Source organism: Candidatus Nitrosopumilus sp. (genome assembly GCF_029882185.1).
GTDB lineage: Archaea > Thermoproteota > Nitrososphaeria > Nitrososphaerales > Nitrosopumilaceae > Nitrosopumilus.
Map to the genome: position 1 here is coordinate 1 of NZ_JAOULD010000008.1, position 49,925 is coordinate 49,925.

Consider the following 49,925-nt stretch of genomic DNA (forward strand, 5'->3'; position numbering starts at 1 on the left):
AGTGATTTTGAAATCTTTTTCCCTCCTTTATCTAGAAACATTTCATATTTTACATGATGTGGATGTGGAAATCCTAAAATTTCATCTGCGACCCAGTCATTCACTTTAACTGAATCCATTATGTCTTTTCCATATGCTTCAAATCTAATGTCGAATGCAGTCCATCTTGCAGCAAACTCTACTTTCCAAGCTAATTTTCCAAGGTCTTTTCCAATATCTGCCTCTCCTAGATGGCCACATCCCTTGACTTTTTTTGAACCAATTTCTGTATCATGACATGAGTACTTTACTTTCCTTTCATCTGAGATATACTCTGTAGCTTCTGCTGTGTAAAGACGATTACAATTTGCACAAACTGGAAAATATGGTAAATATTTCTGATATTTCTCCTGTCCTACTAATTCTGAAATTTTATCTCCAATTTTTGTGCTATTTTGTAATATTGTGTGGATTTGATCTTTTAGTAATCCTTGTTTGTATGTGTCCACTGCTCTTCTAAATTCATATTTTATTCCAACCTTGTCTAATCCTTCTAATAGAATACTACTCATGTGCATTCCGTAGGAATCATGACAACCGTAAGGATCTGGGATGAGTGATACTGGTTTTGCAATATGTTCTTCTAACCCCAACTCTTGCATGCCTTCTGGAATTTTCCTTAATCCGTCCAGGTCATCTGAATAAGCAATTAATTCTGATTTGTATCCTAGGTTCTCCAGTGCAAGTTTTACTCCATATGCTCTAACTGCGTCACCTAAGCTTCCAATATGTGGAATTCCAGATGCTCCCAAACCGCTTTCCACTCTTAAAAGATCCATGTTTCTTCCAAGAGTCTTTTCACGTTCTAATAATTCTGAAGCTAATTTGTCAATCCAAGTTCCCTTCCCTATGATGTCTTGCTCTGTCATTTTTCTCACTAGTTCAACGATTTGGACATGTATGGCCCATATAACGAATACCCTAATTTTTGATAATATTCTCTTGTACCTACAGCACTAATTACTAGAATTTTCTTTGCATCGAATTCTTCTTTAGATATTTTCTCAGCTTCTTTCATCAAATTCTTCCCTAATCCTGAATGTTGAATCTCGTCTTCTCCTTTTTCTCCAAGCTTCAATGATTTTCCATAAACATGAATTTCTCTTACAATGCATGTATTTTGATCAATTTCATCTCTATGTGCATCAGCGCTGGGTTTTCGTAATCTCAAAAATCCATAAATCGATTCATTTTTGTCCTCATAAGACAAGAATACTTCTTTTCCTCCTGATGAATCATAATCAATTCGGTTTAGTTTTACTTTGTTGTTTGATTTTTTATTTGATAATCCTGCCTCTCTACATCTGATACATTTACAGGATAATCCTAGTTTGGCAAGATTCTGATGCACAATTTGTCTTAAATTGCCTGATTTGGGACCTGCGATGATCTCTTTAGGTGATATTTCTCTTTGAACTCTCATAACTCTTACCCATTTTGGAATATCTTTTTTAGCTTCAGTTAGAACTTTGATCATGTCTTCATCAGAATATGGGGTGTATCTTCCTTGCTTGTATTCTTCATAGAGCGGTGTATTTTCGATTACAAGTGAAGGGTAAATCTTCAACATGTCTGGACGTAATTGTGGATCTGAAAATAATTTTTTAAAATCTGCAATGTCTCCTTCTGGTGTCATCGTTGGTAATCCTGGCATCATATGTGCGACAATTTTATATCCTGCATCTTTTGAAATTTGAAATGATTCAACCACATCGTTATAATTATGACCTCTGTTAACTATTTCATAAACACGTTCTTGTAATGATTGAACTCCGATCTCTATTCTTGTAATTCCATAACTTAACATTAGATCAACATGTTCTTTTTTACAATAATCTGGCTTTGTTTCAATTGTAAATCCTACGTTTCTTATCGATGCATGTTCATTGTTTGATTTTGCATCTTCCAAATCTTTTGAATCTGTTCCGTTAAGCGCATCATAACATGATTTGATGAATTCTCTTTGGTAATCTTTTGGCATGAAGAGAAATGTTCCTCCTACAATCACTATTTCCATTTTGGATGGATCATGTCCAAATGCAATCAGTTTTTCAATTTTTGATGTGATTTGTAATTTAGGATCAAATTTGTTTTCTATTGCGTTTAGTGATGATGGTTCTTTTCCTGTGTAACTGTTTGGGGAATTAAATTCAATTCCTCCTGGACAATATGTACAACGTCCGTGTGGACACGCATATGGTTTTGGCATTAGTGCAACTACTGATACTCCTGATGCTGTTTTGGCAGGCTTTCTTAACAATACTTTTTTTAATTTATCAAAATCCCCTTCTTTTGCCATTGATAGAATTTCATAATTTCTAGGAATTCTTTCAAGTGAATATTTTGTGCAAATTTTTATAATTTCTTCTTTTACTTGTTTTTTACTAGGTTCTTGAATTGTAAGCAAATTTTTCGTAATTTCGTCACATGCTTTGGATACAACAGGGTCTAGATTATTCATGAATAGTTATACTGTTTTGGACATAAATTCGTTAAATAATTTGGTATAAATGATGATTATCTACGACTAGCTGTTTTTCCTTTTGAGTTTTACTACTTTTTCTTTACAACCTTTTTCTTTGCTACTGTCTTTTTAGCTGGCTTTTTCTTTACAACCTCTTTCTTTGCTACTGTCTTTTTAGCTGGCTTTTTCTTTACAACCTCTTTCTTTGCTACTGTCTTTTTAGCTGGCTTTTTCTTTACTGCTGTCTTTTTATCTGACTCCATATTTTCTTTAAGATTTCTTAATTCCTCAATTTCTTCTTGGATGACCTTAATTTCTTCACGAATGTATTTTTGAGGATCTAATTTTGAATATATGAAATCGACTATTTTCAAATAATCCACTCCTTTATCTGTACGAACTAAAAATAATTCATTTGAGCTTATTGGAACACTGATGATTATTGCTTTTTCAAATTCAGTAATTGCTGATTTTTCCTTACCTATCTTATATGCTAAATTGGTATAGATGTCTCTCTTTTGTATGGCATAATGAATTGACATTTTACTATTGTCTCCAGTTAACAATTGCTCTACATTTTCTTTATGTCCTCCATGAACAATCTCTCCTTTGACATTTACCACTGCTGCAAATTTTATCTCTGGCTGCATATTGAGAACTTGTTTTGTTAGTTCTTCATAGTCTACAGTCAATTTTTTCACCCATTATTTCCATATGCATGTATTTTTATAATAATTTTCGTATATAATTTAAGATGTCTTCTACTCATTCTGGTTTTTGTTCTATTTCTTTTGATGAACTATCTCCCCTTTTCTGTTCTTTCCTGTATTCCATTTTTAACCAAATAGGTGTAATAATTGTGGTTACTGCTACCATGATTACAATTGTGGAATATACTTCTGATGTGAGAATCCCTGCTGTGACTCCTACTCCTGCAACAATTAACCCTACTTCTCCTCTTGAAATCATTCCTATTCCAACTCTCATTCCCTGTGCTTTGTTTTTCAAGAAGAACATTGCAGGTAATCCGCATCCAAATAACTTTGTAACAATTGCAACAACAATTATCACTCCACTTAACATCAAAATATTCAAATCCACTGCTCTTAGGTCTACTTGTGCTCCAATAATTGCAAAGAATAATGGCGCAAAAATCAATCCTATTTTTCCAACATAGTTCTCTACCTTTTCAAATACTTTGGTAGTTGAAAGGGCCATACCTACAGCAAACGCTCCTACAATTGGTGACAGACCTATAGATCCTGCAAGTGCTGCTGCCCCAAAGAACGATGCAGTGGCAATACCTTCAACACTACCTTTTGCTTTCCATAATCTTGGAGTGATTATTTTTGGGATTACGACCACTGCTACCACTAACATTATTGCAAAGAATCCTAATACTTGTAAAATTGTAATTACTATCTCTGAAATGTCGATGTTATCTACACCTCCATCGGATCCTGCAATTGATGATACGACTGATAATACTGCAATTGCTAAAATATCATCTACCACTGCTGCACCTATGATCAATCTAGCTTCTGGTGCTTTGATTTTTCCAAATTCACTTAGAACCTGAATTGATATTGCAATACTGGTAGCTGTAAGTGCTGTTGCAATAAGCATTGATTGTAATGCGTCAAATCCAAACATCTGAAATACTGCAAGCCCTGCAAAGAATGGAACTACTACCCCTAATGTCCCGACTGTAAATGATGCTTTTCCTCCTTTGAGAAATTCTTTTGGTGTCATTTCTAATCCTGCCATAAACAAAATAACAATTGCTCCCATTTCTCCAAGGATTTTGATTTCGTCATTGATGTGAAGTAATTGCCTTCCATCTACTACGAAGAATGCTCCTAGTGCAAACGGTCCTACGATCATTCCTGCTAGCAATTCTCCTAATACAATTGGCAATTTCAATCTCAGGAAAAGTTCTGCCATTAATTTGGCTGCAAAAAGGAGAATGCCTACCCCGATAATGGTTTCAATAAATTGTGCCTCTGCCATCTTTTCCTAATTAATACTAGAAAATCTGTCATATAAGGTGATATTGTGTTGAAAATTATTTTATTGGGGCATTACTAATAATTTTGATTGCAAAAACTGAAAATCCAGTTAATGTAATACGATCTCTGAATATGGAATTAGCCTTATATCTTATTTAGCAGTCTGTTCAATTAGATTTATGATCAATTTGAGTGAATTACGTGTTTGCAAATCTTGCGGAAATGTATTTGCTAAAAAAGCTGGTGTATCTATCATAACAAGCTGTCCTCACTGTGATGGGGGCAATTTTGATACTGTAGTGATCGATGAGGTCTAGAATCTCTATTGAATGACAAATATTTTTAATACTAGACGAGATGCTTTGATATGAAATTCAAATTTTCTGCAAATGACAGGGAATGGCATCAAACACTGCTTAATGCCTTTGAAAACATCCTGAAAATGAAAATCCAACCGGTACTCGTTTATGATCGAAAACATTTTTCAAACTATGTCTATAAAAATAATATCAAACCCAATGAAGTTTGGGCTGAGTGTATCAAAGAGTGTGGCACAATATGGCTAAACCCTCATCTGGCATCAGAACCTAAAGTTGAAACTGTAAATACATTATACCATGAGTGTCTTCACATAAAATATCCTGAAAAATCTGAGCTAGAAATAAGACGACTAGCTGATAAAACAATCCCTATTGCAAAGTCTCTGACTACAAAGAAAACCAAATTTGATATTATTCATAGGCACTAATGACAAACTACTCTTAGGTTTATTTATCATGAAAAAAATTGGTTTCTATGTATAAGACAATTCTTGTTCCTCATGCTGGTACTGGCGGTGGAGACATAGCTCTAGATCATGCTATGTTTATTGCAGAGTCTTCATCCTCTGATATTGTGTTGTTGCATGTGGTTGAAGAAATTCAACATCCTCCATCATTTGCACTATCCTCATCTGAACGAGAAAGATTATTCAAAGACATTAAAACTGCTAATGAAGAAATTAGAAAAGAAATGATTCCTGAAATGGAAAAACGAATACAGATTTGTAAAGAAAATGGGATTAACGCCCGTCTGAAGGTGGTTATTGGTTCCGCATCTGAAGAAATTCTTCAAGCAATAAAAAAAGAGAATGCTGATCTTGTTGTTATGGCAAAGAGAAGAAAACTGAAAGGTCTTAAAAGCTTGTTAACTCTTGGTAGTGTTTCACGAAAAATTGTTGAGAGTACAGCATGTCCTATTTTGTTATTAGATATAGGAAAATAAGATGACTGAAACATTTGATCATATTTTAGTACCATATAATGGATGTGCCGGAAGTCAAAAAGCATTCAAAAAAGCTGTAATGTTATCTAAAGTCATACAATCAAAAATTACTGTTTTAACATGTATGGAGGAACGTTCTACTTTTGGATTATTCAAAACTAAAACTGACAAGCAGGAATTGGAAAAAGAACAGAAAGCTGTGGTGAATGATCATCTTACTCTTGAAAAATATGCAAAAAAACATGATGTGTCTCCTGTGTTTAAAATTATTAAAAATGATATAGCTGCACATGCTATTCTCGAATATGCAGAAAAACATGGGATTGATTTGATAATTATGGGAATGAGAAACAAAATAAAATATGAAAAAATGCATTATCCTAGCACTATCGAAGACGTTTCCAAGAATTTCCGCGGCGCAGTTTTGATTTTGAATTAACCCTGTTTATTTTTTAATGAATGATAGTTTGATTAACTTAGGCAATTTTTGCTGAATTTACAAAAACCCCTTTTTTGGAAATAATTTGTCCTATCTCTTGACTTGTTATCTTGTATTTTTTGAATATTGATTTGATTCTACTTGTTTGATCTTTTGGTGCTACTACACAAAATCCCACTCCCATGTTAAACGTCTTGTACATCTCTTCTGGTTTTACTCCTTGTTCTTCAACGAGTCCCATGATTGGTGGAATTTTTGGCAAAGAGTCTATTTCATAGCCTATGTTTTTGAGGCGTAATAGTTTGGTAAATGCCCCTCCTGTAATATGTGCAAATCCATTGATTTTACATTTTTGATTAATTTCAAGAACTGGTTTGGTATAGATTTCTGTAGGTTTGAGTAACGCGTCTCCTATGATTCCTACTCCTTTAACTTTGTCATTGACAGAATATTTTGAAAGTAGTGCTTTTCTTGCAAGTGAGTATCCGTTTGAATGAATCCCTGAACTATTTACCCCAATAATTACATCTCCTGCTTTGATTTTATTTCCAAGAACCATCTCTTTTTTTTCCAACAGTCCTACCACCATTCCTGCCAAATCAAATGCAAACCCTTTGCCTTCTATTACATCTGGCATGATTGCTGTTTCTCCTCCGACGATTGGCATTGCTGATTTTTTTGCACCTGTTACTAATCCTTCCACAATTTTTTTGAATATCGTTACATCGTTTTTGTTTGCAGCAATATAATCCACAAATGAAATTGGAGTTGCCCCAATACAGATTATGTCATTTACATTCATTGCAACACAATCAATGCCTATTGTGTTGTATTTTTTCATCATATTTGCAATTACTACTTTGGTTCCAACGCCGTCAGTATGTGTTGCTAATAGTTTTCCTCCTGGGATTTCTACGATTCCTGCATAATGACCAAAACCCTGTGTCATCTTTGCTTTTTTCTGGAGTTTGTGAGTTGATGCAATTAATTTGCCAATTGCCTTTTGGCTTTGTTTGATTTTAGAAATATCTACTCCTGCTTTTTTGTAGGTTAAAGCCATAGTTTGTTGCGTATCTGATGTGAATAAAAGAATTTGCCCTGTATTTTGATCACATGTACATTCCAACTGTCTCTTCTCTATGCTCCATGTATTTCTGAGACAATTCGCTGAATTCTGTGTTGATCCTATCTTTTTCTTTTTGTAATTCCGATGTGTCTATTTTCATATGATAAAATCGGTTTAGTGCTTCAATTAGTGTTGCAGCTGCTGCTGGATCTGAGATTGCACTGTTTGCTTTTGCCAGTAATGTTAGTCCTTGAATTTCTCTTACTAGGCACTCATTTAGTATGCCTCCCGGAATTCCTGTGATGAATCCCTGTGGGATCATGCTGATGTTTTTTTCTGCCATTGTTCTTACCAGATCTTCTTCTGCAGCACAGTATGCTTTGTCATCATGTTCTGTGCTTGCAACTCCGTCTAAAATCACGATTTCTTTGGAGCCTTTCTGAGCCGCCCAATCTAAAATTGAAGATACTAATGTGTATAGTCCTTCCATTCTTAATGTTATTTCACAGATTATCGCACAAACTGTTCCTTCTTTGTTTGCATAAAATCGAAATGGGTGTCGTAGTCTGCCTCTCATAAACACAGTTGATGGTGGAAGATATTTTGATCTCATCACTGCAATCTCGGTCATTTCTAATTCTGTGATGATGTGGTTGATTGCAACTGGTCCTACTAATCCTGCTCCTACAAATCCTGCAAAAATTATCGGACTGTTCAATTCTATCTTTTTGATTTCATACACTTCAGCTTCTGGGAATTCTTTTTGCACTGCTTACGTCGATTTATTCTGTCTAATTACTTTGCTGAGGAGATATTTGATGAGTTAATTGTGAAAAAAGAATGATGTTCGTTATTTGATCTCTTCAATTCTTCTTTGCTTCTCCTGTAATATCTCCGACAATCTCCTCTAACAAATCCTCCACTGTGATTATGCCTACTAATTTTTCTTGTTCATCTATGACGATTGCCATATGCATATCTTTTTTCTTTAACTCTATGAGGAGATTACTGATTCTTTCATTAGAGTATACAAAAAATGGTGTTCTGGCAATTTCTTTAATTATTGTTTTTTTACGTTCTCTTTCTGGGATTTTAAAAATATCCAATATATGCAATATTCCTGTAATTTTCTCTGATGTTTTATCAAAAACAGGTACTCTTGAGAATCCTCTGTCTTCGATTTTTGATATTACTTTTGATAGTGCTAGTTTCCCATCTAATGAAAAAACATTGTCTCTTGGAGTCATGACGTCTTGAATTGGCTTGTCATCAAATTCTAGTGCGTTCCATACGAGGTCTCTTTCTTCTTTTTCTATTGCTTTTTCGGCATATCCCATATCTACAATTTCTTTAATTTCTTCTTCAGTAATTGGTTTGGGTCTTGGAGAATATCCTCCAGAAATCTTCAATATTGACATTGTGAGATATTCTAAAGCTTTTACAAATGGATACATTGCATAAGTGAATGCCAATAACACTTTGCTGAATCTAAGTGATGCTTTTTCGGGATTGACATTACAATATGTTTTCGGCAATATCTCTCCAAAAACCAAAATAACAAATGTCATTATTCCGATTATTATTCCCACTCCCTGATTTCCAAGTAATTTTATTGCAACATCTGCTGCAAGTACGGATGATGCAACATTTACTAGAGTATTTCCTAGATTGACACTGGAGGTCATCATGGCTGGATTCATTTTCAATTTGTAAAGAGGTGATGATCCTGGAATTTTTTTTCTGTACATTCTGATTACTCTGGAACGTCTGACTCCTACTATTGCAATCTCAAGACCGCTAAAAAGAGCATAAAATCCTACAAGTATTACTATTGTGACTATCTCTATTTCTACAAATTCCATCTATTCATATTAATTCTCTGAAAAGTTAAATGATTTTTAGAAAATCATTCGTGAAAATATCTCTTTTTGTAGTTTTGCTGGTTTTTTGTTAATTATCTTTTTATTTTATTATCATTACCGGTTTTTTTGATTTGTGGACCACTTTGTATGATACACTTCCTAACAATATTTCTCCTGCATGACCATGTCCATGTGATCCCATTATGATTAATTCTATGCCTGTTTTTTTATCTTCTGCATATTTGACAATTTGATTTCCTGGATTTCCAAATAGGATCTTTTTTGAAAAAGTTGTCTTGTTTTGCTTGCATCGTTTTTCAGCGCTTTCCAAAATCTTTTGTCCTTGCTTGATCGTTTTTGTTTCATATCCTTGAGTAGATATTGATGAGAGTGGGTTTAGAAGATCATCTATTGGAGCAGGTGTGTCATCAGATGGCACCACAAAAATTCCTACAATTCTTGAATTTGTAAATTTTGCTAGATTTATTGCATAGTTTAGAGAATGGATTGAAAATTTTGAACCATCAAGTGGCACTAGGATTTTCTGCAGTCTTTTTTTTGGAAGTTTATAGTCTGCCTTTTTTTCTACTTTCTTCATCATACTGTTGTTTTCATACTTGCTTTTAAATTAAAATTAGTCGAAAACCCTTCTTGAAATTGTCTTCTAGTCTCATGTATTGAATCAACACACATAATCATTTTTTTGCATGAACAAATTCAACATGACTCTCCCTTTGTCTGTGATTGTGTAAATTACGTTTGCTCCTACTGCTTCTTTTTTGATAAAGTTGTAATCTACACACAAGTGTAAATAATTCAAAAATGACTTTTTCATTCTTATCTTTGACTTTGAATACAAGTCAGAAAATGTCATTGGGTTTCCTCTTAGTTGATATAATAATTTCAACAAAGATAGTGTGCTGTAGTCTTTTGTTCTTGCTTTTACTGCATCAAGAATTTGCTCATCTCTATGTATTATAAAATCCTCGAATTGGTCTGCCACTTCTAGTGGCACATATGTTAGTCTTGCTCGCATCATACCGTATGGTACGGTACATTACCTTATTAGTCTTTAACTTGAGCTTTATTGATCTTCTCAGCTGGTTTTTTACACCTCTTTGTGCCTGGATCGGCTATTTTTAGAATAGCTTGAATTGTTTGAATTGTGAAATTATAGCATATCCTCTGGTTTAAACAACCAGAATCCATACACTTTTTGTGGAAATCGCAATAAGTGTAATTCTTACCGTTGTGGGATTAGTGATGCTGTGCTTTGGTGGTAATTGGTTAGTTAATGGCGGTGTTGCAATTGCAAAGAAATTTCGTATCAGCAATTTGGTAATTGGTATGACTATTGTTGCATATGGAACTTCTACTCCCGAACTTGCAGCAAGTGTTGCCGCGGCTGGAGAGCATAGTGCGATTATTCTTGGAAATATTGTAGGTAGTAACATTGCAAACGTTGGGATGGTAATAGGTCTTGCCGCAATTCTTGTTCCTCTTGCTGTAGGGAAATCTATTTTAAAAAAAGAAATTCCTATCATGCTTGGTGTTTCAATACTTTTAATTTTACTTTCAATTGATGGGGAACTTTCTACATATGATGGTGTTTTGCTACTTGCTGGTTTGGGGGTGTTTGGATATTATACCTACAAAGATGCCATGAAGCAAAGAGACGAAAACCAAGAGGAAATAATTCCGAATACCAATAATGTTTATCTAAAGTCTGCGGGATTGATTGGGATTGGTGTTGTTCTTTTGTATGTTGGTGCAATACTAACTGTTGACAATGCTGTAATCTTGGCAAAAGAATTTGGATTATCTGAGACAATAATCGGTTTAACTGTCATTGCAATTGGAACCTCACTTCCGGAATTAATCACATCAGTTATTGCAATCCGAAAGGGGCATGCTGATATTGGTGTTGGAAATATCATTGGAAGTAATATTTACAATATTTTGATGATCATGGGAGTTGGTGCAGCGCTAGGTGGTGTGGTCATAGGTGCTGATGTTTATTTTGATTATACGATTATGATTGTTTTCAGTTTATCTTTGCTAATTGCGATAAAAACTGGATTTATTAGCAGAACCATTGGTATTTGTCTTACAATTGGATATGTTGCATATCTTGCAGTCACATTTTTCAAGTGATTTGTGCCTATATTTTGGGTCTAGATGGGGCTTACTGAGATATCTTCTGCCTTCAATGACGGCGTGATTGATGGTAGAGATGCCCACTGAATCACATTTCTTGAATTCTTTCCAATTGCAGAAATATTTTTCATCATTGTAGGCAGGTTGTGAATTATTCTTACTGATCTTCCTGGGCCTATTATTTCCCCATTTTTGATAATTCTAATTCCACTTCTTGCAGTACATGAAAAGTCTCCTTTGATTGGATTTACTGCATATGTATACCATAATCTTCCCACTAACAATCCCTGCTTTGTTTCTTTTATCATTTCTTCTTGTGACTGATCCCCTGGAATGACTTTAAGATTATGCGGTGCTGTCATTGGAATTGGCTCTGCACTTCTTCCCATTGGTGATCCTACACGTGATGCATTACCTGTTGGCTGTTTTCCTTCTTTGTAACTATCAAAAAGATTTGAATATGTATTTTTGAAAATACCTTTTTCTATCAGATTTCTTTTTTTTGTTATAATTCCTTCATCATCAATTGATTTTGTTCCAATTCCATCTGGGATGTGTGGGTCATCAATCAAACTAAATTGCTCAACTGCAATCTCTTTTTCATGATGCTTTGAAAAACAACTTCTTTTTTCTGAAAATGTTTTGAAATTAAAATTTGCAGCCATCACAAATGCTAATATCTCTCCCACCGAATATGGTTCGAAAATTACAGAGCATGAATCTGGATTAATTTTTTTTGGATTAATAGATTCTATACACATTGTCTTTGCATCGGTTCCTATTTGTTCTGCAGAAAAATTTGATAGTGTTCTTCCATTTGCATATCCAATTCCTGACACTGGTGTTTCTCCATATTCTGATTCTACATTGATCAATCCTGAAATGTATGTTGCTTTATCTTTGAAACTTAACCCGTTTGAATTCATCAATTCAAAATTTTCTGATACTATGTTAAGTGATCCTGTAATCGCACTTATCTTGTCGTTGATGGATGAATTAATCATATTTTGTGCGATATCCCTGCTTTTTGAGCCTGAAATCTGATCTAATTTCTCATCAAATGTACCAATCAACACTTTGTATTCTGTTTTATGTGGTAATCCTCCCCAAAATTCCCGCGTTTTGAGATTTGAAAATGTTTTAAATGCGGTATCTATTGTTTTTTCTATTTCTTCTTTGTTTGTTGTTTGGATTGATGCGATTTTTTTATCTTGAATTAATCTGATTCCGAAACTCTCGTCAAAATTTTGTTTGATTTCTACAATTTCTGAATCTGTAATTCTGACAGTTGTAATTTTTTTCTTGACTTTTACAATCTCACATTCATCAATCCCTATTTTCTTTGAATGCTGAAGTGCCTTTTCTAAGGCTGACAAATTATTGCTTCCTAGGATTTTTATAATTAAATTTATTTATTTTAATCAATTCCACATAAGATCCAAACTGTGTATCTGTGACCGTATCTAGTTTATCTTCCATTTCTTCATTACCTTCAAATTTTTTTATGATGTTGTACTTTGTATCTCTTTCTGCTGGAATTCTTCTCATTTCTTTTACCATTCTTCTAATTTCTTTTGGTCTTAACAATTGACCATATTCTGAACCTGCAGAAGTTGAGATGCTTTCGTTGATCAGAGTTCCTCCAAAGTCGTTTGCTCCCCACATTAGTAACAGCTGAGACATTTTTTGCCCTTCTTTTACCCATGACATCTGAATATTGTTGATAAAATTATTTAACATAATTCTTGCAACAGCATGAGTTAACAATACATCATTACCACTTCCTCCTTGTCTGATACCTTCATGTAATTCGTGTTTGTACATTGGAGCTTCTGTGTGGATGAAATTGAGTGGAACAAATTCAGTAAATCCTCTTGTCTCTTTTTGAATATTCCTTAATTTCGCAATGTGTTTTACTCTATCTTCAAGTGTTTCAACATGGCCAAACATCATGGTCGAAGTTGTATTGATTCCTATTTTGTGAGCACTTTTGATGACTGTTTCCCAGTCTTTTACGCTTATTCTTCCAGGCGAGATCTTGTCTCTTAATTTTTGGTTCAAGATTTCAGCAGATGTTCCAGGCAATGTGTCTACTCCAGCGTCTTTCATTCTTTTTAGAAAATCTTGGATTGAAACATTTGAGCGTGTGGCACCATACAAAATTTCTTCAGGAGAAAACCCGTGAATATGAATATCTGGAATCTCTTTTTTGATATCTTTACAAATATTTTCATACATATCTCCCTTCATATCTGGTGGCAATCCTGCCTGGATACAAACTTCAGTTGCTCCTAATTGATAAGCTTCTTTTGCTCTACGTACAATTTCTTCATTGGGCAAAAAATATCCTTCTTCTTCTCTAAAGTCTCTACTAAATGCACAAAATCCACATTGTTTTATACAGACATTTGTAAAATTGATATTTCTATTAACTACATAGGATACAGTATCTCCTACTCTTCTTCTTCTTAATTCATTTGCAACAAGCCCTACTAAATGGAAGTCTATCCCTTTGGCATTAAACAACACCAATCCTTCATCCGCAGATATTTCCTTTTCTGATAATGCATTGTTTAGAATATCTGAAACTATTGGGTCTGCATTTTTCAAAAGTGAATCTATATTGATTGTCATTTCCAATACTCCTCTTTTACGAATCCATCCTCATTTTCAATTACTGACATCTTATCTCTTAACTCTTTGCTAATTGAAGAAAAGTATTCTGGGTATATTGGGAACCTGCATTTCAAATCAAATCCCGCTTTTTTTGAATTTTCATCGACTTTGTTAATTTCAGGCCATGAAAATTCTGGATTTACAAAATCTGGAGTCAATGGTGATATGCCTCCCCAATCATTAATCCCTACTGATAAGAAACTCTGGTATGATCTGGGGGATAAATTTGGAGGAATCTGTATGTTCATCTGTGGCATGATGATTCTGGACAATGAGACCACTATCTTGAAATATTTTTCATCCGCTGATGGCTCGTTTCTCATTTTAGTATCTTGTTTTGGCTGGAAATTTTGTAAAATTACTTCTTGAATATTCCCATATTTGTCATTGAGTTTTTTTATTGCAAATATCGAATCAATTATCTCATCAATTGTTTCTCCAATACCTACTAGGATGCCTGTAGTCATTGGAATGTCTAGTTTTCCGGAATTTTCTAAAATTTCCAATCTTGCTTTTGGCCTTTTACTTGATGCTAGATGATGTGGCATACCTCTCTCTGTTAATCGTTCACTTACATTTTCAAGCATTACCCCCATTGAGACATTTGTTTTTTTCAATTCTTTCATCTCTTCATAATTTAGGTTGCCTGCATTTGTATGTGGGAACAATCCTGTATCTAATGCAAGTTCTGAAGCATGAATTAGATATTCTACTGTGGTTTTGAATCCGTTTTCTCTTAACCAGTCTCGTGCTTCTTGATATTTTTGTTCAGGTTGTTCTCCTGTAACAAAAAGGGCTTCAACACATCTATATTTTTTTGCAAGCAATAACAATTCTAAAATTTGTTGTTTTGACATCAAAGAAAGTTTTGTTTCTGTTGGCTCTGCTTTGTAGGTGCAATATGAGCAGGTATCTTTACAGAGATTAATAATATTAAAAAATGCTTTTTTAGAAAATGTAACTGTATTTTTTTTATATTTTTTTCTTAAAATTTGAGATGCTGAAAACAAATCATTTGGACTATCTATTGCTTTTTGGTAGATATCACTTACTTCTTGACGTGACACTGGTTTGTTTTCTAAAATATTGTTTAAACTCTCAGAATCAAAGACAAGATCGTGCAACAAAATAATTTCTTGTTAGGCAGTATTTATGCTTGTATCAAATTAATTTCCATTTGGTCTTTCTTGAAGCACAATTGTGATATTTGTTGTTCTTCCGTCTCTTAACACTTCTAGAATCATTTCATCTCCTACTGATTTTGCTCTTTGGAGATGAATCAAAATATCATCAATCTTTCTTACTTCTATTCCATCTACTGTTAAAATTATGTCTCCTCCCATTGGATAGTTTCTTCCATTGACTTCAATGGTTTTCTCTGATCCAATCAATCCTGCATTAGATGCTGGACTGTCTTCAACAACTGTGATAACTAAAAATCCTATGGCGTCTTTTAGATTCAATATCTCTGCCATGTCCGGATCAATATCTCTGCCTGAAATTCCGATCCATGGGTGTTTGTATTCTCCTTTTTCTACTAGTGTTGGAACAATTTTAGCTACTGTTTGTGATGGAATAGCAAATCCTACACCTGTAAATTCTCCTGTGGCTGATTGTATTGCCGTATTGATGCCGACAATTTCTCCACGCATATTAAGCAGAGGTCCTCCGGAATTGCCTGGATTTATTGCAGCATCTGTTTGAATTACATCTGGAATAGAATATCCTGAACCTGATGGTAATAATCTCCCTAATTGACTAACAATTCCTGAAGTCATGGAACCTGATAATCCAAATGGGTTTCCAATTGCAGCAATATTCTCTCCAACTTTAAGATTTGAAGAATCTCCAATCAATAATGGATGCAGTAATGGTAAATCTGCATTAACTTTGATCACTGCAAGATCTGTATATTCATCAGTTCCAATAATTTCTGCATTATATGATCTGCCATCAAGAAATGTAACTACTACTTTGTTTGCATTTTTTACTACGTGAGCATTTGTTATAATGTGTCCTTTTTTATCAAATACAAAACCTGATCCTACTCCCCCTGTTACATCTTCGGATTCTCCTCTTTGAACATTTACTCTGACCACTCCTGGCTCTGATTTTTCAAAAATTTCAATCAATGATAAACTATTTGAAAATAATGGAGTTGCTTCTGCAATTACATTATTTGTGGATTCATCAATTATACTGATTTCAGTATTCAATGATCCTGGTAGATAAATGAATAATACTGCAATAATTGCAATTGCTCCCATAGCTCCTATGACCCCACCTACAAACATTCCTGTTTTGTCCATGAGATTTTTTATTTCTTATTTTCTATCTAAAAGGATTACTATATACTGATTGAACTTTGAGTATGATCTTTCATAGAATAACTCCTTCCTCTCCAAGTAACTGATGATGATTTTTTGGCTTGCAATAATCCGCTCAAAAATCCTAAAACCACAACCAAACTTCCAATGGGTGCAAATAATGCATATCTTAATTTTAATTCCAATCCTGTTTTTACTTCGATAATTGCTCCGATGTAAATCAGAATTGAAGCAATACCTGATGTCATACAAAGCATTTTTGCAGATATCGTTTCAACTGGGAATGCTAGAGATGTTACAAATATTGGAAATGGAACAAATAGCAAAAATGTGACTGCAAAAAATATGCCAATTGCTATCTTACTGCTTTGAAGATACAATGGAACCATTAGTCGCTTCAACGCATTCCATAAAGTATCTTTATCCCGTGCCCAAATAGCTTCAACCAGATGCTCAGCACGTACCATTTTCATTTTATATCCTGCCTCTTTCATTTTTTTCCCTAGTGCTCCATCTTCAATAATTTCTTGTTTTACGCCTTCATGCATACCAATTTCTTGATATGTTGTTTTTTTCAAAATGAAAAAACTACCAAAAAAATATCCTGTTTTCTTTTTTGGATTGTTAACATTTAGTGCTGAAAATCTAGTATGTAGAAATGTCGAAATCATTGGAAGTGTGATATTCGTCCAAAAATCAAATGTAAGCATTTTTGGAATTGCAGATAATGCATCTAAATCAAAAGAATTCAAATGAGATACTGCAAGTGTGATGATATTTTTTGCATGTTTGGTATCTGCATCTGTAAATAACAAAAGTTCTCCTGTAGATTTTTTGTAACCTTCCATACATGCCCAATTTTTCCCCATCCATCCTTCAGGTTTTGGTTTTGCAGAAACTGGAACAATTTTGGGATGCTTGCTTGCATATTTTGAAATTATGTCCCATGTTGAATCTTCTGATGAATCATCAATTGCAATGATTTCATAGTTTTCATAATCTTGTTGAATTAGAGAATCTAAACATTTTCCAATAAACTCTTCTTCATTTCTAGCTGGTAAAATTATCGATACTTTGGGATTTGTTTTTGATTTGTTTTCAAATCTGTCCAAGTAGGGTGTAAATCTAAAAGAATCTGTCATGGTTTTGATAAGAAATATCCATGCTCCACAAATTCCGATTAAAATTGCAACTATGGAATAATTAAAAATATCTAAAATCAAATCCATGAAAACTATCTCTCAATTTCTTCTTTTATGCTTTGCATGGCCTGCTCTGTTCCACTTTTGATGTGCTTTTTTATCATCCCTGTAAACATGCTCATCATGCCAGTTAGTTTGATATCCCAATGTGTTGTGAGTTTAGTTTTTTCACCATTGGATGTAAGTGATATGATCTTTTTACCATCAATGATTCCTTTGGTGAATATCGCTTCAATTTTTTCTTTGGGTTGAATTTTGACTTCTTGTAAGCATTTTTGGTCTCTGAATGCTATTGTCACTTCTCGTTTGACTATGCCTGCTTCTTTAGAAATATTTCTCACTTCTTTGGTTCCTTTCCAAAACTTTGGCTCGTTGTCGATGTCTGATACAATATCCCACACTTTGTCAATATTTGCATTAATCTCAATTTCAACATCAATTGTAGTCATGTTCTATATCCATTTATGTCTCGCATTAAATATATTAGATTCCCACAACATCTCAAATAGACTGTGATGGGTAACATGCCTAAAATCCGGAACATTAACTCCAGTTCCAATGGCGTTTGCCATTCTTCCGTCACAGTCACTTAAAATTTGAAAGAAAATGAAACCCACAAAATACATGCCAAAAATTGAAACCTTGGATGGTGCAGGTTTTTGGAAAAATGCATATGCTCATCAACGAGGGAAATTATTGAATAAAGTCAACGTTCCCGAAGATCAAATTGTTGAACTAGTTAACAAAAAATACATGGAACTTCCTGCCGCTTTAAGATATGAAATTGAAACCAGTGGTATTAACAAAAAAGATTTACAATGACATTCGAAATTCATTTTAACGGGAAAAATTAGAGGTTAACATGTCTACAATATCTTATGATGATTTTGCAAAATTAGATCTTAGGGTCGCAAAAATTATTTCAACTGAACCTATTGAAGGCAAATCTCGAATCATTAAAGGTACCATTGATTTGGGAAATGATGATCAACGTGATGTAATTATTGGCGGTGCACAATACTTTGAATCTGAAGACATTGTGGGAAAAACAGTAATTGTTCTTACAAATCTTGAACCTAAAAAAATAGCTGGTATAGAATCAAATGCAATGTTATTGGCAGCAGATGTTGATGATAAACCATTTTGGTTGACTGTTGCAGAAGATGTTCCTTTAGGAAGTCCAATCAAATAATCAATACAATAAAAATTAAAAATTTATGAAAATAAGTTTTGACTTACGATGTTAATCATAAATCATTAATTCTTTTTCTTCTAATAATGCATGTAGGTTATTTACAGAACGATATACATCTGGTTCTTGTTTAGCCCCGGTACACACTAACTTTCCTGATGAGAAAAGCAAAATCACTGTCTTTGGGTCTAGCATTCTATGGATAAGTCCTGGAAATTGTTCTGGCTCGTACATACTTCGTGGCAATGTTCTTGCAGCTTGCTCTAAATGGATTTTTCCACCAAGATTGATTGATGCTACAATATTTTGAATTGTGACTACTGCATCTTTTTTGACTTTGATGCCTCCTTTTCGAAGTTTTTGTACTACTGTTTTTACTGCTTTTCTGGCCATTTCTTCAGATTTTGAACCAGTACATACCATTTTTCCTGAAGTGAAAATCAACGTTGCAGTTTTTGGGGTTTTTAATCTGAACACTAATCCTGGAAATTGATCCGGGTGATATTCTACATCTGGAAAAGTCTTTGTGATTTCATTCAAATCCATCTTTTGCATAACGTCTGCTGAGGCTACAACATTTTCTACACTCACGATAGGTTTTGTTTGTGGCATATTCGGCTTTTTTTGTATTTTAACTATAATAAAAGCACTCGCCATTAATCAGCCACAAAACCTTTTTTTTGAATTCTTTACTGTAATCTGATCTTTGAAACAGGGACGAATGCTTTAATTTGGTTCTGAGAGTTGTTGATCCTAGTGAATTTTACAAATTTTGATTTTGATCAGTTGTTTTCAATGAGTGATGATTCCAATCCTCTAATGATGCTCATATGGATTCTTCCAATAATTCTCTTCGTATTTTATGGACAACAAATCCAGCTCTTTGTCACATCAAGAGAAATTAAAAAAGGAATTGAAAAATTGAACAGTTTTCGAGAAGAATCCAAAAATGAATTAATTGATTATCTTCAAAAAAATCTCAAAATACAAAACGACTCTTTAAAAAAAATTGATCGGTTTTTAGATTATTTTACCATTATGCCAGTTGACATGGATCCTAATGGCATTGTTGACAAAGTGCAACACACTGTTAGATCTAGAGAAGATTACACTCGAGATCATGTAAAAGCAATGTCTCCTGGAATAAGTGATCTTGAGTTGACTAAAGTTCAAACTTTACTTGAAATTGCATCCTCGTTACAAATGATATACAAGATTATCAATCACATGTTCTTGACTGCTAAAAAACAGAACAACTATCCTTTGATTTTACCATTACAAATGATTCTTCCTTTTATCATGGAACAAGCAGAAGCTATGAAAGATGCAATTCCTGCATTCAAATCTGGTCAACCAGTGGGTGACGGAATTGGACCTATGGTTGTTGGGAAAATGATGTTGGAACATAAAAAAGAAAATATTGCATTTCAAACATCTCTTACAAAAATTGATTTTGAAGGCAGAAAATTATTTCTTTTAAAAGCTGAAGGTCCTGGGTCTACTGTTGGAAGGCCTGCAGATGCCCTTGAAGCAATCATTTCAGAAAACAAACTTGATGCAATAATCATGATTGATGCTGCACTGAAAATGGAGGGTGAAGATTCTGCAATAACTGCTCAGGGCTTTGGTGCAGCTATTGGAGGTATTGGTATTGAAAGATTCCAAATTGAGGCAATTGCCACAAGTAAAAAAATCCCAATATTTTCTATTGTTGTAAAACAATCTATCAAAGAAGCAATTACTTTGATGACTAAAGAAATTGCTGATACTGCTGAAGATGTACGTGGACAAGTCTTTGAAATGATTCGTGAAAATACCACTTCTGGTCAATCTGTGTTAATAATTGGTGTTGGAAATACTGCAGGAGTTCCACAATGATCTTTTCAAAGAAAAAAATTACAACTGTATGTACTGTAGAACAATGCGTTAAATGCGGCACATTGACAAAAAGGAAATTTCATGACGGTGATGTGTTGTTCAAGGAGTCCTCAAAATGCAATTCATGTGATGGGTTTACAAGAATTGAGAAAATATTTGGTGAAACTGTTGAGCAATAATTTTAGATTATTCTGTTTTGTATTTGATATTACATGATGGACAGAACCATGATGTTTGTTCTCTTGTTCTCTGAACATTATTCCTTCACACTTTGGGCATGGTCTGATTTCTTCACTCAAATTTTTCTACCTGATTTAATACTCATTCTGAACTAGTAGTTACTGTAACTCCGTTCTCATTTGGAATGAATGTGTGCTCTGCTTGTGCTACTCTTTGTTCGTTTATTTCTATTAGCACTGGATATGCCTGAACAGCTTTTTTCTTTACTAGGAAATCTATTAATTCTCGTGCCTTCTTTTCTTCCCATTCATCTGTTAACCATCTTAGTGCAAATGGTAACATGTTGCAATTTTCCCAGATGAAATCTAACATTTTATCTGCTTCATCATTTTTTGTTTTCTTTCGTGAATTTAATGCAAAAATATTTTTTGTTTGACCGTTTCTGACAAATCCTCCTCCTTGCTCTGTTGTCACAAATGGTTCGCATGCATATGCTGAATTCTCTGAAAGTGTAAATCCTCCAATTGACCAAATGTTTGGAATTGATTTTCCTGCATGAATTGTATATTGATCCAGTGAATGGCCACTTAGATTTGCAATTGGTTTGAATCCCATTTTTTTTATTGTTGTTTCTATAGTTCTCCCAATGTCACTTGCTTTGACTCCTGTTTTTATCATTGACATTGCATTTGCTAGTGCCTCTTCTGCAGCTTGAACTAGTCCATCAAATTGAGCATCATAACATACTGTTACTGCAGTATCTGCAATGAATCCATCAATCTGTGCACCAAGATCAATTTTTACCAAATCTGTATCTTTGATAATAATTGGGTCGTTTGGTTCTGCAGTATAATGTGCTGCAATTTCATTAATACTTGCATTTACTGGAAATGCACATTTTGCACCTCTTTTTTTAATTTCTCCTTCTACTTCCTCACAAATTTCATAAACAGATTTGCCTACCCAGTCTTTTACTCTGACCATTTCTCTTACCTCTGAAGCAATTTTGCCTGCTTTGATGTATTGTTCTGTCTGCACGATTTCGATCCTAGGTTTGCCTTTAAAATGATTATCTGTTGATGCTACGAAATTTTACACTTATTCGTTTCTTATTACTATGAATTTTATATTGTCCATGTCATACATCCCACATACTATATCTAGGAAAGAGTTTCTAACGGAACGTATTCGCAGTCAACAATTATCTAAAGTCACTTTAAATCAGTTTGACTTTTCCTTTTCTCTTTTTTTCTAATATTCAATACGCTTAAGTTCAAAATTGATGTATGTAGTATATGGCAAAACTAACTAAATCCAAAGCAAAACAAATTAACAAAAACAACAAAACAGTACCTAAAAATCTAGAGAAGAAACAATATGATGAATCTTTAGAAGAATTAAAGAAATCTATAAAAAATGACCAATGAAAAAAGAATAAAACATTTTACAAAATGCACATTTTGTGGCAAGTCTGATCATGTAGAATATTTAGCTGGACTCGATTGGTTTTGTAATAAGAGATGTCATTATCATTATAGGCATATCAATGATGCAGGAAAATAGGTGCATATTTCTCATTTTTCTAAATTCTTTTGAGAACAGACAATATGCTTAAGTTTGTGATAAATTTATGAACATATGATATGAAATTAGAAGAAGTTTTTGGAGTTAGTAATTACAACTTGTCTACATATATTGAAAGAAAGGAAATAGATGATTGTTTTGAAAATGCACTAACAAAAAAGACAACTAGTCATTTATGGCTCTTCAAAACAAGGTAAAACTACTCTTCTAAACAAGCATATTGAAAATAAGAATATTGTAAAAGTCCAGTGTGACCCATCTGTAACATTATCTGAAATTTATAAAAGAATTCTCGATAGACTGAATGTTGAAATTCAATCGTCTGCCACGAATGAAATTAGTGATAGCAGGAATTCTAAATTTCATTTTAATATCAAAATCCCTGGGTTTGCTGAAGCCGGAGGTGAGATTTCTAAAACAGTTGGAGAAAAAGAATCTACTACGCAAATTGTAGTAAATGTATCTAATGCCCAAGACGTAGCTGAATTAATAAAAAAATATTTTCCAGAAAAAATTATTGTATTGGAGAATTTTCATTATCTCAATGAACAAGAACAAGAGGCATTTTCATATGATTTAAGAACCTTTCAGGATATTGATGTAAGAGTAATAATTTTAGGAATTTGGAGAGAAAGAAACAGATTAACTCAATACAATGGAGATTTACAAGACAGGATAGTTGAATTACCAGTTGAACCTTGGGAAAATTACCATTTAATGCAAATAATTAGTTTGGGAGAACATTCCTTGAATATCGACATGAGTAATGTACGAGATAGTATTCTTAATGAATCGTTTGGGAATGTTGGTGTGTTACAAGAATTATGTAGGAAATGTTGCTATATTGCCGGTATTGTTGAAACAGGAAGTAAAAGAAATGTATTATCTGAACATTTAGCCAAAGCTATTCTTGAGAATGTTGATGATTATGCATCACGATTTCACAGATCACTTGAAACTTTTGCTGCTTCTAAACCTCGACAATCTCAAGATGGTGGTAAGGGAATGGGAATGCCGTTTTTTTTCATACAGGTTTTTCTTTCATCATTTCACCCTGATGAAATTAGACAAGGGTTATCAAGATCTGATATAAAAAATGCCATGAAAAAAATTCATCCAAATAATGACAATCAACAATTTGATTCTGCTCTAACTGTTTTTCTTAATAGAATTGGCACATATCAAAAAAACAAGAGAATCAATCCTCCTATCTTTGATTATGATACTAATTCTAGACGTTTGAATATTATTGATCCTACATTTTTCTTTTTCCTGAAACATCATAATCATGATGACTTTTTAGCTAGCTTGAAACTACCTGAGGGATATGCCCGTTCTGGGGGATCAATCTGATTTTAGATTTTAATAATGTTTGAAAATCCCACACGATTAATCTTCGATATTTTCCAGGTGACTATATAAGATAATTTAATAAATTCAGCAATATGTCTCATTTTTATTTAATCTTATGAAAAATGATGTCTAATAACTTCAAAATTCAGTCAATTTAATATCTGTGAAGCTTAAATTGGGCGATTTTATGGATTTGTTGGGATTGTGGTCTAGCTTGGTATGATTCTGCGTTTGGGACGCAGAGGTCGGGAATTCAAATTTCCCCAATCCCACCATCATCATCATCTTATTATCAAATCATTTTCTAGTCTAATCGCCGAGCAATGAGGAAGAGTTAGAGTAATGACTTTGAAATGAAGTAAACTAATGAGTCTGAGCTCCGGCATGTTTTTATGAATATTTTCATTCTTTGGATTATTGAAATTTGAGAGACGTGACATAATTTTGATTGTGGGTATTTTCCTTGTTGTTTTAGGGATTACTCAATACATCCCTTTTCATTATTCTGCATTGATTGGCTTGGGTGTATTTTTTACAATCAAAATGTATGTGGAAAAGAGAAAACAATCCATCACAAATGCTGTCGGTGATGGAATATGTATGGAATGTGGTTCTAGAATATCTCATAAAAAATGCCCAAAATGTGACTATTCCCAAGAATAATTCCTACGTATGCCTTAATACTGAAAAATAATGTTGATTTTTGATGATTTTAAGATATCTGACTTTAACAACTAGCTCAACTTTTCCTCAATTCCATTCTAAAATGAGTCTATTAGATAATCAAATTAGGAATATACAATGAATCGTACCTTGCCTCTAGTATTTGCTGTACTTTTTTTTGCAGGAATTCTAGCACCTGCATATGCTCAAACTTCTGAAAATGTGGTAATCAATGAAGTAGATATTAATCCTCCTGGTGATGACTCTTTTTCTATTTCTGAGTGGATTGAGTTACACAATCCAACTGATTTTGATATTGATTTGAGTGGATGGAGTATTGCATCTACAACAGCTCTTAAAAAAACAATGACTATTCCATCTGGCACTGTTATTAAATCAGGACAATTCCTGACATATTCTTATCAAAGTCTTTGGTTTACTGATGTAAACGAATCCATTGAACTTCGAGACGAAAATAAAATTGTAATTGACAAGACTCCTTTCATAACTGATCTGAAAAACGATTTTACTTCATGGCAAAGAATCTATGATGGATTTGATTCTGATAGTCCTGATGATTGGAAATTTGTAACTTCGACTGCTGGTTCTTCTAATGGAAAATTAGTAAAAACACAAACTTCTGATGATGTCCGTATCACTGCTTCATCTGCAAAACCCTCTTATCTCTTTGGAGAAGTGGCAACAATCTCTGGAAGTGTTTCTAAAGAAGTATTTGTTGTAAAACCTTTCTTTAAACCTGAACAAATTGTAATTAATATTTCTGGTCCTAACTTTGATAAAACTGTAAATCTTTACCCTGATCTTAATCTGAATTACAAAACCACTCTCAGTCTACACCAAGTCTTGGGAATTAATCCTGGAAATTATGATGTAACTGTAAGTTATGGGACTGCTACTGCCACTACTAGTTTTTCAGTAGGGTATGAAATAACTGAAAAGGAAACAAAACAAAATCCAGAGTTAAGCATTGTTACTGATAAATCACAATATATTCCAGGACAGTCGGTTTCTATAACTGGATTTGCAACTGACATTATTCCTTTTGTAGGGATGAAATTTACTGTTACTGATTTTAATGGAAATTTAATTTCTAATGGAAATCTCTTCCCTGTGGATGGCAAATTCAAAACTAATTTCTTCATTACTAATGTAAATCCTACATATGGGACATACACTATCGCTGCTGAATACTTTGACAGATCTGCATCTACCACATTTGAAGTTGTAAAAGATTTGAAAGAAGATGTTCCTATCTCTTTGTGGGCAGATAAGAAAGCATATGGTTTAGGAGATGAAGTTAAAATCTCTGGCAGGTTGAACAAAGTTTTTGTCGGCACTCTTGATTTAGAAATTATTCAGACTAAACAAACCTCAATTCTAAGCTCATCTTCTGGCAGCACATCTGGATTTAAAATTCTAGACAGTCTGACCGTCAAAGGTGATGGCTCTTTTAATTACTCGTTTATGATTCCAGATAATTCTCTTAGATTAGGCGATTATAGAATTTCTGTATCTAAAGATATTGGCTCTGCAAAAATTATAATTCCTGTTGTAACTGATCCTGAAAACTTTGTCCCATCTGATAAGCCTTTAACGGTTACAATGGATATGGACGTCTATGAATTTGGCGACACTATGAAGATTAGTGGTAATATAAAAGATCCTTACAGCAATTCCAGCTATGGCACCGGCGCAGGAGTTAAAATTTCAATTTCTCATGAAGATGGCACTCCTTTGGAAATAACATCTTTATCAAAAAATGAAAATGTGTCTGTTGGGTATAGTTTTTCCGCAATTCCTGAAACTTCAGGACGGTATTCAGTGCAAGTAGATGTGAGCAAAAACATATTTGCTGTAGGAAATTATGTTGTAAAATCACAATACCTTGGTCATACTGTGACTGATACTTTTTCCATTGAGGATTCTCTTGATTTGAAAGATGGACCTGTGATTACACTTGACAAGGAAGTATATGGATTGGGAGAGACTGTCCATCTGAATGGGGTCATTCCTCCAATTGGTGATAATTTCATTAAAATCTCAATTACCAAACCTGATGGAAGTGTAAGCAATTCTGGCACAACTGTTGAGAATCAACGTTTCTCTTGGACTTGGGTTACTCCGATAAGTGAAAAACCTGCAATGCTAAAAATTGACGTCCTTGAGAGGGATGTAACAAAATCTAATTTTGGAGTATATAAAATGAATGTTGCAACTTCATCTAAAAATGTAGATCTTTTCTTCAAAGTTTCAGCAGATCCAGAAAATGACTCTTTGTCTAAAACACCTTTGTTTGTATCTTCAGAAAAATCCCTGTATAAAGCGGGTGAAAAATTAAAGGTTGTTGGAAATGTGATCAAACGTCAGCAAGGCAGTGAAGGTCTTGTGGTGCCTGAGAGAGTGACAATCAAAATACTTGATGGCAAGTTCCCATACAAACAAATCCATGAATCATCTGTTTATCCAAATCAGGGTGGATCTTTTTCAAGTCTTTTTGAATTGCCTGCAACTGTGTTCAGTGATGGCCTCTATAAAATAAAAGCATCATACTCTAAAGCTGTTGCTCAATCTGAATTCAGTGTTACAAACGACTTTGTCTTTGGTCTTGATGAAGATGTAACTCTCTTAGTATCCACTGACAAGTCTGAATATTACCCTGGAGATGTTGTTTACATTAGTGGTAAACCTAACAAACTGATTTATTTAGAATTCTTTGATGTAAGTATAGTCAAAAAATCTGGAACTGAGATTACCTGTGGCTCATTTGTTTGTGGAACTCATACCGGTCCTGTATCATCTATTCGTCCTAGCCCTTCTGGAACTTTTACACATCAATTTGTTATTCCTGATAACCCTTCTGCAATTGGAACATACGAAGTAACAGTTGATGCTGATTTTGAGAAAAAATCAATCAAATTCAATGTTGTTGAAAAACCTCTTATTGAAAAATTAAACACTGTAATTGAGAAAGAAAATAGACTGCCTGAGAAATTCATTTCAATAATTACTAAAGATAAAATTTCTGATGGTACAATAATTTCACCTAGGGTGATTTCAGGCTCTTTAATCACTCCTATTAGAGGAGATGAATCTAATGTCAATCTCAAAGTGTCTGCACCTTCTGGAACATGTATAATCGGCCCAAGTGCTGATTGCTTGGTAAAAGATTCTACTAGGGAGCAAGGCCAAATTTATGACGTTGTAGATGTGGATGGAATAAGTCTCAAAGTAAGGTATAGTGGTCCTGATGTTCGTCTAGAAAAATTCAGCATTTTGCCTGAATCCTCAAATGCATTTTTGCCTGATGCTAACTGGAATGTTGTAGTACTCAAAGATGACCAAGTTTCAAGATTTTATTATAAAGTAACATACAAAACTCTAGAGTAAATTCAAAATACTCTGAATTTTATTCTTCATTTACATGAAATTACAAGTTTTGATGTTTTATCAAGACGATCCTAAAAAATGCACAGCTGCTAAGATGGTGAAATTTGGTCTTGCACAAAATATCAAAAAAATTAGCTCAAAAGGATTAGTTTTAGATCCTTTTTCTGAAAAAACATTGCTTCCAAAAGATAAATCTGCAATTCGCTCTATTGTTGGAATTGACTGCTCTTGGAATCTTGCTGAACAGGCTTTTTCTAAAAATTTTTCAGGGATTAAAAGAAAACTTCCTCCCCTTCTTGCTGGTAACCCTGTAAATTATTCAAAATTAAATAAATTAACTACTGTTGAAGCATTGGCTGCATCATTATTTATTTTGGGTTCTAAAGAACAATCTTTGGAATTGCTTGACAAATTCAAATGGGGGCATACATTTTATGAACTCAATCAAAACCTTTTGGAAGAATACTCTAAACTTGAAAATGAATCTCAGATAGAATTAATTTTAAAAGATTATGGGCTAATTTAGTTTCTTTTTTTTAGATATGTTGCAATTCCTAAAATAATGACTATTGGTAATACCCAAATCCAATATTCTGGATTGTTTTTAGAAAATTCTATATTGTCATTGCTGCTTACAGGTAATTCCAAAGCACTGTCTGTCACAATGAAACTTGATTCATAAAAATCAGGCTTTAAAACTGAATTTGAAATTGCAAATATTTTGATATTATTTGTCCCTATGCCTAATTTTTTGGTGTCTTTTGGCAATATCTCGATGACTGTGTTTGCTTCTTCAACCTTCTGTGTGTCTGAAAGAACCTTCTCTCCTTTACTATTTGTCAAAAAATATAATATTGAATCTGAATTTTCTGTCTCAACTGTTAAAGTGATTCCTTTATCTCTCTGAATAGAATTACTTATGTCTATTTTTTGAATTATTGGAAACTCTGTTTTTTCAAAACTTTCCCATTCTCCTTTTTTGAATGGATATGAATCATCATCAAATGCTGATACTTTGATTGTTCTTGATTCTGGGGAATATGATTCTAAATAGAATGGACCATTGCTTATCACTGCATGCTGCTTGGCTTGAATCCATTTTATTGAAGAATCGTATCTATTTTGGTAATATTCTGAATTTTGATTATCTCCCTTTAATGCCTCAGGAATGTATTTCTCTTCTTTGAATTCTTGCAAATATTTCTTAATCATATTTGCATCATTAGGAATGATCAACGATGCCCAGTTCACATTTTTACTGGTGGCCCCTGATCTTGAAAATGATATCTTTCCGTCCGTTACTGCATTTTCCATGGCAGAGGTGATTTCCCAAGGTATTGAGCTCCATAACACTGCCCATTCTGCAATCTCTCCTTTATCAAAATGCCAATAATCCACATACACTTCTATGGTGTCTTCATCAATTTGGTTGATTCCTCTGATTGTCTGCATGCTCTGGGCAGCTCTTGGAGTAAATTCTGTATCAAATGATTTGTCGTTTTCATCTATCTGTGTTCCCCATTCTATTGTAAAATATAATGAATACAAAATATCTTTCATGTCCATTTTTTCTCCATTGTGCCAATTACTGAATTTAAAATCAAACGTAACTTTGCTCGTGGCCTTTGCATTTTCCTTCACTTTTTCCCATTTTTGTATTGTGGGTTCCCAAATTTTTGCCTCTTGTGGTATGTCTATTTTTTCATCTGGTCCATCTGTTTCAACTTTCCATGTTGCTCTTACAGGAAATGTTTCTCCTGTGAATGGATGTTTGAATGTTGCAGGATCTGAAATTATTCCCCATATGTGTCTGCTATAACTATCTGTAAACCCCATGATTGGATTCCATGCCCCTTGATAGATTTGCTTGACTCCTATTGTTAGTTCATCATGATTGCTTTTTGAATTAATTGGGGTGAATCTACTTGGAACTCCTGATCCAAAATCATTCACAATTCCGCTGACTTTTTCATTTGCAACATATTGATCTATTTTGCTGGCCAAAAAAATCCTGACTGATTCATTGACTCCTTCAGTGACTGCTTCTTGAATTAATGCTGTTCTCTGTTCTGCAGTTTTAAAATCTCCTGTGTAAATTTTCTGTGTTAGTGAATCTAATTTTTCATTTTTGTAATTCCAATACGATGGATCATTGAATCCTGGCATATTTGAAAACCAAGGAGAATACATTTGCCCCAGTCCAACTGAATCGTATCTTACAAATGCAGAACGTCCCCATCCTTCTGTATACAAATTCCATTTTACATCTGATGGGTTTGAACCATACACAACAACAAATGCTTTATTCAAATCCCCAAAATCTTTTTTCACCACGAATCCAATTTTTTCTAATTCTATAGATAGGATCTCTCCTATGGATTTTCTTACAGGGTCGTCACTTCTAATAAAAATTGTAATCTCTATTGGAATTCCATCTATCTCCCATTTTTCATTGTTTTTGATTGCTCCTCTGTCTTCCAATGCTCTGGAGATGATTTTTTCTGCAAGTGTGGGATTGTATTTGAAATTAAATGTCTCTAGTTGTTCTACTACTGTTAGATATTCTGGATCTGATGGACCATAGTATGAAATTATTGGAGATCCATACCCTCCCATCAATTCATTTATGATTAATTTTCTGTCAACTAGATAATTTACCGCAAATCGGATGTCTTTGCTTGAAAACGGATTGAATTTTTCTGACTGTGCAGGATTAATCAGAATACTGTAGGATCCTCCAGTTGAATCAAAAACCTGTAATCCTTGTATGTTTTGATTGCCTTCTAATCTGTCTGGTGATATTGTATAATAATACAAGTCTAAATTCCCATTTCGTACTTCTTCTAATGCTGTATTTTCATCAAGATATTGAATGAATTTCACTGAATCAAAAAATGTACTCTTTTCTGCAAATGATTCATCATACATTGTTAATAATACTAAAAAAGCTAGCATGATTACTAGCATAATTTTCATGTCAATACTTTCAAAACCATGTAATAAAACCTATATCATAATACCCTGATATTATTAGCTCCTAAAACCTATATTTCTAAATTGACTCAAAAATTACAATTGAAAATTCATCCCAGAATGATTATTGGATTACAAGGAATTATCCCTGGTGGTGTATCTGTAAAAGATTTTTCTGCTGTTACAAAAATGAATTCAAATGATTCTAAAATTATTCTAGATGAATTTATTAAAAATGATATTGGAACAAAGCAAGATGATTCTTATTTTTTTGAAGTCGGTGATAAATTAAAAATAGCAGTGGCTTTGCTTGAAAGAGGATTTCCTATAGATGAAATTTCAATTGCTTTGGATTGGAGGGATTTTGAAGGACTAACTGCTGAGATACTGTCTGAAAAAAATTTTGCAGTTTTGAAAAATATGATGCTAACAAAGCCTAGAATGGAAATAGATGTTGTGGGAATTAGATTGGGAATTGCAATTTTAATTGACTGCAAACACTGGAAACGATATAGTACTTCTGCCTTGTCTACTGCTGTCAAAAAACAAATTGAGAGAACAAAACAATATGTTGCAAAAACTCCTGGCGCTATTGCAGTGCCTGTAATTGTGACTTTATATCAAGACAAAATTGATTTTATAGAGAATGTCCCTATAGTTCCTATTTTTCAATTTGGATCATTTGTTGATGAATTTTATGGCAATATTGATCAAATGAAGACTATAGGAACAGACTAGTAACAAAAAATATCACGCCTCCAATTACAAATCCTTTGGTGATTTTTAGAGAATTATCAAGCGCTTTGGAATAATCTTCGTAAATTCCCTGTCCCATCACTTTAACGTCTGATTCGTTTTCTAAAATTTCAAATTTTGCCTCTGCAATGTTTTCTTCTGATTTCTTTGCAATTTCAAAAAACCATTTTGCTAGCTTGTCTGCACTTGTAATCAGTCCTAATTGATAGTACCCGTTTCTGTTTCTTGCCTTTACTGGTGCATAATGTGTGTCTGATGTGCAAATTTCAAATAGATGATAGTCCCTCTTTGCAAAAATTTCTATGATTTTCTCTCTGACTCCATTCTCCATGTTGTTAGAATCTGCCCATCCTAGAAAATATTTTTTTCCATTAATTCTAAAACAAATAATTCCCAATCCTCCCATTCCCAAATCTTCTGTCCATACATCCATTTCATCCGTATTGGCATAGCCGAATTCTATTGGAAAATTGTCTTTTGTAATAAGAGAATCCAAACATGATTTGGCAGCTTTTAACATGTCTTCCCCATCTTCTTTTGAAATCTCTTCTCCCATTGCATTATGACAATCTACAATCATAGTTCTTGCATAGTTTCGATTTTTTGCATACTGGACAATTTCTGTCATCATATAACTTGGAAGATCTTCCATACCGTATGGAGATAATGATAAAAACAATAATGGATTATTTTCAAAAAGTAACCCTGTTACTCTAGCTTTGTTTATTTGAACTGTAACTGGTTCTGTACATTTCATTCCTTCTTCTCTTACTTTACTTTTCTCTAAATTCTTCAAATACCTTTCAACCTCATTTCTTGATGGGAGGTTTAATGCATGATCTGAAATACTATGCATGATCATAGCTGATGATGACAAATTCTTGTAAATCAAATATGGAATATTACTTCCCCCTACAGGATGATATGGTCCTGGATGTATTCCTGGCAGTACCATTCTAAATTCTTTTTGTCCTTCTTTGGGTGTAAATTTTATCTGTGATGTAGATACTTTGGTTTCATTTGAGCGTTGTTCCATCAACTCTTCTGCATCTTCAAAATCATTTCCTTGGGATGCAAGATATGCTTGAATTGTTTTATGTGTGCTTTCCATTCCTGGCTTTCCTGCCCTGTCTGTTAGAACTGACCATACACTTGCAATGATCATAAAAGAGACTCCATATCCTAATCCTATTGGTTCTGTAAGTATTGAAATCCACATGTTTTGAGGAATTAATACTAGATACATTGCTAATGGTTGAATCAAACAAATCGCCCATGCTTTTTTGAGACTAACTCCAAGTGTTGTTGTGTAGATTCCTATTCTAAAACTCGCAAAAAGTAAAATCCCAAAAGTTATGAAAAACAATTCCATGTCTTTTGATAAAACAATGCTTGAAAGTATTCCCATCAAAAGTGTAACTGTCAATAACATATTTCCAAAAAGTGACGAATGTAGTGATTTTGAATATTCTTTCTTTTTTGTAAATCGTGTGTCTAGTAATTGTGTTAAATATAATACTCCTAACGCAATTGGAAGTCGATACCAATTTTCATCGAATCCTAAATTTCCTAAATATCCAAAATATATTGTTAAAACTGATACTGAAGCTACTATTAGTGAAACTATTAATGAGAAATAATGTGATGATGGATTAACTAGGGTAAGGGAGAATCTATTGTGTATATTTGAAACATTGTCTGGTGATTTTTCCATTGTTTATTCACGGAGCTAGAAACAAATCAATTATCCATGAAATTGCAATTAAACTGATTGGAATTGACACTACGATTTTTGGGTCTAGTTTGAATCCTTTTGTCTCATCTTCAAAGAATCTCATGAGACCTCCACTAGATGCTGGAAGTGGTGCTGATTTCTTATCTGCCATTACAATTCGTCCTCGCGGATTTTAACATAAAAACTTTATTGTTTTTTCTTTATTTTCTCCATCGTTTCTAACAGAGAGTTGATCGTTTTGAGGATATTTTGCTGTTTTTCATGATCTTCTTCAAGTTCTAACTCTTTTGTTAACATCTTCATCTTTTTTTCCAGTGTTTTTTCTATGGTTGGTGATGTTTCTTCTAATTGATTTTGTTTAGGGATCTCTTTTTTTTCTGGTTGACGCCCGCAACCAATACACAAAGCATATCCTTCTTTCATTACTCTGACTCCTTTACAATATGGACAAGGTTCACTGAGTAATGTTGCCCCTTTTAGTAACATTTCTGCAGCTTTTTTTGTAAGATCCTCTGTCATACTATTTCATCAATTTTCTGTTTAAAAAATCCGATTATTTTTCATTTTTGAAATATATTCAAACAAGGCTTAATAGTGTGAATAATTGAAATTATTTCGAACGAATGGCAGTAATTTGTAATACTTGTGGTCTTCCAGAAGATTTGTGTGCTTGTGGTGAACTTGCCAAAGATAGTACTAAGATAATTATTCGATTAGAAACTAGACGTTTTAAGAAAAAAGGTACTATGATTGAGGGATTAGATCCTAAATTAAATAATTTGGAAACTGTTGCCAAAGAACTAAAAAACAAATATGCTTGTGGGGGAACTGCAAAAGAAGGATATATCTTCTTACAAGGTGATCATAGAGACACCATAAAAGATACTTTGATAAATTTAGGATTTGCAGAAGATACTATAGAACTTCATTAGAACGAATTGCAAAATTCAAATAAATTACTCCAATCAATTGGAATTCCTTTTGCTGCATTACTCTCAGTTGTATTTGGCTTACTTCTCGTATCTTTTCCAATTGGAATTTTCGTAGTTTTTGAAAGTGATATTGGAGACGATATCAATTATGAATATCCTTTTACTCATCTGGATCTTTTTGTCGGTACTGATTTCTATCAAGCCCCTATCGATGTTAGCATAGGTGATGTGTTTGTTGTCTTGTGGGTTTTGTATCTTATTCTTTTTGTAATTGCGATACTTGGACCAAAACATAATTTTTTGAAAACACTCACTCCAATAATCTCCTTTGGTAGATATGATGATAGACTAAACTATATGATTGGCGTAACAAAATGGTTTTCAATATTAATTTTAATTTCTGCCTTGATTAATTTTGTACAAGAAGGCTTTGGAATTGAAATTGTGCCTCCTTTAGATGACAATGATCTTATTCAGTTCTTTTATGTCAGCCTTGCTCCTTTAATTGAGGAACTTGGATTTCGCCTCCTCTTAGTTGGAATCCCTTTGTTTGCTTTGTATTCTCACAAATCATCATTGAGATATTTTTTCACATGTTTGTGGAATCCAAATTTTTTGCATATTTATGATTCAAAAAAAGCAATCATTTTGATAATTTTTGTAGGCATTCTTTTTGGTTTCACACATGTTGCCTTTGGAGATTCGTGGAGTGAAGGTAAATTTGCGCAAGCTACTGCTAGTGGAATTATTCTTGGTTGGGTCTATCTTAGATATGGATTTGTTGCATCTCTTTTGATTCATTGGGCTACAAATTATTTTATATTCTCATATGCAAATTTCATCTCTCAGATAAACATGATTTCTATTAATGATGCTTTTTCTCATTCACTAATGTCTACTTTAGAATTGTTGCTTTTGATTTCAGGTGCATTTTCACTATGCATTTTGTTTGTAAATAGATTTTATTCTAAAAAAGAACTTGACTTAGAGATTTAGTGCCACTTTCAAACCTTTGTATCTATTTCTAATTGTCACTTCTGTTACTCCTGCGGCTTCTGCTACATCTCTCTGTGTTTTGTTTTCACCATTTGTCACACATGCTACATAAAGTGCAGCTGCAGCTAGTCCCATAGGATCTTTACCTGCTGAAATTTTTTGCTCTTCAGCAGTTTGCAAAATTTTTGTTGCTTTTCTTTTTGTTTTCTCTGATAGTCCTGCTTTACTTGCTATTCTTGAAATACATTTGACTGGATCAACAACTGGCATTTTCAAATTTAATTCTCTTAACAATAATCGATAACATCTTGCAATATCTTTACGTTTGATATTGCTTGCTTGACCTATGTCTTTCAATGTTCTCGGTGTTTCAGTATCTCTACATGCTGCATAAAGTGCAGATGCAATTAAAGCTGAAATTGAACGGCCTCTTACTAGACCTTTTTCTAATGCTTTTCTGTAAATGTAAGCTGCTTTCTCAATCACTGAATCACCTACTGCAAGCTTGTCCTTCAGTCTATCCAATTCACTGAATGCTTGTCTAAAGTTTCTGTCTACTGGTTCATGAACTTGACTTCTACTATCCCATGTCCTTAGTCTTTCAATTGTACTTTTCATTGCTGCAGTTAGCGGCTTGCCTGTTGCATCTCTGTTTTGTGGATTGATTACAGTTGCAAGTCCCATATCGTGCATGGCAAGTGATGTCGGAACGCCTGCCCTGCTTTTACTTTCCCCTTCATTTGAAAATGATCTCCATTCAGGACCTGATTCTTCCACTTTGTCGGTAACAACAAATCCACATTTTCCACAAAAATTTTCTCCAGTATTGGCATCTGTAACTAGAGTTCCTTTAGCACATCTGGGACACCTGTCTTTTAGATTGTTTGTTTTAACCATTTTTTCTCTCAAAACCTTTTATGATGATATTTAAGATTTTCTAATTCATCACTTATAAGTTTGCTGTTATATATGCATAAATTTTGTTTTGTAATTTTTTAATATTTTATTTTGATTCCAAGATTTTTTTAATTTTTTCTGAAATTTCTGGTTTTTCATTTTGCTCTAAGAGGAATTTTAAATCTTCTTTATTATCTACATCCCACATTATTCTCTTTACAAATACCATTGCAACATTGAGTGTGTGTTCTTTTGCAGTGTTCATATGAATTTTGTAACTATCTTCATCATAATGGGTTTTCATTAAATCTACTGGCATTCTTGCCAATGCATTTGTTCCATCAAATCTTCTAGATGGAACTATTATTGCGAAATTTGGATGCATCTTGTAATTTAGCATAAAATCAATATCTTGTGTTTTGATAAATGGTATGTCTTGAGGAAACACAATTGATGCATCAAAATTATTCTCTAAGAGATATTTGTCTGCCAATGCAACTGCACTGTTTACACTTTCTTCATCCTCGTCTCTTATTGTAATTGTATTATATTTTTCTGCTATGGCTATTGCCTTTTCTTCTTTTGTGATCATAATTGTTTTTTCAATTTGAGGTGATATAGATAATGTGTGCAAAATTTCTTCTAACATCACTTTGCACAATTCTTCTACTTGTTGTGGAGATAAATCTAAACGTGATTTTGCTTTAGAGAAAGTCTTTACAGGAATTATTGCTGCTATTTTCAAATTATACGTGTACTTGTTTTAAAATGAAATTTGCTAATGCATCTTCTGCCAACTTGTTTTTCATGGTGATTTTTGTTTCAAATACTTTCATGTCTAAGCTTTGAATTTTCTTTGTTAGCATTTTATCTTTGGTGTCTATTATGATGTTTGAACATACATCGGAATACATTTTTGCTAATCCATAAGCATTTGATTCAATTCCGGCAGCTTGCATGTATTTTGCTGCTGGTCCACTAATTGCATCGTCTCCAATCAATGGGCTAATTGCTACCACTTTTTTCTTTATTTTGGATAATTCTTTTCTAATTCCTTTAATCTGTAACATTGGACCAATTGATGTTAATGGATTTCCTGGGGCTAAAATTACCATGTCTGCATCATGAATTGCGTTTACTGCTTCAGGGTTTGGACGAGCTTTGTCTGCTCCAATATACTGAATTCCTTCTACTGGATCTTTTCCCCTGTGCTTGACCCAATATTCTTGTAAATGTAGTTCGCCTTTGTCTGTTGTAATTCTTGTTTCAATACTGTTATCTGTTACTGGAATGATATTTGCACTTACTGCAAATTTTTCACACATCCACTTTGTAATGTCACTTAGATTTTTTCCATTTTTCAACATGTTAGTTCTAATCAAATGTGTTGCAGCATCTCTATCTCCAACTCTGAACCAAGTCTCTTCACCAAAAACTTCCATTTGACGTAAAAAGTTAAATGTGTCTTTTTTCATTCCCCATCCTCTTTCCTGATCAAGTAAATCTGCTAATCCATATACGATGGTATCGATGTCTGGACAAACATACAATCCGTATAGCCAATAATTATCTCCGACATTACTTATGACATTGACTTTGGATTCTTGGGCAACTAATCCTCTTACTAGTTTGACCGATCCTGTTCCTCCTGCTAAAACTGTAATCATATCATATTTCCTCTAAAACTATTATCCCATATTTGTCACTCAATATTACTTTTTCAAAAACTGCCGATCTGGCTAATTGGGATAAGTTTATTACTGTATTTTTACGGATTTTATTTGTGTCTCGGGCTGTAATTATGTCTGTTTTGCTTGCAACTTTGATTGTTGTTGGTACCAGTACTCCTGCTTGGGCTGCACAATTAGATGCTAGAATTAATCCTAATACTGAAACATCTCCTTTCAAGATGACTTATCTAAAAACAGTCTTTATTGAATATCCTAATGGAGGAAATCTTTTTGATGAATTACAAGGAAAAGAATGGACTGTATCTGGATCTGCTGACACATCAAATCCTGGAGTAGAAGATCTTTTACATCAACTAAATCGTGGAATTGCCAATGATGGAAGTCAGGCACAAATTGATGATTTGAGTGTGTCTTATGATTTTCATCTAAAAGCTAGAAACATCAATACTTCTATTGACTATCGTGTAATTTTAGAAGGAACCTTGACTGATTATGTAATTACAAAAGATTCTCAAAGAACTCTTATCGATTTGGGGTGGAGAGGATTAACAACTGATAAAGAAATTACAATCGATGGCGTTGAAATCAATATCCCAATTAATATTCTAAGAGATTATGAACCTGGAGTTTATACTTATTTTGCAGGAACTGAAGCCGAAGAAGTTTTAGGCAAACATCTCATTGATGCCGATTTTATTTTAGCACAACCATTGACTAACTGGCACTTTTTGTTTGATCCAACCGGAATCAACGTAGATGCTGGAACCTTTGGATTAAGTGAAGAAATTGCAGGATTTGTTGTTTCGTCTTGGACTATGGGTGAAAGTAGTCTTAGAGAGGGAAGACAAGTTGAAAGAGTTTTCGAAGCTGAAATAATGTCTGATGAAAGATATGTTGTTAGAAGTGTCCAGTCTGCTGATCAAGGAAACTTGGCTGCAATTGGATTCGGTGCTTTAGATATTTTAGATGGTGTTGAAATTGCGGGCGTAACTCCAACCCCTCCTGAGGATTATATGACCACCTCTACAGGTGATTTCCCAGTAATGATAGTTTATGGAATGGCAGGTTTGGCTGCTGTTGCAGGTATTGCATTTTTCTTTGTTAGCAATAGATCACTCAAAAATGAGCAACAAGGACAACAAGGAATTGATCCTAGCAGATTAGTTGGGTATCAAACTAGTGCTTCTTCTGGAGGTTATCAAACCAATAGAGGTGAGGCTCAGCTTAGAGATGATACTGATTACCAAAAAACACGAAGTGTATATGAGAACACTGCTCCTCAGGAAACAACTACACCTCCCCCAACAATGGCTCATCGTGAAGAGGCTGCATGCGGCTGTGCTGCTTCAGCAGAAATGGGCTCTGAATGTGATTGCGCAATGCACGGCTCCTGTCTATGTGATGCATCCTGTGGTTGTTCTGCAGATATTTGTAGAGAACAAGTTCAATCAATGAGTTAGACAAGTCTTTAATTTGTATTTTCTAAAAATTTTCATTTAATTGTTAATTTATGAATTGTTCTGACGTGTCTATCCAAATGGCCTTGCCTGCAAGATGTTTTTTACAATGGGGACATTGAATTCTTTTCACCCTTATACTCATAATAATTATGAATTTCATATACGAATTAATATCCAAATTTAAAAAATATGTGTGCTGGGAGTAACCCTCCTTCTGTTTTCACGATATTTAGCTTTGCAGCCTACCTGAACCTAGTACAGGAACTTTAAGTTCTGTTTGGCTTTGCTCCATGTGGGTCGTCTTTTTCATTCCTTTTATGGAAACCTCAGGTTTTGCCATCACTGTGCGCCATATTGGATTTTTTTCTGCTCCGTTGCCAACCATCTCTGGTTATCTATCTCCAGATCACATTTCCTGTTTGGAGGGAGGAGTTTCCTCTGCCGTAGCAGCGTGTCGTGCTCCAGCTCACATGATTACTCTGTCTTGTTATTGAATTTGAATATTACTTTATGGGTTTTGTGCCTGTTATGAACAAAGTCCCGTATTCTCTCTTCCATTTTTTCTTATTTTCCAAATCTTTAACGTGTTTTGTTTTTATTACAAATCCTGCGTTTTGAAAAAGTATTTTCCATTCTTTTTTTGAATGAAGGTGCATCTGAATTTTCATCATTTTTGACCATTTTGCTGTCGCTTTGTTGTCCGTGTAAAAATCAGTACCGCAGAAAAATTTTCCTCCTGGCTTTAGCAATTTGTATATTTTTTCTAGTGCAATTTCGATAGAATCTGCATAATATAACGATTCCATTGAAAAAATAAAATCAAATTTTTCATTGTATTTTATTGACTCGATATCTGTGTAAAAAAATTCTTCTTTTTTACTGTCTATCTTTTTTTTAGCTTGAATGATCATTTTTTTGCTTTTATCAATTCCAATTGCTTTCTTACATTTTTTTTCTTTTGCGATTTTCCTTACTATCCAACCATTACCGCATCCTACATCTAAAAATGTAAATGGACTATCAAATGATATTGTTTTTAAAAATTTTAAAACATTTTTTCCATGCTCTGCTTCCATTAACTCTGCTCTTCCGTTTTGAGCCCATTCGTCAAAAGTTTTTCTAACTCTATCCATGTTTCAATATGTTCTTGTTTCCATTATAATATTCATCTTGCTGATTATTACATGAACAATTTCTTCGTGTTTCTTATATTTGATTTTAAATTATTTTTTTTGAAGAGAATTGCCTGATGAATCATGCCGAAATTGTGGTGGAAAATTATTTGAGAACACAAGATGTTCTGGATGCTTCAACCCTATTAGCATGATTTGTAATGATTGCATGAGGTGCACTCAAGAGCAATTTCATTCATTTTGTATGTCTTACCAGACCAACCAAACCAACACTGTGCCAACAATTGAGCCTGGCAACTGCTGTCAAGTAGTTGCCATGGCTTGATTTAAGAACTTGAAGAATGCCTCATATCCTGGATACCCAAGTTTTTAGTATGAGTATAGATTTGGATCCTTGTGAGCTGAATTCCTGTGGTTTTGAGCCTATTTGTAATACTTTTCATGCCTGCATATGCATCAGCACAAACTCTTGATATAATAACTATTTTAGAAAATTTTGGTAATTATGATTATGGTGAGGATCTTTTTGTCGATGTTTATGATTAAAAAGGTACTCTGATTGAAGGGATTGCACTAAAAGATAATTCTTCAGGATTGTTTACAGAAGTTTTGTCTCGTCCATTTGAATCTGGACTTTATGTTACTCAGCTACAATATCACGATGTGATTGTAACTGATTTCTTTAATGTGCGATAGTTATTTTTTCCCTTTTACCAAATTGAATAGTTGTCTTACTGCTAGTTTTGGATGACTAGTTGCAAGTTTTATCATGTTGGATAATCCGAAATCTGCTTTAATAAAATCTAGAAACTCTTCAGGTTTTAATTCACTGATAATATCTAGTTCTTTGTCCCAATCCTCATCTGTTAGCCCAATCCATCTGTCTTGTACTTTTCCTGCAGATTTTATTTTTGACTCGATTGCTTTTTTCCAATTCTCTTCATATTCTGATAATTTTTTTTCTGATGTGTCATTTGCTTTGATGGCTTTTGCTGCAACTTCTCCTGCTATTCTTCCAAATTTTATAGCATAACGAATTCCTTCCAAGACTAATGGATTTGCCTGTCCTGCTGAATCTCCGACCAAAATTAAATTATCGTAAACTGTTTTTCTTGAAAGCCCATCATTTGGAATTAATCCGTAGTGAAATTCTATTGGTTCAATTTTGCCCAAATCTGCAATTGGACCTTCTTTGTTTTTGATCAATTCTTTCAGTCTGGCTATTGGGTCTATGGGAGAATCTGGCTTCCCAATACCTACACCGATTCTCGCAATGTTGTCTCCTAATGGAAAAATCCATGCATATCCTGCAGGTGAGTATTTTTGTCCAACCATTAACCACCATGTGTCTGCTTGAACATGCTCTACCTTTGCTTCGTATTCTGCCCCTGCACCAAATCTTTCCCACTGTTCTACAAACCCCATTGATCTTGCAACTGTTGATTGAAAACCACTGGCATCAATGATCACTTTGCCGTAAAACTTAATTTCTTCTTCATGGCGTGTTGCCTTTACTCCGATTATTTTTCCTGATTCATTTTTTATTGCATCTTTTACAAAAGTATCTACAAAGATTTTAGTACCTTCAGATTCTGCTTGTGATGCTAACCATCTGTATGTCTTTCTTACATCTAGTACTGCGGAGCGAGCAACCGTATCTCCAATACTGACTTTGTTGTTTGGCGAATAAAATACAAAATTCTTTACTGGATTGTAACAGTCATCCGGAATTCCAAATTCTTTGATATTTTTAATCCATGTGACTCCGCTGGTCCTAACTGATTCTGCAATTGATTCTTCTTTTTCAATCATTGCTACTTTCAATCCTTTCTTTGAAGCTGCAAATGCTGCTGAAGATCCTGCTGGACCTCCTCCCACAATCACTAGATCATAATGATGTTCTTCAGACAACTGTTCTCAATCATAATGACCTAGGATATAATTTTGAGCTAGTTTTGACTATTTTTTTAGTACCGGGGTCCCTGTTGAATCATTTTCTCTTTCTGAATCAAAAGTTTCCATATGTGCTGGGTCTCTATGCATGTAACTATGAGTTGCCCCTTCTGTCTTTCTACAGAATTTTTCATGAATTGTTTCTTGTACTTTTAATGTGGTTTCGTTCTCATGAAATAGACGTTTTCCACAGTCCGGACACATAAATTCAGGCATAAATTCCGTCAACATTAAATCTATTTAGATGTTTCATGCATTTTGGGAATATTTTGTTCTTAACCCAAGCTTTAGATGTTTATCAATATCTGTAAAATCATGGATGAACCTGAACTTGGATCTTTTTTGATGTGGTCTGCAATAACTGGAATAATTATACTTGTTACTGGGTTTAGCTACCGCATGTATTCCAAAAAGAACAAGACTCGTCAATCTTGATTTTTAACGCACCTAGTTATTGAACAGTTACCTTTGCTTGATTTGTAAGATTATCCTTCTGAAGCTGTTTTTCCGCCATCTACATTCAAAATGGTTCCTGTAACCCAATTTGCTTCATCAGATGCCAAGTACAATGCTGCATTTGCAACGTCTTCTGGTTCTCCAACTCTTGCAAGTGGCAGTCTTTCTTCTAATACTTTCCTTGCTTGTGGATCATCCAAATATGGTTTGATCATTCCTGAATTAATAATTCCTGGGTTTACGCAGTTACATCTGATATTCCTTCTGGCATATTCTACTGCAATGGATTTTGTAAACATCGAAATTGCAGCTTTGGTGGATGAATATACTGCTAAATGAACTCTAGGAATTGCTCTTTCACTTGAAATTGAACCGACATTGACAATCGCTCCGCTTTTTACACCTGACATTTTTGAAAGCACTGCTTTTGTCATATGAAAAACACCTAACAAATTTACGTCAATCAATTTCTTAATTTCTGAATCTTTCATCTCGTGAAAATGCACTGGATCATTAATCGCACCTGCATTGTTTACCAAAATATCTATTTTCCCATAAGTGTCCATTATTTGATTTACTGCTTGCAAAACTTGGGATTCGTCAGTCAAATCACATGATATTGATACAGTTGAATTTTCGTTACCTATCTCTTTTCTAGTTGCTTCTAACTGTTCTAAATTTCTAGCAACAAGAATCACTCTTGCTCCTTCTTCTGAAAATCTCTTTGCAATTCCTTTACCTATGTCACTTGATGCGCCTGTAACGATAGCTACTTTTTCTTTTAATCTCATACTTTTCTAATATTCTTCTAACTTATAGAATTTTTGCTAAATACTATTCGTGATTTTTGCTTGTTCTATTCATTGGTTTTTTGATATATTCTATGATTCCTGTATAGTCTATTTCTCCAAAGCCTTCTCTGACTGCATTTTCATATACTTCTTCTGCTTTGGTGATCATTGGCAGATTAATTCCTAAGGATTTGGCGGTATTTGTCATCGTAGTGATGTCTTTTTTTAGATTAGATAGTGTGAATGTAGTATCATATTTCCCATCTATCATTTTGTATGCCTTTTTTTCACTCATTCCTGTTTTAAAATATGTTGAATTCAAAATCTCCAGAAATATTTTTGGATCTACTCCTGATTTTTTCACCAATGTGATCCCTTCAGATAATGCCAATGCAAGCATGGTGATTTGAAGATTCATTGCTAATTTGACAGAATGGGCAATTCCACTCTCTCCTAGAAAAAATACTTTGTTTGCAATTGAATTGAAAACTTTTTCACATTTTTCAAAACTCTCTTTATTTCCTGATGCCATCATAACCAAATCTCCTGTTATTGCAACGTTTGGACCTCCCATTACTGGTATGTCTAATTTTTCAATGTTAAATTCATGAAATTTATGTGAAATTTCTTTTGATTCTAACGGATCTATTGTGCTCATGTCTGCTACAATAAGTTTTTCATGATTGCCTTCGATGATTCCATTTTTTTCAAATGACACTTGTTTTACTGCATTTGCATCTTTTACTATGATTATAACTAACTCTGAATTTTCTGCAACTTCTTTTGGTGATTCTACGATGGTTGCTCCTTTTTCTTTTAATTCCCTTGTTTTTTCTTTAGTTCTATTATAAGATGTAATTTTAAAACCCAAGTCTATCAAATGTATTGCTACTGCATTTCCCAACATTCCTAATCCTATAATTCCTATTTTTTGCAAATGTATTTCTCCGTTAATGTTGGTTTAATGGCGTTCTTCATTTTGAATCTCCCAATGTTTATTTCCAAATCTAGGTGCCACAAATTCTAGCTGTCCTATTGTTTTGTCTCCTTTTTTCACTTTTGCAAAATCAAATTTCTTCATTTTGAGAATTTTCTCTTTGGGTTTGTAACCACCCTCAATTACTTTCACTTTGAATCTTTTACTTGCTTTAATTACCATCTTTCTTGCACTTTGAACATCCCCGATCCATGAAAACATTTCAAAATCTCCAAAATTTTTGGTAGATACATTATATCCGTACAATCTCGCTTCAAATTTCATTGAGTGTAATTTAGCCTGTTCATTTAACCATGAAACAACTTCTTCCCCATGGCCTTTTTCAATTCCAAATGTTTCTGAATCCCCCATTAATTTACCTGACAAAATTAATCCATAATAATCATTTTCAAATTGATGTTAGACTAAAATATTGTTCTAGTTGTAACACTATATGCTTACAATTGATTGCAGAGATGTCATATCAATTAAAAATGATTTACTTGTTTATGTTGCAGATCAAGTCGCTGCAATTCCAACTTTAAAAAACCATCAATTTACCTTGTCCTCCTTTGACGATGATGAAATTATTGACACATCTGAAGTGATTTCTGCGATAAAAGAATTTTTAGATTCTATAGACGAGGGACGTAACTTTGCAGTCATTTCTAACAATGATGTAATTAACATCACCTCTATTTCTGGAAAAGTAATTGAGAGGATTGCTTCTGAATCAGAACATGAAATGTTTTCTTGCACCCATTGCGGTTTTGTTACTCAATACCAAGTTGAATTAGATACTCATATGAAAATCCACTATATCTAATTTTTTTTAAATTTTCAAGCAACCAGTTTCTTTTGACTATAGGCATTTCAGATGACATTGAGAATTCATATTGAGAAAATCGATTTCGGTATTCTGAGATAAAATTATTTGCAACTTTGAATGTCTTGAAACTTGTTCTCACTCCGTCTATGTTTACTTGATTTCCTAAAATATCATAAATGATTATTTTGTATTGGGTTGGTTTTACAAAACATTTTGTACAATACCACAATATTCCTAATGTTACAATAAAAAATCCTGTTACGCATCTGTCCGATATTTTTCCCATATGTTGATTTTCAACAGGATCTTTATAAGCACTAATTACCCGAAATCTTTGTGGGAAAATCATCTAAAAATCATGTCACAAAGGTATATTGTGAAAAATGTGATCTAATTTTTGAATCTCGTGAAAAGTTTGAAAATCATTTTGATAGTCATTCTTCAAGTATTCCATGTGATGTTTGTCCTATAGATACTATCATTGCAAAACTCGTGAATTTGTTTAAGAGAAAATCTTCACGTAATTTGGAATAAGTTTTTTTAACCTATTTTGTCTGATTTGGAATATGAATAAAAAAGGTGTAGTGATAGGTGTTATTGTTATTGGAATCATTATAGGTATAGTTTCTTCTCTTTCTACCTCTAATGAGACTGTTAATTTGGATATGAGTAGGACTCATGGAACCATCTCTACTGCTATGGGGTCGCCCATTTTAGGAGACCCTTCTGCTCCAATCACTATTGTTGAATTTGGGGATTATCAATGTCATCAATGTTATAATTGGTTTCATAACACCAAACCAACAATATTTCAAAATTATATTGAAACTGGAAAGGCAAATTTGGTTTTTGTAGATTTGGCTTTTTTAGGTCGTGATTCTCAAAAAGCCTCACAAGCATCGTACTGTGCAGAAGATCAAGGAATGTATTGGGAGTATCATGACACTTTATACAATTTTCAAGAACCTCAAATTGATGGAGGATGGGCAAATTCTGAGAGATTAAAGGCATTTGCAAGTAACTTGGGATTGGATATGGATTTGTTTGAAAGTTGCCTTGATTCTGGGAAATATGTAAAACGTGTTCAGTATAATATTCAACAGGCAAGAGATCATGATGTTAGAGGAACTCCTGGATTCTTTATTGTTGGACCTGATGGACAACAACAACTTGGTGGTGCACAACCCTACTCTGTATTCAAACAGATTTTGGATACTATGATCTAATGACATCGTCAATCATTTTAATATTTTCTGACCCGAAATATCTTGTTCTTTCATTGGCGATTTTCTCATCCATGTTGATTGGTTTGTTGATTTTATCTGAATATATTTTCATAGAACCTTATGTTGTTGGTCATATTCCATCTGGAACTGAATTAGGATTTGCACTTATTGTGATGATAACCACATTGTCTGCATTAGTCCTTCCTATGAATATATTCAGAATAAATTTTCTTAAAAAATCAAAACAGAAGATGGGTGGAGGATTGCTTGGGTCTGTTGTTGGTGCAATTGCAGGAGCATGTAGTTGTGGTCCGATCGGATTTGCTGTCATTTCTACATTTGGTTCGGTTGGGGCCACTGCCACAGCTTTTTTGACTAGCTATGAAATTCCAATCAGAATTATTGCGATTGGAATTTTGACAATTACTTATTTTACAACTACAAAATCCCTGAAAATCGAATGTAATTTAAAATCTAACTAGTAATGGATTAGAAATTACCTATTGGACAAACTTTTGCAACTTTGGAATGTATGTAGTATTCATAACTTTTATTGTGACATTTATCTATATTCCAAAGGTCTAGTAGAAGGGATCCAGAGGCTGACGAAATAGATGATGTCGAAGACTGACTAGGATGTCTATTTTCAATTCCTTTTTGATGTGAATAAAGTTGAGATATTTATTTGCCTGTTTTAGATCTATTTTAATGCAGAATTGGAATTTAATTTTTGGAATTCTGATCATTTCAAGTCCAATTCTTTTTTCAATTATTGCGTTTCCTGATTCTATAGCTTGGAGCTGGAATGAAGGACGTGGAGGGTACTTTTTTGCTTTAATTTTTGTTGTTGCTGAATTGATTGGACTAAAAATTGTGATTTCTAAGAAAAGACTACTATCTGTTATTCCAATGGCTCTTGCAACTATTGTCTATCTCATTTCATTAGAACATGGATTGCGAGAATATATTGTTGAATCTGCAGAATTATTTGATGTCCAATTAATTTATTCTTGGACTTGGCTGTGGGATTTTGTTATAATGGCAATCTTTGTTGTTGCTGCATTGAGTATCTTTTTTGGAAAACGTTGGATTAGAATTGCTCCTGCAGGTCCCATATTTCTAACAGGAACTGCAATCATTCTTTCACTTGATGCATTTTTTCCATATGATACACTTGGTCCTTTACAATACATAGTTCCATATTTTGTTCAGGCAAATGTATGGTTAGTAACGGTGCTTGATCTTGGAACTGCAGTAGCGCGTGACAATGTGATGTTTTTGCGTGGTGATCATGGTTCGATGGCCCTTCAAGTATTTTGGCCATCAGCTGGGGTTCATAGCATTATCATATTTTCATTAGTAATTGGTGCATTCATGTTAAAACTAAATATTCCACGAACCCGAAAGACGATTTATTTTATTTTAGGAATTATTGGAACAATTACTGTAAACTTAATTAGAATTTTTTCATTATCTTGGTATGCCCTCAAAGTAACAACCGATCCTGTAGCCTGGGAAGAATACCATAAAATTGCAGGTGAGATAATGTTTTTGCCTTGGTTATTTGCTTTCATTTTAGCTGTGGTTGTAATAGAATCAAGGCGTCTGAAAAATTCAGAAAAATAATTTGATTTTAAAAATACGATGTAATATCGCTTTGTCCTTGAACCTCAGAAAGCTCTGAAACTTTAACTCCTATTCTTCTGATTGTCGCAGTTTGAGTTTCTAGTGCTTCTTTTAGTAATATGTCTGCAGTTTTTTGTAATTCCACAATACTTGATGTTGGACTTCTGAGCATCCTTGATTTTGATTTATTCGATAAATCTGACTCTACAAAATGAATCCCAACTGATTTGAACATTTGATTATTTTTTTTAACTATGTCATGTACTTCTTTACATAATTCTGAAATATTTTCTGACAAAAAATCATAATCTTTTGAATCTTTTTTCAATGTAGTAATTTTACTGTATTGAATTCTAGCTTCACGTTTCTTTACTGGATCATTGTCTATGCCTCTAACTGAATTGTAGATATAGGATCCTGTTTTTCTTCCAAAATGTTTGTTCAAAGTAAATATGTCAATTTTTTTTAAATCTTGAATTGTTTCTAACTTCATTTCAGAAAACTTTTCTTCTGTTTTTTTACCAATTCCTGGTATCACTCTGATTTTTAATCCGTCTAAGAACGCTTCAACTTTTTCTGGAGACACTACTGTTAGTCCATCTGGTTTTTGAAAGTCCGATGCAATTTTTGAAATTAATTTGTTGGGTGAAATTCCAATTGAACAACTTAGTTTGATTTTATCACGAATGGAATTTTTAATTTGTTGTGCTAAATGAAATGCTTTTTTAAAATCTCCTTGAACTCTTTCTGTTACATCCAAATAAGCTTCATCTCTACCTACATATTCGAATATGTTTGCACTTTCCTTCATAATTTTCATGGCTTTTTCAGACATTTCTGAGTAAAAATCAAAATCTACTGGTAAAAATACTGCATCATTTCTACCTTCTAATCTTTTTTTAGCAAATGCAATTGGAATTCCTGATTTGACTCCGTATTTTCTAGCTGTATAATTTGCAGTTGCAATGGCTCCACTGTCTCCTCCTCTGTCTGAAAAAACACAAACACATACAGGTTTTGATTTTAATTCTGGAGATCTTGTTTCTTCACATTGGGCATAAAAATAATCAAAATCTATGTGGAAAACTACTCTGGTTTCCAATATTGTTTAGAACTATTTTGATTATTACTGTTTTGTGTATTGATTAAATACTGATTTGATTTAGTATTTTCATGGAATATCCTGTGTCTGTAGATGAAAACGGGATAAAGTTCAAACCTGAAAAAATGGAAAAAGAAAAACTTTACCATTGCATATACAAAGATAAAGCCATGTTGGTATTCAAAGATTCCCAAGATATAATGAATTGTTATGAAATTGAAGAACCTGATCTAGTTGAACACATCAAGAAAATTGGTAGTGATGACGATCTTGAAAAATTATTTGAGGACTATATGCAAGGAAAACACCTTAAAAATTAAATAAAAGCGAGAGAGAAATTTGCTATTACAGGAATTTGAAATTGAGCAGCAATAAAAAATCTAAAGACGCAGAAGACATTCTATCTGAATTTGACTCTAGAATTAATTCTGAGTCTGAACCGACACCAGAACCTGAACCAACACCTGAACCAACACCTGAACCAACACCTGAACCAACACCTGAACCAACACCTGAACCAACACCTGAACCGACACCAGAACCACAGCTTGAGGCACCTGCACCAGAACCACAGCTTGAGGCACCTGCACCAGAACCACAGCTTGAGGCACCTGCACCAGAGCCACAGCTA

General features: G+C 33.7%; 58 protein-coding genes, 1 tRNA gene and 1 other RNA gene. 26 read left to right on the forward strand and 34 right to left on the reverse strand.

The genetic code is table 11. From position 1 onward, the window contains the following. From lysS to OEW78_RS03745, 4 genes are all read right to left on the reverse strand, one after another. Nucleotides 1–908: lysine--tRNA ligase (lysS, locus tag OEW78_RS03730; protein WP_300324270.1), on the reverse strand; the 908-nt coding region annotated here is incomplete at its 3' end. Between the two features lie 8 nt (nt 909–916). Beyond that, nucleotides 917–2,500: a tRNA uridine(34) 5-carboxymethylaminomethyl modification radical SAM/GNAT enzyme Elp3 gene (locus OEW78_RS03735; RefSeq protein ID WP_300324273.1), complete on the reverse strand. Its 1,584-nt coding sequence runs from the start codon at nt 2,498–2,500 to the stop codon at nt 917–919. Nucleotides 2,501–2,592: 92 nt separating this feature from the next. Then, nucleotides 2,593–3,204: a DUF6659 family protein gene (locus tag OEW78_RS03740; protein ID WP_300324276.1), complete on the reverse strand. Its 612-nt coding sequence runs from the start codon at nt 3,202–3,204 to the stop codon at nt 2,593–2,595. A 64-nt stretch (nt 3,205–3,268) separates the two neighbouring features. Then, the gene (locus OEW78_RS03745; RefSeq protein WP_300324279.1) at nt 3,269–4,513 is read right to left on the reverse strand and encodes a cation:proton antiporter; all 1,245 of its coding nucleotides are present in this window, start codon (nt 4,511–4,513) and stop codon (nt 3,269–3,271) included. A 178-nt stretch (nt 4,514–4,691) separates the two neighbouring features. On the opposite strand from OEW78_RS03745, the gene OEW78_RS03750 reads away from it, so the two are divergent. Genes OEW78_RS03750 through OEW78_RS03765 form a run of 4 tightly spaced genes read left to right on the forward strand, consistent with a single transcriptional unit; the run spans nt 4,692 to nt 6,214 of the window. Continuing rightward, nucleotides 4,692–4,829, forward strand: coding sequence for a hypothetical protein (locus tag OEW78_RS03750; protein WP_300324282.1), 138 nt, complete (start codon nt 4,692–4,694; stop codon nt 4,827–4,829). 50 nt (nt 4,830–4,879) lie between these two features. Next, on the forward strand, nt 4,880–5,260 hold the full coding sequence (locus tag OEW78_RS03755; protein WP_300324286.1) for a hypothetical protein: 381 nt from the start codon (nt 4,880–4,882) through the stop codon (nt 5,258–5,260). A gap of 47 nt (nt 5,261–5,307) precedes the next feature. After that, the gene (locus OEW78_RS03760; protein ID WP_300324289.1) at nt 5,308–5,775 is read left to right on the forward strand and encodes a universal stress protein; all 468 of its coding nucleotides are present in this window, start codon (nt 5,308–5,310) and stop codon (nt 5,773–5,775) included. 1 nt (nt 5,776) lies between these two features. Beyond that, entirely contained in the window at nt 5,777–6,214 is a 438-nt protein-coding gene (locus tag OEW78_RS03765) for a universal stress protein (RefSeq protein WP_300324292.1), read from the forward strand. A gap of 37 nt (nt 6,215–6,251) precedes the next feature. Here the strand turns inward: OEW78_RS03765 and purM are convergent, their stop codons facing one another. The 5 genes from purM to OEW78_RS03790 form a co-directional block, all read right to left on the reverse strand. Beyond that, nucleotides 6,252–7,274: a phosphoribosylformylglycinamidine cyclo-ligase gene (purM, locus tag OEW78_RS03770; protein ID WP_366523029.1), complete on the reverse strand. Its 1,023-nt coding sequence runs from the start codon at nt 7,272–7,274 to the stop codon at nt 6,252–6,254. Nucleotides 7,275–7,323: 49 nt separating this feature from the next. Then, complete coding sequence (locus OEW78_RS03775; protein WP_300324298.1) at nt 7,324–8,049, reverse strand: PAC2 family protein; 726 nt, start codon at nt 8,047–8,049, stop codon at nt 7,324–7,326. A gap of 94 nt (nt 8,050–8,143) precedes the next feature. Continuing rightward, nucleotides 8,144–9,142: a hemolysin family protein gene (locus OEW78_RS03780; protein WP_300324301.1), complete on the reverse strand. Its 999-nt coding sequence runs from the start codon at nt 9,140–9,142 to the stop codon at nt 8,144–8,146. A gap of 100 nt (nt 9,143–9,242) precedes the next feature. Continuing rightward, complete coding sequence (locus OEW78_RS03785) at nt 9,243–9,740, reverse strand: universal stress protein (protein ID WP_300324304.1); 498 nt, start codon at nt 9,738–9,740, stop codon at nt 9,243–9,245. An 84-nt stretch (nt 9,741–9,824) separates the two neighbouring features. Next, nucleotides 9,825–10,181 carry a hypothetical protein gene (locus tag OEW78_RS03790; RefSeq protein ID WP_297442965.1) on the reverse strand — a complete coding sequence of 119 codons (357 nt, stop codon included), beginning with the start codon at nt 10,179–10,181 and terminating at the stop codon, nt 9,825–9,827. Between the two features lie 179 nt (nt 10,182–10,360). Between OEW78_RS03790 and OEW78_RS03795 the strand changes: the two genes are divergently transcribed. After that, a complete protein-coding gene (locus OEW78_RS03795) occupies nt 10,361–11,296 on the forward strand; it encodes a calcium/sodium antiporter (RefSeq protein WP_300324308.1) in 936 nt (311 codons plus the stop codon). 20 nt (nt 11,297–11,316) lie between these two features. Here OEW78_RS03795 and OEW78_RS03800 read toward each other — a convergent pair whose 3' ends face one another. From OEW78_RS03800 to OEW78_RS03825, 6 genes are read right to left on the reverse strand one after another with little or no spacing between them, the layout of a single operon-like run. Further along, nucleotides 11,317–12,675, reverse strand: coding sequence for a TldD/PmbA family protein (locus tag OEW78_RS03800; protein WP_300324311.1), 1,359 nt, complete (start codon nt 12,673–12,675; stop codon nt 11,317–11,319). 1 nt (nt 12,676) lies between these two features. Continuing rightward, entirely contained in the window at nt 12,677–13,933 is a 1,257-nt protein-coding gene (gene cofH / locus OEW78_RS03805) for a 5-amino-6-(D-ribitylamino)uracil--L-tyrosine 4-hydroxyphenyl transferase CofH (RefSeq protein ID WP_300324314.1), read from the reverse strand. Beyond that, entirely contained in the window at nt 13,930–15,099 is a 1,170-nt protein-coding gene (gene cofG, locus OEW78_RS03810; protein WP_300324317.1) for a 7,8-didemethyl-8-hydroxy-5-deazariboflavin synthase subunit CofG, read from the reverse strand. The genes cofH and cofG overlap by 4 nt, the downstream gene beginning before the upstream one ends. Before the next feature lie 42 nt (nt 15,100–15,141). Beyond that, on the reverse strand, nt 15,142–16,284 hold the full coding sequence (locus OEW78_RS03815; RefSeq protein ID WP_300324320.1) for a trypsin-like peptidase domain-containing protein: 1,143 nt from the start codon (nt 16,282–16,284) through the stop codon (nt 15,142–15,144). A 38-nt stretch (nt 16,285–16,322) separates the two neighbouring features. Further along, the gene (locus OEW78_RS03820; protein WP_300324323.1) at nt 16,323–17,531 is read right to left on the reverse strand and encodes a glycosyltransferase; all 1,209 of its coding nucleotides are present in this window, start codon (nt 17,529–17,531) and stop codon (nt 16,323–16,325) included. A gap of 5 nt (nt 17,532–17,536) precedes the next feature. After that, nucleotides 17,537–17,953: an SRPBCC family protein gene (locus OEW78_RS03825; RefSeq protein WP_300324326.1), complete on the reverse strand. Its 417-nt coding sequence runs from the start codon at nt 17,951–17,953 to the stop codon at nt 17,537–17,539. Between the two features lie 175 nt (nt 17,954–18,128). Between OEW78_RS03825 and OEW78_RS03830 the strand changes: the two genes are divergently transcribed. Both OEW78_RS03830 and OEW78_RS03835 read left to right on the forward strand, forming a co-directional pair. Beyond that, nucleotides 18,129–18,326: a hypothetical protein gene (locus OEW78_RS03830; RefSeq protein ID WP_300324329.1), complete on the forward strand. Its 198-nt coding sequence runs from the start codon at nt 18,129–18,131 to the stop codon at nt 18,324–18,326. A gap of 40 nt (nt 18,327–18,366) precedes the next feature. After that, complete coding sequence (locus OEW78_RS03835) at nt 18,367–18,696, forward strand: tRNA-binding protein (protein ID WP_300324332.1); 330 nt, start codon at nt 18,367–18,369, stop codon at nt 18,694–18,696. A gap of 51 nt (nt 18,697–18,747) precedes the next feature. On the opposite strand, the gene OEW78_RS03840 is transcribed toward OEW78_RS03835, so the two are convergent. Then, nucleotides 18,748–19,308, reverse strand: a complete 561-nt coding sequence (locus OEW78_RS03840; RefSeq protein ID WP_300324335.1) for a TATA-box-binding protein — start codon at nt 19,306–19,308, stop codon at nt 18,748–18,750. 144 nt (nt 19,309–19,452) lie between these two features. Between OEW78_RS03840 and OEW78_RS03845 the strand changes: the two genes are divergently transcribed. Beyond that, nucleotides 19,453–20,574, forward strand: a complete 1,122-nt coding sequence (locus OEW78_RS03845) for a DUF1512 domain-containing protein (RefSeq protein WP_300324338.1) — start codon at nt 19,453–19,455, stop codon at nt 20,572–20,574. Then, nucleotides 20,571–20,753: a hypothetical protein gene (locus OEW78_RS03850; protein ID WP_300324341.1), complete on the forward strand. Its 183-nt coding sequence runs from the start codon at nt 20,571–20,573 to the stop codon at nt 20,751–20,753. The genes OEW78_RS03845 and OEW78_RS03850 overlap by 4 nt, the downstream gene beginning before the upstream one ends. 142 nt (nt 20,754–20,895) lie before the next feature. Here OEW78_RS03850 and map read toward each other — a convergent pair whose 3' ends face one another. Beyond that, entirely contained in the window at nt 20,896–21,792 is an 897-nt protein-coding gene (map, locus tag OEW78_RS03855; protein ID WP_300324344.1) for a type II methionyl aminopeptidase, read from the reverse strand. Nucleotides 21,793–22,049: 257 nt separating this feature from the next. Between map and OEW78_RS03860 the strand changes: the two genes are divergently transcribed. The 7 genes from OEW78_RS03860 to OEW78_RS03890 all read left to right on the forward strand — a co-directional run bounded on the left by OEW78_RS03860 (nt 22,050) and on the right by OEW78_RS03890 (nt 28,288). Beyond that, nucleotides 22,050–22,181 (forward strand): hypothetical protein, encoded by a 132-nt coding sequence (locus tag OEW78_RS03860; protein WP_300324347.1) that lies wholly within the window; start codon nt 22,050–22,052, stop codon nt 22,179–22,181. Then, nucleotides 22,171–22,317: a hypothetical protein gene (locus tag OEW78_RS03865; RefSeq protein ID WP_300324348.1), complete on the forward strand. Its 147-nt coding sequence runs from the start codon at nt 22,171–22,173 to the stop codon at nt 22,315–22,317. The genes OEW78_RS03860 and OEW78_RS03865 overlap by 11 nt, the downstream gene beginning before the upstream one ends. A 192-nt stretch (nt 22,318–22,509) precedes the next feature. Beyond that, nucleotides 22,510–23,691, forward strand: coding sequence for a hypothetical protein (locus tag OEW78_RS03870; RefSeq protein WP_300324433.1), 1,182 nt, complete (start codon nt 22,510–22,512; stop codon nt 23,689–23,691). Between the two features lie 198 nt (nt 23,692–23,889). Continuing rightward, nucleotides 23,890–23,966: transfer RNA gene (locus tag OEW78_RS03875), tRNA-Pro, on the forward strand. A 142-nt stretch (nt 23,967–24,108) separates the two neighbouring features. Beyond that, nucleotides 24,109–24,354, forward strand: a complete 246-nt coding sequence (locus OEW78_RS03880) for a hypothetical protein (RefSeq protein WP_300324350.1) — start codon at nt 24,109–24,111, stop codon at nt 24,352–24,354. A 138-nt stretch (nt 24,355–24,492) separates the two neighbouring features. After that, entirely contained in the window at nt 24,493–27,762 is a 3,270-nt protein-coding gene (locus tag OEW78_RS03885; protein WP_300324353.1) for a lamin tail domain-containing protein, read from the forward strand. A gap of 34 nt (nt 27,763–27,796) precedes the next feature. Continuing rightward, entirely contained in the window at nt 27,797–28,288 is a 492-nt protein-coding gene (locus OEW78_RS03890; RefSeq protein WP_300324356.1) for a DUF367 family protein, read from the forward strand. Here OEW78_RS03890 and OEW78_RS03895 read toward each other — a convergent pair. Then, nucleotides 28,285–30,738, reverse strand: coding sequence for an ABC transporter substrate-binding protein (locus OEW78_RS03895; protein ID WP_300324358.1), 2,454 nt, complete (start codon nt 30,736–30,738; stop codon nt 28,285–28,287). The two genes, OEW78_RS03890 and OEW78_RS03895, sit on opposite strands and share 4 nt — an antisense overlap. Before the next feature lie 81 nt (nt 30,739–30,819). Between OEW78_RS03895 and OEW78_RS03900 the strand changes: the two genes are divergently transcribed. Then, complete coding sequence (locus OEW78_RS03900) at nt 30,820–31,473, forward strand: hypothetical protein (RefSeq protein WP_300324362.1); 654 nt, start codon at nt 30,820–30,822, stop codon at nt 31,471–31,473. Here OEW78_RS03900 and OEW78_RS03905 read toward each other — a convergent pair. The 3 genes from OEW78_RS03905 to OEW78_RS03915 are packed head-to-tail and all read right to left on the reverse strand — an operon-like array spanning nt 31,457 to nt 33,745. After that, nucleotides 31,457–33,205, reverse strand: coding sequence for a DUF2070 family protein (locus OEW78_RS03905; protein WP_300324365.1), 1,749 nt, complete (start codon nt 33,203–33,205; stop codon nt 31,457–31,459). The two genes, OEW78_RS03900 and OEW78_RS03905, sit on opposite strands and share 17 nt — an antisense overlap. Before the next feature lie 7 nt (nt 33,206–33,212). After that, nucleotides 33,213–33,377 (reverse strand): preprotein translocase subunit Sec61beta, encoded by a 165-nt coding sequence (locus OEW78_RS03910; protein WP_014964817.1) that lies wholly within the window; start codon nt 33,375–33,377, stop codon nt 33,213–33,215. Nucleotides 33,378–33,412: 35 nt separating this feature from the next. Next, nucleotides 33,413–33,745 (reverse strand): autoantigen p27 domain-containing protein, encoded by a 333-nt coding sequence (locus OEW78_RS03915; RefSeq protein ID WP_300324370.1) that lies wholly within the window; start codon nt 33,743–33,745, stop codon nt 33,413–33,415. A 104-nt stretch (nt 33,746–33,849) separates the two neighbouring features. Between OEW78_RS03915 and yciH the strand changes: the two genes are divergently transcribed. Together yciH and OEW78_RS03925 are read left to right on the forward strand one after the other, a co-directional pair. Then, entirely contained in the window at nt 33,850–34,158 is a 309-nt protein-coding gene (yciH, locus tag OEW78_RS03920) for a stress response translation initiation inhibitor YciH (RefSeq protein ID WP_014964819.1), read from the forward strand. A 6-nt stretch (nt 34,159–34,164) separates the two neighbouring features. Then, complete coding sequence (locus tag OEW78_RS03925; protein WP_300324373.1) at nt 34,165–35,154, forward strand: CPBP family intramembrane glutamic endopeptidase; 990 nt, start codon at nt 34,165–34,167, stop codon at nt 35,152–35,154. Here the strand turns inward: OEW78_RS03925 and OEW78_RS03930 are convergent. The 3 genes from OEW78_RS03930 to cofD form a co-directional block, all read right to left on the reverse strand. Beyond that, nucleotides 35,143–36,051: a TFIIB-type zinc ribbon-containing protein gene (locus OEW78_RS03930; protein WP_300324376.1), complete on the reverse strand. Its 909-nt coding sequence runs from the start codon at nt 36,049–36,051 to the stop codon at nt 35,143–35,145. The genes OEW78_RS03925 and OEW78_RS03930 overlap by 12 nt on opposite strands. A 106-nt stretch (nt 36,052–36,157) precedes the next feature. Further along, complete coding sequence (gene cofC / locus OEW78_RS03935) at nt 36,158–36,796, reverse strand: 2-phospho-L-lactate guanylyltransferase (RefSeq protein WP_300324379.1); 639 nt, start codon at nt 36,794–36,796, stop codon at nt 36,158–36,160. A 1-nt stretch (nt 36,797) separates the two neighbouring features. Next, a complete protein-coding gene (gene cofD / locus OEW78_RS03940) occupies nt 36,798–37,718 on the reverse strand; it encodes a 2-phospho-L-lactate transferase (protein ID WP_300324382.1) in 921 nt (306 codons plus the stop codon). 116 nt (nt 37,719–37,834) lie between these two features. Between cofD and OEW78_RS03945 the strand changes: the two genes are divergently transcribed. Beyond that, nucleotides 37,835–39,202, forward strand: coding sequence for a hypothetical protein (locus OEW78_RS03945; protein WP_300324385.1), 1,368 nt, complete (start codon nt 37,835–37,837; stop codon nt 39,200–39,202). 191 nt (nt 39,203–39,393) lie between these two features. On the opposite strand, the gene rnpB is transcribed toward OEW78_RS03945, so the two are convergent. Next, nucleotides 39,394–39,672, reverse strand: an RNA gene (gene rnpB / locus OEW78_RS03950) — RNase P RNA component. A 33-nt stretch (nt 39,673–39,705) separates the two neighbouring features. Then, nucleotides 39,706–40,335: a class I SAM-dependent methyltransferase gene (locus OEW78_RS03955; protein ID WP_300324388.1), complete on the reverse strand. Its 630-nt coding sequence runs from the start codon at nt 40,333–40,335 to the stop codon at nt 39,706–39,708. A 411-nt stretch (nt 40,336–40,746) separates the two neighbouring features. Here OEW78_RS03955 and OEW78_RS03960 point away from each other — a divergent pair, with 411 nt between their 5' ends. Then, nucleotides 40,747–40,881 carry a hypothetical protein gene (locus tag OEW78_RS03960; RefSeq protein WP_300324391.1) on the forward strand — a complete coding sequence of 45 codons (135 nt, stop codon included), beginning with the start codon at nt 40,747–40,749 and terminating at the stop codon, nt 40,879–40,881. 150 nt (nt 40,882–41,031) lie between these two features. Here OEW78_RS03960 and OEW78_RS03965 read toward each other — a convergent pair whose 3' ends face one another. The 5 genes from OEW78_RS03965 to OEW78_RS03985 form a co-directional block, all read right to left on the reverse strand. Beyond that, nucleotides 41,032–42,246, reverse strand: a complete 1,215-nt coding sequence (locus OEW78_RS03965) for an NAD(P)/FAD-dependent oxidoreductase (protein ID WP_300324394.1) — start codon at nt 42,244–42,246, stop codon at nt 41,032–41,034. A gap of 48 nt (nt 42,247–42,294) precedes the next feature. After that, nucleotides 42,295–42,504 (reverse strand): hypothetical protein, encoded by a 210-nt coding sequence (locus OEW78_RS03970; protein WP_300324397.1) that lies wholly within the window; start codon nt 42,502–42,504, stop codon nt 42,295–42,297. A 269-nt stretch (nt 42,505–42,773) separates the two neighbouring features. After that, complete coding sequence (locus OEW78_RS03975) at nt 42,774–43,535, reverse strand: SDR family oxidoreductase (protein ID WP_300324400.1); 762 nt, start codon at nt 43,533–43,535, stop codon at nt 42,774–42,776. Nucleotides 43,536–43,578: 43 nt separating this feature from the next. Beyond that, nucleotides 43,579–44,472: an NAD(P)-dependent oxidoreductase gene (locus tag OEW78_RS03980; RefSeq protein WP_300324403.1), complete on the reverse strand. Its 894-nt coding sequence runs from the start codon at nt 44,470–44,472 to the stop codon at nt 43,579–43,581. A 24-nt stretch (nt 44,473–44,496) separates the two neighbouring features. After that, nucleotides 44,497–44,883 carry a hypothetical protein gene (locus OEW78_RS03985; protein ID WP_300324406.1) on the reverse strand — a complete coding sequence of 129 codons (387 nt, stop codon included), beginning with the start codon at nt 44,881–44,883 and terminating at the stop codon, nt 44,497–44,499. Nucleotides 44,884–44,965: 82 nt separating this feature from the next. Here OEW78_RS03985 and OEW78_RS03990 point away from each other — a divergent pair, with 82 nt between their 5' ends. Then, the gene (locus tag OEW78_RS03990) at nt 44,966–45,337 is read left to right on the forward strand and encodes a C2H2-type zinc finger protein (RefSeq protein ID WP_300324409.1); all 372 of its coding nucleotides are present in this window, start codon (nt 44,966–44,968) and stop codon (nt 45,335–45,337) included. On the opposite strand, the gene OEW78_RS03995 is transcribed toward OEW78_RS03990, so the two are convergent. Beyond that, complete coding sequence (locus OEW78_RS03995; protein ID WP_300324412.1) at nt 45,285–45,626, reverse strand: hypothetical protein; 342 nt, start codon at nt 45,624–45,626, stop codon at nt 45,285–45,287. The two genes, OEW78_RS03990 and OEW78_RS03995, sit on opposite strands and share 53 nt — an antisense overlap. A gap of 280 nt (nt 45,627–45,906) precedes the next feature. Here OEW78_RS03995 and OEW78_RS04000 point away from each other — a divergent pair, with 280 nt between their 5' ends. The 3 genes from OEW78_RS04000 to artG all read left to right on the forward strand — a co-directional run bounded on the left by OEW78_RS04000 (nt 45,907) and on the right by artG (nt 48,192). After that, entirely contained in the window at nt 45,907–46,566 is a 660-nt protein-coding gene (locus OEW78_RS04000) for a DsbA family protein (RefSeq protein WP_300324415.1), read from the forward strand. Then, nucleotides 46,566–47,048: a hypothetical protein gene (locus tag OEW78_RS04005; RefSeq protein ID WP_300324418.1), complete on the forward strand. Its 483-nt coding sequence runs from the start codon at nt 46,566–46,568 to the stop codon at nt 47,046–47,048. The genes OEW78_RS04000 and OEW78_RS04005 overlap by 1 nt, the downstream gene beginning before the upstream one ends. Before the next feature lie 226 nt (nt 47,049–47,274). Continuing rightward, the gene (artG, locus tag OEW78_RS04010; RefSeq protein WP_300324421.1) at nt 47,275–48,192 is read left to right on the forward strand and encodes a thaumarchaeosortase; all 918 of its coding nucleotides are present in this window, start codon (nt 47,275–47,277) and stop codon (nt 48,190–48,192) included. A gap of 7 nt (nt 48,193–48,199) precedes the next feature. On the opposite strand, the gene dinB is transcribed toward artG, so the two are convergent. Beyond that, a complete protein-coding gene (gene dinB, locus OEW78_RS04015; RefSeq protein WP_300324424.1) occupies nt 48,200–49,294 on the reverse strand; it encodes a DNA polymerase IV in 1,095 nt (364 codons plus the stop codon). A gap of 71 nt (nt 49,295–49,365) precedes the next feature. On the opposite strand from dinB, the gene OEW78_RS04020 reads away from it, so the two are divergent. Beyond that, a complete protein-coding gene (locus OEW78_RS04020) occupies nt 49,366–49,614 on the forward strand; it encodes a hypothetical protein (protein WP_300324427.1) in 249 nt (82 codons plus the stop codon). A gap of 25 nt (nt 49,615–49,639) precedes the next feature. On the opposite strand, the gene OEW78_RS04025 is transcribed toward OEW78_RS04020, so the two are convergent. Further along, nucleotides 49,640–49,925: hypothetical protein (locus tag OEW78_RS04025; protein WP_300324430.1), on the reverse strand; the 286-nt coding region annotated here is incomplete at its 5' end.

Bases quoted from the DNA above. Each gene is read 5' to 3' on its own strand.
- OEW78_RS03905 (WP_300324365.1), bottom strand. From the start codon at position 33,205: ATGGAAAAATCACCAGACAATGTTTCAAATATACACAATAGATTCTCC.
- OEW78_RS03865 (WP_300324348.1), top strand. From the start codon at position 22,171: ATGACCAATGAAAAAAGAATAAAACATTTTACAAAATGCACATTTTGT.
- OEW78_RS03850 (WP_300324341.1), top strand. From the start codon at position 20,571: ATGATCTTTTCAAAGAAAAAAATTACAACTGTATGTACTGTAGAACAA.
- OEW78_RS03815 (WP_300324320.1), bottom strand. From the start codon at position 16,284: ATGGACAAAACAGGAATGTTTGTAGGTGGGGTCATAGGAGCTATGGGA.
- OEW78_RS04005 (WP_300324418.1), top strand. From the start codon at position 46,566: ATGACATCGTCAATCATTTTAATATTTTCTGACCCGAAATATCTTGTT.
- OEW78_RS03765 (WP_300324292.1), top strand. From the start codon at position 5,777: ATGACTGAAACATTTGATCATATTTTAGTACCATATAATGGATGTGCC.
- OEW78_RS03840 (WP_300324335.1), bottom strand. From the start codon at position 19,308: ATGCCACAAACAAAACCTATCGTGAGTGTAGAAAATGTTGTAGCCTCA.
- yciH (WP_014964819.1), top strand. From the start codon at position 33,850: ATGGCAGTAATTTGTAATACTTGTGGTCTTCCAGAAGATTTGTGTGCT.
- OEW78_RS03955 (WP_300324388.1), bottom strand. From the start codon at position 40,335: ATGGATAGAGTTAGAAAAACTTTTGACGAATGGGCTCAAAACGGAAGA.
- cofH (WP_300324314.1), bottom strand. From the start codon at position 13,933: ATGACAATCAATATAGATTCACTTTTGAAAAATGCAGACCCAATAGTT.
- OEW78_RS03990 (WP_300324409.1), top strand. From the start codon at position 44,966: ATGCTTACAATTGATTGCAGAGATGTCATATCAATTAAAAATGATTTA.
- OEW78_RS03970 (WP_300324397.1), bottom strand. From the start codon at position 42,504: ATGCCTGAATTTATGTGTCCGGACTGTGGAAAACGTCTATTTCATGAG.
- OEW78_RS03915 (WP_300324370.1), bottom strand. From the start codon at position 33,745: ATGACAGAGGATCTTACAAAAAAAGCTGCAGAAATGTTACTAAAAGGG.
- OEW78_RS03835 (WP_300324332.1), top strand. From the start codon at position 18,367: ATGTCTACAATATCTTATGATGATTTTGCAAAATTAGATCTTAGGGTC.
- OEW78_RS03890 (WP_300324356.1), top strand. From the start codon at position 27,797: ATGAAATTACAAGTTTTGATGTTTTATCAAGACGATCCTAAAAAATGC.
- OEW78_RS03745 (WP_300324279.1), bottom strand. From the start codon at position 4,513: ATGGCAGAGGCACAATTTATTGAAACCATTATCGGGGTAGGCATTCTC.
- OEW78_RS03785 (WP_300324304.1), bottom strand. From the start codon at position 9,740: ATGAAGAAAGTAGAAAAAAAGGCAGACTATAAACTTCCAAAAAAAAGA.
- OEW78_RS03895 (WP_300324358.1), bottom strand. From the start codon at position 30,738: ATGAAAATTATGCTAGTAATCATGCTAGCTTTTTTAGTATTATTAACA.
- OEW78_RS03985 (WP_300324406.1), bottom strand. From the start codon at position 44,883: ATGGGGGATTCAGAAACATTTGGAATTGAAAAAGGCCATGGGGAAGAA.
- OEW78_RS03780 (WP_300324301.1), bottom strand. From the start codon at position 9,142: ATGGAATTTGTAGAAATAGAGATAGTCACAATAGTAATACTTGTAGGA.
- OEW78_RS03910 (WP_014964817.1), bottom strand. From the start codon at position 33,377: ATGGCAGATAAGAAATCAGCACCACTTCCAGCATCTAGTGGAGGTCTC.
- OEW78_RS03820 (WP_300324323.1), bottom strand. From the start codon at position 17,531: ATGGATTTGATTTTAGATATTTTTAATTATTCCATAGTTGCAATTTTA.
- OEW78_RS03860 (WP_300324347.1), top strand. From the start codon at position 22,050: ATGGCAAAACTAACTAAATCCAAAGCAAAACAAATTAACAAAAACAAC.
- OEW78_RS03830 (WP_300324329.1), top strand. From the start codon at position 18,129: ATGCCAAAAATTGAAACCTTGGATGGTGCAGGTTTTTGGAAAAATGCA.
- OEW78_RS03760 (WP_300324289.1), top strand. From the start codon at position 5,308: ATGTATAAGACAATTCTTGTTCCTCATGCTGGTACTGGCGGTGGAGAC.
- artG (WP_300324421.1), top strand. From the start codon at position 47,275: ATGCAGAATTGGAATTTAATTTTTGGAATTCTGATCATTTCAAGTCCA.
- OEW78_RS03825 (WP_300324326.1), bottom strand. From the start codon at position 17,953: ATGACTACAATTGATGTTGAAATTGAGATTAATGCAAATATTGACAAA.
- OEW78_RS03735 (WP_300324273.1), bottom strand. From the start codon at position 2,500: ATGAATAATCTAGACCCTGTTGTATCCAAAGCATGTGACGAAATTACG.
- purM (WP_366523029.1), bottom strand. From the start codon at position 7,274: ATGGCTTTAACCTACAAAAAAGCAGGAGTAGATATTTCTAAAATCAAA.
- OEW78_RS03755 (WP_300324286.1), top strand. From the start codon at position 4,880: ATGAAATTCAAATTTTCTGCAAATGACAGGGAATGGCATCAAACACTG.
- OEW78_RS03885 (WP_300324353.1), top strand. From the start codon at position 24,493: ATGAATCGTACCTTGCCTCTAGTATTTGCTGTACTTTTTTTTGCAGGA.
- OEW78_RS03975 (WP_300324400.1), bottom strand. From the start codon at position 43,535: ATGAGATTAAAAGAAAAAGTAGCTATCGTTACAGGCGCATCAAGTGAC.
- OEW78_RS04000 (WP_300324415.1), top strand. From the start codon at position 45,907: ATGAATAAAAAAGGTGTAGTGATAGGTGTTATTGTTATTGGAATCATT.
- OEW78_RS03995 (WP_300324412.1), bottom strand. From the start codon at position 45,626: ATGGGAAAAATATCGGACAGATGCGTAACAGGATTTTTTATTGTAACA.
- cofD (WP_300324382.1), bottom strand. From the start codon at position 37,718: ATGATTACAGTTTTAGCAGGAGGAACAGGATCGGTCAAACTAGTAAGA.
- OEW78_RS03750 (WP_300324282.1), top strand. From the start codon at position 4,692: ATGATCAATTTGAGTGAATTACGTGTTTGCAAATCTTGCGGAAATGTA.
- OEW78_RS03930 (WP_300324376.1), bottom strand. From the start codon at position 36,051: ATGGTTAAAACAAACAATCTAAAAGACAGGTGTCCCAGATGTGCTAAA.
- OEW78_RS03790 (WP_297442965.1), bottom strand. From the start codon at position 10,181: ATGATGCGAGCAAGACTAACATATGTGCCACTAGAAGTGGCAGACCAA.
- OEW78_RS04020 (WP_300324427.1), top strand. From the start codon at position 49,366: ATGGAATATCCTGTGTCTGTAGATGAAAACGGGATAAAGTTCAAACCT.